Origin of the sequence: Candidatus Trichorickettsia mobilis (assembly GCF_034366785.1) — a bacterium.
GTDB classification, from domain to species: domain Bacteria; phylum Pseudomonadota; class Alphaproteobacteria; order Rickettsiales; family Rickettsiaceae; genus Trichorickettsia; species Trichorickettsia mobilis_A.
In genome coordinates, this window is sequence record NZ_CP112932.1 from 576,713 (window position 1) to 634,383 (window position 57,671).

Genomic DNA, 57,671 nt, shown 5'->3' on the forward strand with positions numbered 1-57,671 from the left:
TAAATCATCAACAAGTAATTAATGAGTTATGGGATAATTTCGGCCGTTTTATTGGTGAATTTCCTTATATACCAGATATTTCCGAGATTGAAATTTCAAAAAGAGTGGAAATAGAGGGGATAGAGCATATAGCAGAACTACAAAGACTATCTAAACCTTTCTTGCTATTTACCGGACATTTTGCAAACTGGGATTTTGCACTTAAGATAATCAATAAACTATATTATAAATTTGCCATAGTTTATCGAAAAGCAAATAATCCATATATTAATAGTGTGATTAATAATTGCCGAGCTAGTAATAATATAGCTTTGATTGCCAAGGGACCGCAAGGAGCAAAAGATCTAATCCGAGCAATGAAATCCGGGCATTCAATTGCCATGCTCGTTGATCAAAAAATGAATGATGGTATTAAGGTACCTTTTTTTGGTAAGCCAGCAATGACCGCTCATGCTATTGCCAAGTTTGCTCTACAGTTTAAATATCCTATTATCCCTTGCCAAATTATCAGGACGACTGGCAGCTATTTTAAAATTATTATCCATTCCCCATTACAATACGAACAAACAAACGATCTCAATATTGATTGTTATAATATTATGTTAAAAATTAATCAAATACTAGAGGAATGGATCAAACAACGTCCTGGTCAATGGTTCTGGTTTCATAATAGATGGTGAGGAAATAAGTAGGTTTAAGGATTGACAAGAGTATCTTTGCTCTTAGCCATATACGAACAACAACGCACCAAGTTCTAATCAATTGTATAGTCCAGAGTAATAAATCTAAGAGTAATACTAAAGAGTAGCTTAAGCCAACCATTTAGAAGAGTTAAATTATTTTGTATCTAATTAAAGTAATTTTAATAGTTGATAAGCAGATCATTCAATCCTAGCTTAGTAGTTATAAGCGTAAGTGCACTATCGTTTTTGCTTCAAACTTGAAAAGGAGCTTTGTTAGTATATAACTTAATTAAACTGGAGGTTGCCATGAAAATAGTAGGTTATGAGGAAATAAAAGATACTGCAAGAAAAGATACAAACAGTGTAATAGATACTAAAGAAGAAGTAATCGGTATACCAAAATCTTTAAAAGACATTTTCTTATATTGTAAGCCTAATTTTATGATAATAGTGATGCTATTAGAATAAAATTTGGAGTAGAAAAAAATAGGCAAATTCAATTAACTTTTTGTTTACATCTACCCTCTCACAAGCGAGAGCAAAGCTAAAAACCGGAAGCTCACTCATCAATTTATAAAACTTCGTCACCACCTAACTGACTCTAGCTATACGTCAGAGCTCGCTATCTGTAATGATTTATCTTTTATGGTTATTACCACATCATGATATGCTGTCAGTGTATTCTTGTGTGCGATAGAAACAATCAATTTATCTGGTAAATTCTTTGTCAATAATTCATAAGCAGCTTTTTCACTTAATAAATCCAAAGCACTTGTTGCCTCGTCTAAAAATATCATATCTGGTTTATTTAATACACATCTAATAAAAGCTAATTTTTGTTGCTCACCTAAACTTAATATTCTACTCCATTCATTGATTTCATCAAGCTTGTCCTGTAGATGTTGTAAACCTAATAGCGCTAATAATTTTTGAATATTATTATCATCATTATATTGTATTAATGGATATGATAAAGCGCTTCTTAAACTACCTAAAGGCATATAAGTTTTTTGTGGTATAAACATTGCTGTGGCATTATCAGGAAAAGATATGTTTCCTTCAGCATATGGCCATAAATTTCGCATAGTTTTCAATAAAGTGCTTTTGCCACTACCTGAAATACCTGCTATCAAATACCTAGCTTTTCTCAATTGTAAATTATCACAACTCAATAGTAATTTATTATCTGGTAAATAGATTTTTAGATTTTCAAATATTACACTACCTTCTCGATTATTAATAAAGTTCAATTTCTTGTCCTGAATTAAGCTATCATTAAAATCTACGCTAGTGCCAAACCCTTCTAATCTACCGATTATCGCACTTAGATTTGCTATGTCAGTATATGAACTAATTATCCATGATAACGCTTCTTCCATTCGTCTGAACGAATCTACGATCTGCATTAATACACCTAAGGTAATTTTACCGATAAAATACCTTGGAGCTAATACAATAAACGGTAAAATTAGTGCAAATTGTTGATAAAATGAAACAAAGCTCGTGATCTTCATTTGTCTAAATATTATATTTTTTGTATTTTTAATAATTAGAGCAAATTTACCTAGCACACCATTTTTCTCAAAATCAATAGCATTATATATCGCTATTGATTCTGCATTTTCTCTGATCCTAATCATCTGATATCTAAAATCCGCTTCTTTTTTTTCCTGTTTGAATAATAACTCAGATAGAGATTTTCCTAACCAATGAATGCAGTAGGTGCCTAATAGTGAATATAATAACGCTACCCACACAAGATATCCACGTAATTTAATTTCTATACCAAGTACATTAAACTCCAATAGCTCAGAAAGTGACCATAATATGGCGATAAAACTGATAATTGTGGTAATAGCATTTAATACCCCTAAAAACAAACTCACCATAATCGTTGCAAATTCTGATATATCCTGAGAAATACGCTGATCAGGATTATCTACTTCTTTACCTAAAATCTTGGTAACACAATAATTATGGTTAACTAGCCATAAATTTAAATATTTACTAGTCATCCAACTACGCCATTCCATACTATACCACATTTTTAGTGCAATTTTTAATAGCGCATTGCTTATATAAATTGCAGCTAAAATAACAAAAAATAATAATTGCTGCTTAAACTTTTCTTTGTTTAAGTCTTGCAAGCTATTATAGAAATCAGCATACCATTGATTAAATCTTACTATTAAGAAAACCGTAAATAATTCAAAGATTATTAATGATATTATTCCTAATATAGCGATTGTTTTTTTCTCTTCTTTAAAAAAACCTATAGTAAGTTTATAGCATCTAGTAAAAAGGCTCATTAGTTTTTGCTTATATATTATGATTTATTAGTATGAATTTATAGCTTGTAAACAAATAATGTTTATGTATAGCTTCCCTAGTTGAATTATGGTACGCTAATTTTACAAGCCTCAGCTGTGCGAAATAAAGTAATCACTGCTTGTGCAGCTTCGCTTTGAAATTAATGTACCATAATTCAACCAAGCGACGCTATATATGAGAAATGCTGGCGGAGAGAAGGGGATTCGAACCCCTGACACGCAAAACGTGAACACGCTTTCCAGGCGAGCGCCTTAAACCACTCGGCCATCTCTCCATAATTATTAATAGACCTCTGTGAGAGTTCATGGTTTTTGTTTTAGAGCTTGTCAGATCAGTAGATATAAGAGAGGAATTTTTAGAAAAAACGAAGTCGAGTGCCGCAAGCAGTCTTTTGTTTGCTGCGGAACTTCGCCTGCGTTTTGAGTGAGCAAAATTACCTCTTAGATGTACTGATCTGACAGGATCTTAGGCTAGTTGAGCTCCAATGTTCCACCTGATGTCATCTCGACTTTCAGTATCATCCTTGCACAAGCCGGAATTCAGGAAATCCACTAGATTTTTACTCAAAAAAAACATAAACCGTGAACAACACTCATCCTTCACCGAGTATACACAATTTATGAATGACTGCAAGTAGCGCTTTAGCTGTATACGGTTTATAAATTACATTGATTTCATCTACGCCAATGATTTGTTTTAAATCTGACTCAGAAATTGTAAGGCCAGTCTGCAATACTATTGGGATATTATGCGATACTGGATTGTTTCGTATAGCACGATATACTTCATATCCATTAATATCACGTAAAGTAACATCCAAAAGAATTAGTCCTAGTCTTTGATAAAATTGTTCTACAAACTCAAGAGCTTCAACTGCACTATAAGCATGAATTACTTTATAGCATGGATCATTTAATATTAAAGATATTACGTCATGACATGCTTGATCATCGTCTACAAAAAGAATGTTATATATTTTTTTTTGATTGGAAGATGCTAACCGTGATGGTTTCGTCATATTTCTAACCATAGTCTAAAGCTGGAATAATAAAACTAAACCTTGCTCCTAATTGCGGTTTAGGATTGTTCTCAGCCCAGATAGCTCCATGATGAGCGCAATTATCTCATTACAAATGGCAAGTCCCAGACCCGTTCCTACTATATTTGATGATGACTGTTCACCACGATTAAATGCATCAAATATAGATTGCAATTGATGTTCAGGAATACCAATTCCTTGATCAATTAAGCTAAACTGCCAGTAATGCGCCTCAGCCTTATCTACAAACTGTAAAATTGCAGTAATTGTACCGGTATCGGTATATTTTATTGCATTACTAAATAAATTCATTAATAATCTTATTATCTGCATGCGGTCACCAAGGATAAAAGCAGCCTTATCATTAGTTTTGAAAGTTATGTTCAGTCTTTTTCCATATAAATACAATATTTTACACTGACGCACAACATCACGAACTAAGGATACTAGATCGGTTTTATTAAAATTATAGGTCATTTTTCCTGATTCAAACTTAGATAAGTCCAATAAGTCTGTGGTCAAATTGGTTAAGAATAAACTACTGTTAGCTATATTTCTAACTTGTTTTTTACATTCAGCATCATTCATTCCTTCCCAATTCTCATATACCAACTGTGATATATTATAAATAGCATGAATCGGCGTACGTATTTCATGACTAATATAATTTAATAAATTCGTTTTTGCTTCTAATAACTGTTTTACCTCTACAACTCTTTTTTGTAATTCTACATTCATTACCATAGTATTTTGTAGTAATGTTTGTCGCTCCATCTCAGTAGCTTTAATATTTTTAGTAAAAAAATAACTAGGTAATAAAATACAAAAACTAGTTAAAGTAGTATGATATAATAAAGAATATTCAAATTGCACTTGGTCATTATTAAATAAATATATAGCCATAGCCAATAAAATGCCTGTTACAGCAATACAAACAAAGTTCCACCAATCCATTATTAATATATATAAAGCTAACCATAGCAGAAAATTTAGCTGCCATTCCAAGCTAGCAGCATTATTTAATAACATAAAGGTGAAGAAAAATGGCCCTAGGTAAACTAAACTTGCATATAAACAAATAAGTCGTACTATATTAAAAGATTTTGCAGAACACTTATTGTATATAATTAACAAGATAGAGAAAAATAATCCACAAACCCTCAGTATGACATTGTCATATTCGACAAAATAAAAATATTTATTTCTAATATAAAAAAATAAGTGCCCTGCAATGTTTACTATACCAAAAATGAATGCGTGCTTTTCTGTTTTAGTAACACCTATTTTTAAAAATTCATAGAATGCTTTAAAATGACAAGCAGTATTCTTTGTCATGTGTAAATCGTTATTAAATGTTAATAATGAAGTATAACATAATATTCACATAATGCAACTGCAAAAGATAAACCTTGGGTTAAATTATCCCCAACATTGTTACCCGAAGCTGCATTAGCTGCTGTACAAAACAACCTATGGTGTATTTTTTGTACATAGGACATAATAATTTAATTAAATAGATATTAGTATATTTAAAAATTAGTTAAAAATCCTCAACTTAATTTGAATAAAATAATTTAACACTATTATGATAATTGTCCAAATATTATTACCTCTTACTCAATTATTTCCTTTAGAATATTTAGCACCAGAAGAATTACAACTTATTATTGGTGATTTGGTTATAGTACCATTTAGAAATAAAATGTGTACTGGCGTTGTTTGGTCAACTTCCAATATACGCAATAATAATACTATTACTCCAAAAATTGTGCAGCAGAAAGTTCCTGGTGATTTTACTTTAAATTCAAGAACCATGAATTTTATTAATAAAGCTAGCAGCTATTATTTAAGCTCACTGGGATCTATGGCCAAACTGATTTTACCAATAGATATCTCAGTATCTCCGATAAAAACTAGACACCAGCATATCCCATCACATTTTAATTTACCAAATTTATCGACAAATCAACATGAGATTCTAACAAAGTTAAGAATGGTCAACAAACCAACACTTATTCATGGAGTTACCGGTTCTGGTAAAACCGAAATATATTTTCATTTAGTAGCAGAATATTTACAAGCAGGTGCACAAGCACTAATTATGCTACCTGAAATTGCACTTAGCAACCATATTATTCAACGTTTTATCAATAGATTCGGCTTTGAACCGGTGATCTGGAATTCTTCTATTACCAAAGCGCAAAAAAAAATGTCATTAAGAGGGATTTTAGATGGCCGAGTAAGAATGGTAATTGGTGCTCGCAGTAGTTTATTTTTACCATATACAAATCTTGGCTTAATTATTGTAGATGAAGAACATGATAGTTCTTATAAGCAAGAGGAGGGAATATTATATAATGCTCGTGATATGGCAGTATTGCGCGGTAGTTTAGAAAACGCTAAAGTAGTGCTAGTATCGGCCACCCCATCAATAGAAACAATTTATAATGTACAAATTGATAAATATCATAATATACCACTAGAAAATCGTTATTCAGGAGCCACAATATCACCGGTAGAAATTATTGACCTGCGTAAAGAACGCTTACCATATAATAATTGGTTATCGCATTCGCTATCTACTGCTATCCAAGAAAATTTATTAAAAAAAGAACAAACCTTATTATTTCTAAACCGCAGAGGCTATGCTCCATTAATGTTGTGCAGCTCATGTGGCTATCGATTTACCTGTGGATCATGCTCAGCTTGGTTAGTCGTACATAAAAATAGCAAACGCTTGGAATGTCATCATTGTGGCTATATATGCAAAATTCATCTCGCCTGCCCAGAATGCTTTACCGAAGACCATTTGATTGCTTGTGGTCCCGGTATTGAAAGAATTGCTGAAGAAGTGCAACGTCTTTTTGCTAATTATAGAATAACAATTGTCAGCAAGGATGAGATCACTAACGCTAATAAGATGCAAGCTCTATTACATAAAATGGAGAATAACGAAATTGATATATTAATTGGAACTCAGATGATTACTAAAGGTTATCATTTTCCTAATCTTACTTTAGTTGGAATAATAGACGCAGATTTAGGGTTGATGGGCGGAGACTTAAGAGCTGCTGAACGTACTTTTCAATTATTGCACCAGGTTGGCGGAAGAGCCGGACGGGAACATAAACCAGGAAAAGTTTTGTTGCAAACTTATTACCCAGATCATATTGTATTCTCAACACTTAAAGACAATGCCGAAGAACAATTTATAGAATACGAACTTAATAATCGTCGAGATGCAAATTTACCGCCATTTACGAGAATGGCATCTATTATTTTGACTGGCAAAAATGAACATAAAATCTTTGATTATGCAAAGCAACTAGTAGCAATTGCTCCTAAAAGTAATGTCAAAATACTAGGACCAGCAAAAGCTATGCTCACAAAATTATCGGGCAAATATAGATATAGAATATTAATAATTACAGCTAAAAAATTTAATTTACAACAATATCTTAAAACCTGGTTGGCTTTAGTAAAATTTCCCTCTAGTTGCCAAATACGAGTGGATATTGATCCACAAAATTTCATGTAGACATATAGCGTCGGTCAGTGAGCTTGGGACGACAAAATTTCGCGTGATTCACCTGTGCTCACGTATTATAAAGCTTGCGCAAGGCCTCACAACACTAAAATTTATCGTCCCTAGCTCACCTGACTCTAGCTATAGCTCGAGTTGTCAATTAAAATCACCACCATCTTCTGTTTCCACGTTATTGCAAACTGACCCATCCCCATAAAATTTTGTACGCAATGCTTAAATACCATCACTACAGCAACCACAACGTTTTTTTGGTTATTTCTGTTCAGATTGCTGCTGCAATAATAATTGCTCAGCCTCATCGTCTTCTAACCACTGATTATTAGCGAGCAGATTATCTTGTTGTAATTTCACTACATCACTATTAGGTATACCTGCGATTTCCTGTTCTGCCAGATATTGTATGGGGTAATATTCGATATCAAATACTCTAAGAGCATATTCTGTTTGTTTAAGATCGTCTATTCTTGGGTCAATGGCTACTATCTTACGAGGCATTATGTTACTAACTTTCATAAACTCAATTAAAGCACCGTTTTTGCTGAGAGCACCGGTAAATAATATACCTTTGTAAAAAAAACTATTATCCTTTTTAGAACCTAGAGTAATTAACTCTTTACCATTAATTTTATCAGTAAAATTTACCCCAAAATACTTAAGTTCTTGATAATGCCATTCTTGTGGATCCTTAATTAACTCATGTTCCACAATCATAGTTTGATATAATCCCAATACTAAAGCTCCCGTACTTTTTAATTTTTCTATAAAACTAGGCCATTCCGGTTCAACCAGTATAATTTTTCTGCGCTGCAGAAACGCTGATAATGCATGATTGAATACAGGCATATTTTTGGCTTGAGCAGTAAGATCCTGAATGAAAGTTCTATAAGGATTATTATAATATCTAAACATTTTTGATTTAGGCGCAACTATAGTCTTATCTATGTTTATCAGTACTATAGTAGTTGGATCAATAATCTTAATTATATTCTGAGATACATCAGAGTTTAAAGAATAGGTAGCGGGTATTGCAGCATAAGCCGATAAGCTAGTTAAATATAGTATAAATATGCATTGTATAAAATATATCATAGTGATTTTGTTATGACTTAACTTCTAACTAATTTTTTATTTGACTTTGATTTTGAGCTAGAGTGAACAGTTGTTGATTTTTTATTTTTGATTTTGATGACCCCTAAATGTTGGTCAAGCAATGATACCATTTGCTTATCTCTGATAGCAGCGCTTTTACCACCAGTAATTACCCCAACAACAGCCTTATTATTTCTTGAAGCTGTAGTAATTAAATTAAATCCTGCTGGTCTAGTGTATCCAGTTTTTAAACCTTCAGACCATTGGTAATTGGCAGTAACATGGTTATGCCCCGAGATAACTTGTCCTCGAAAACTGAAACTTGTTTTTGAGAATAAATGATAAAACTTTGGAAAGTCTCGTTTTATAGCGATTGCTAGTTTAGCCAGGTCTACAGCGGTAGTTTTTTGCGCTGGATCATGCCATCCTGAAGCATTAGTAAAATTGGTATCATGCATACCAAGCTGTTTAGCACGTCTGTTCATCATTCGTGCAAATTTTGCTTCTGAGCCAGCAATATTTTCAGCGGCAACTGCTGCTCCATCATTAGCTGATTTTACTATAAGCGCCAGAATAACATCACGTACTGTAATATATTCTCCTGCTTTTAAGCCAAGTTTAGAAGGCTGCATCTGTTCAGCATGTTTAGATACATATAATTTCTGTGTTAACGATAGCTTACCGGACTCTATAGATTCAAATATTAAATATAAAGTCATAACCTTTGCTAATGAAGCTGGGTTAATTTTAGCTTTTGCATTTTGAGCATGTAATATTTTACCAGTCTTCATATCAACAACTAAACTAGACTTGATAGGATCACTAACAGCTACTGCCTTATGTGCAAATGAATTATCGTGAATGATTAGGCCACAGATCAAGACTAACATAATGCAGATAGTGTACGAGGTATTTCTGGACATATATGACCTTAAAATAAATAAGGAAGCAATTCTAGTAAAACAGAATATGGGATTAAATATAAATATTTAATGAAGAGTGCAAAAATTTATATAATAATTTCGACCATAAAACAACAAATTTAGGTTCTATGAAGATCTCTGATTATTATATTTTTTCTGTAAATACACCAATAGCAAAATAGCTGGTATTGCTAAAATAATAGTAAAAATAAAGTAGTAATCCCATCCCAATTGACGTACCAAAGTTCCGCCATAGATAGTAACGGTATTGTTAAACAGACTAGCTGCGCTACTAAATAACGCATATTGTGTAGCAGAATATTTTTTATTACATAATATGCTCAAATAAGCCACTAAGGCACTTGAGCCCATCCCCCCAGCAAAATTTTCTATTGAAATTGCAATAAATAATGCACTAAAATCAGTTCCTTGGTGATTGAGCCACACAAAAGCCAAATGTGTGATACTTTGTATAATACCAGAAATTATCAGCCCTCTAAAATAGCCAATTTTATATATTACTAATCCACCAGCATAAGTGCCAAGAATAGTCGCGATAAACCCATAGATTTTAACTGCAACAGCAATTTGCTGCTTAGAAAAACCAAGCTCTAAATAGAAAGGCATACTCACCACACCCAACATTGCATCGCCAAGCTTAAAGAAAATCACCACTAACAATATAGCAATAGCACCTTCTCTGCTTAAGAAATCCATAAATGGTTTGGTAATCAGTATTTGTAAATTTCTCCAGGAAATATCAATATCGACTTTGAAATTAGATTGTGCTTCATCAATAAAAAAAATGAATATTGTAGATAGCACAAAAATACCAGCTACTAATAACAGTGTATTCGGCCAACTATCATTAATATGAGCTAAATATAGCGCACCACCACCAGTTATTAGCAATCCTATCCTGTAGCCAAAAACAGCACAAGCAGCGCCAACACCTTGCATTTGTTGTTCCAGTTTTTCAATACGAAAAGCATCAAAACTAATATCAAATGTTGCTGATAAAGTACCAAGGCAGATAGTGAGAATATATAATAATGACAGATCGGCATTAGGCGATAATATACTCATGCTATATAATATACAGGCAATTAATGAACTACAGCAGATCATCCAGCTTGCTCGTCGGCCAAATTTACTTAGAAAAGGAATGCTACAATAATCGATTATCGGTGACCATAGGGGCTTTAAAGAATATGGTAGTCGTGCTATCGCAAAAGTAGTGATAATTTCAAGAGTCACATCTGATTCTGTAAGCCACGTGACTATCATAGTACCGATAATAGCTAATGGCATACCACTAATGATACCTAGAATAAATATTTCAAATAATCGATAATCACCGAATATTTTAAATAAAGTTGAATTTTTCATATTTTTATAAAATAATTTAGGGCCAACGCACTTCTGGTGGCATCGACATCAATATAGCTTCGATATTACCATCAGTCATTAAGCCGAATTTAGTGCCACGATCGTACAACAAGTTGAATTCAACATAACGACCACGGCGAATCAGTTGGTAATCCCTTTGTTCTTTAGTCCAAGGTAACCACATTTTATGACGCACGATTTCTGGATATATTGTTAAAAAAGCTTTACCAACATCAACAGTAAAAGCAAAATCATTGTTAAAATCACCACTATTTAAATAATCATAAAATATACCACCAACACCACGTGCTTCTTGACGGTGTTTTAAATAAAAATATTGATCACATTCCTTTTTAAATCGTGGATAATAAGTAGAATCATGTAGATCGCAGGCAGTTTTAAGAGCATCATGAAATTTTGCGGTTTCAGATTCATCAGGATACATTGGAGTTAAATCGCTACCACCACCAAACCATGTTTTACTAGTTTCAAGATAACGCGTATTGAAATGTACCGCTGGCACTAAAGGAGAGCACATATGTGCTACTATGGAAATACCGGTAGCAAAAAATTGCGGAGCTTCTAAAGCTCCTGGAATATGCTGGCTTAATTCCGGTGATAACACTCCATGTACAGTAGAAATATTAACTCCTACTTTTTCAAAAACGTTACCACGCATAATCGAGATTTCACCACCGCCACCGCCGGGTCTGTCCCACAATTTTCGTTCAAAGGTAGAAGCTACGATATTTCGTTCTTTACTATATTCAAGCTCAATAGCTTCAAACGCTGCAATAATATCATTGCGTAAATTATGAAACCACAAAGATGTAGTTAATTGATTATCATTCATAAGTCTTAGATACTCACATAAAAAGAAGAACTGTATTAACCTGTATAAAACGCAGTCATGCTGAACTTGTTTCAGCATGACTCTTTTTTCCTTATATTAAAGATACAACTGATAACTATACTAAATTAGATTCCATAAATTCATCGAATTCTGTTACTGTACCTATATTAACAGTGCGTAGTTTATGGTTAGTTCTTTTAATCATCCCTGTTAATATTTTGCCACTTCCTATTTCAACAATTTCTTCAATTCCTGCTTGCACTAATTGATCAATTGTTTCACGCCACCTGACTCGTCCACATACCTGAGTAATTAAATTTTGTTTTATTATCATAGGATCGTTAGTTGGAACGGCTGTAACATTAGTAATTACTGGCACTATCGGTTTATCAACAATTACTTCTGATAATGCTTGTGTCATTTCTTGTTCCGCTGGCTGCATCAAATCGCAATGGAATGGTGCACTAACTTTTAATTTTATTGCCTTATATCCAAGATCTTTCAAGATTGCGATTACTCTCTCAACACTAGCATTATGGCCACTTATTACTATTTGACCTGAAATGTTATCATTAGCAATTTGACAAACCTCAGCTCCAGCATAATCATAAATAATTTGCTCAAGAGCGGTAATATCTATACCAATACAAGCTGCCATAGCTCCTACTCCAAAGGCGCAAGCATTCTGCATTGCTTCACCACGTCTGCGCAATAATTTAGCAGTATCAATCAGGCTAATACTTTCAGCAGCACAAAGAGCACTATATTCACCTAGAGAATGGCCAGCAACATATTGACATAAACTAGCAATATTAGTACGATTTTGATCTTTTAATGTATTAATTATCGCCATTGATACCGCCATCAGAGCGGGTTGAGTATTTTGAGTTAAAGTTAATTCTTCGTCTGAACCATTAAAAATAATATTACTTAATTTGTAATTTAAGCTATCATCAATAAACTGAAAGGTAGTTCTTGCTGTTTGAAACTTATTGTAAAAATCTTTACCCATGCCAACCACTTGAGAACCTTGACCAGGAAAAATAAATGCTCTATTCATAAGCCTACAATACATAAATGCAACAGTGATTATGCGATTTAAATTAGGATTGTCAATTATTTTAATAATTCTGCAATTATCAAGAACTCAAGCTTTAGCTGGTGATGATATTGCTATGATTTTTACGTATCTTAATGATGGAAAATGGCTGGATGCTGAGAAACTTGCGCAGCAAGCTGATGATAAAGCATTGTTCAAAGTGATATTGTCACAAAAATTCCTGGATTCAAAATATAAAGCTAACAATTTTGAGGAAGTGATAAAATTCATCAAACAAAATCCACACTGGCCACAAATTGAGAAATTAACAGAAAAAGCAGAGAGTTATTTAAGTGACGATACTGACCAAAAAACTATATTCGATTGGTTTTTACATAATAAACCAAAGACTGGAAACGGTTATAAGTTCTATGCTAAGGCTAGTGTAAAATTACTAAATGATCAGGCTAAATTATTACCTATACTTAGAGATGGATGGGTTTATGGTGACTTTACTCGCAACGAAGAGATAGAGTATCTAACGAATTTTGGCAAATTGTTACGTGAAGAGGATCATGTGCGTCGAATAGACGAACAACTATGGCGATCTGATGTCACTGAGGCGAAAAGAATAATGTCAATGGTCAATGAAGGCTACCGACATTCATTTGCTGCCCAGATAGCTCTAATAAATAATTCTCATAGTGCAGAGCAATTGTTTAAGAAGATTCCAGCCAAATATTATACCTCCGGCTTGTTATACCGTTATCTAGAATCAAAGAAAAAACAGCCAGCTGATAGTTATATTATTTCATTATTCAAACATATCCCCAAGGATTTTCATCACAGCGTACAATGGTCTAAATTACAACGATATTATGCTCGCGAATTTCTTGAACAAAAAGATTTTGCTAACGCCTATAAAATAGTAAAGCAACATTTTGCAATTGTTGATGAAGATATAAGAGAAACAGAATGGTTAGCCGGTTGGATAGCACTCAGGTTTATCCATAAACCAGAACTAGCGTTGATTCATTTTAATAAATTTAATAAGGTAGCAAAAACTCCGATCAGTAGATCAAGGGGCGCTTATTGGTTAGCAAGAACCCATGAAACCAATGGAGATCAGGAAAAAGCAACGCAGTTTTATCGAAACTCTGCCAAATATCCGTACACTTTTTATGGGCAGCTAGCAACAATTGAATTGAAAGAACATAGAATAGTACTTCCCTCTGCTCCAAAAATAGAATCTCATCATCAGCGTAGTATCGAGAATAATGATGTCATACGAGCTGCAAGATTATTAGTTAAGTATGGAAAACCGGAATTGGCGCATATCTATGTCAAGGCCGCAGTTTCACAAGTGTCTCATCCAGCAGAAGCTTTGCTGTTAGCAAATATTATCAAAGTCGATAGTAACCCTTATTATATGGTGCAATTCGCAAAGACTGCTGTGCATAACCATATATTTATCAAAAACTATGCTTTTCCTACTCCTTATAAATTAAATAATACGCCGATAGAAGCAGCACTAAGCTACGCTATTATTCGGCAAGAATCTGTTTTTGACCAGTATGCAGTGAGTACAGCCAAAGCTATGGGACTAATGCAATTGGTAAAAGCTACAGCTTGTCAAACAGCTAAGTCCATTGGTGTTCAATGTAATGTAGCAAAACTTACTCAAGATCCTAATTACAATATCAAGCTCGGTACCAATTATCTCAATGATTTGCTAGTACAACATAAAGGGTCATATATTTTGGCGATTGCTTCCTATAATGCAGGTAGTCATCGTACTAAAAGATGGATTGACTTATTTGGTGACCCAAGAGCAATGAAGAATGTCAAACAGATAGTGGATTGGCTTGAACTAATACCATATAACGAGACCAGAAACTATGTTCAAAGAGTGCTAGAAAATGTTCAAGTTTATCGAACAATATTAAACAAAAACAATAAATTGCACTTAAAGCGAGATTTAGTATTGCTAGCCAAATAGTGAGCGTTCGCGGATTTTAGAAAAAGCCTCTCGTGGCAAAGAAAAGAAAACCACCATAAAAAATTTATAAAGAGTATGCTTTATTATCCTTGTTTTCTTACCATATCTGCAAAAATCGCTTGTTTATCAGGGTATTAATGCTGGTATTAGACATGCTTTGGTAAAAGAAATAGCTAAATAAGAGAAAATTAAAAAATTAGAGTAGCAAAAACAGCGCTAGCTTTTGCGTGTGAAATTTTCAAAATGGCTTTATTCTGTATCTATTCAGATGTACGCTGGATTCCCGCCGTTGCTGGGAATGACACCGTGGAAGCAGTTTGTTGTCAAACTCACCATCTGTATACCTGATACGGTAAATGTTTGCGCCAGGGACGTGAATAGATACTTTATTCTTCTATATTTCCTAAAATATTAACATCATATTTCAGATTAATACCTTCATGACATTGTTCAAAAATATTTGATAGACTGTTAGAATTAATAACCGAGCTATCTCCTATCTTTTGAGCAATACATTTATCTATTCGATGTTTCTGACTGGCTATTACACCAAACTCCCCAGAAAATTCACTTAAATTTTGCTGAAGTTGGAAATGCTTTACCAAAGCCGCAATATTATCATGCGAGTTAACCACTCCCTTGCTTGTTTCTTGCAATTCTTTATCTCGTAATTCTCGTATAATATTATTTAGAACAGGTATATATGAAAATCTTATCGGTTTATCCTGAAACCATAATGAGGAATCATCTTTTGATTTCAATTCATTAGTACTTACCCATGTAAGACGCCCAATTTCTGTGCCATTAGCCTGAAAAGAATTAATTTCTCGTTCAGACTTGAATGATGATTCGTATATAGTTGGCGCTTTTGGTAGTGTACCTAAGTCAATCCAATAATGTGAAACTTTAGTGTGGAGGTTTGCTACATTAGTAGTTCCATAATTATCTATAGTGTAAGCTTCTCTAATCATTTCTGGAGTAATAATACCATTATAACCAGTTTCCTCTCTAAATTCACGTATTGCTGTGTCAATCGCATTATAATCCCTAGTATACTCAAGAGCCTGTGACTTAAGGTAGTCTTTTATATCATTAGGATTAAAGTTCTTGATATAAGGATTTTTTTTAACAATTTTAACATTATATTGTGCAATTGCTTCACCAATTTCTTCTAGATCTTTTTTGGTAGTATATTGTACTGCAGTGTTTAGAGATGTTGAACTGTATGATAAATTTATAACGACTCCAGTTTCCGTATTTGCATCTTCTGCTGCATCCTTTGCTTCTCCTTCGGCAAAAGATAATGTAGTCTTTTTTGTTCCTTCTACCCCAGCACCATGAGTATATCCACCAATTTGGTCATATTGCGGTGCAAAACCTTCTTCAGCTTTGTTACGAACTTTTAACTTTTCCATTAACATTAATTGTCTTTCACCAGTAGTAGAGTCTATATATGATACTGTAACCGATACACCACTACCTTGCTTATCATAAGGGTGAGCAATAATTGATCGCCGACCTTCCGGTGTTATATTGTTATAAAATTCCTTACCAAATTGGGTAGCACTTTTTGTAGCCTCAACAGCAACTGCATCATTTAATACCTGATCTTTACTAATCAAAGACTTAATAAGATTAAATCCAAATTTTTGGTCATCTTTAGCATGTGATACTATAATTCCAGGATTATAGTAGTTATATGTCATGGTAGTTGCTGTACCGAAAACAAAGCCTCCTAAAACTTTTAAAAAATTACCTTTAAACTTCATAAATATTACCCTAGTTCTTGGAATTTTTAACCATATACACTACTTTAACGCAAGTTGCCAATTAAAATACTTTATTAAAAACCATAGAGTCCACTTCCAGCCGTCTGAGCTGAAAACGTTATTTTATGATGACTCTCTCGCAAGCTTGATTAAATATTTACCATAATTATTCTTGTACATACTATGCCCTAATTCTTCAAGTTTGGCTTCATCTATCCAACGCATACGCCATGCAACCTCTTCAGGACATCCTATTTTGAATCCTTGTCTGTGTTCTATAGCAGCAATAAATTGAGATGCTTCAAGTAATGATTCATGAGTTCCTGTATCAAGCCAAGCATAGCCTCGTCCAAGAGTTACTACTGATAACCTATTTTGCTGTAAATAAATACTATTAAGATCTGTTATCTCTAGCTCACCACGAGCTGATGGCTTGAGTTGTTTAGCAAAATATGAAGCATCAGCATCATAAAAATATAACCCGGTAACCGCATAATCAGATTTTGAATTCTGTGGTTTTTCCTCTAAAGACAGTGCGACACCATTGCGATCAAACTCGACAACACCGTATCTCTCAGGATCGCATACTTTATATGCAAAAATCGTTGCTCCCTCAGTTTTCTCACTTGCTTTCAATAGTATTTTCGACAATTCAGCACCATAAAAAATATTATCGCCTAATATCAAAGCGCTCAACGAGTTACCTATAAATTTTTCTCCGATTATTAGTGCTTGAGCTAATCCGTCAGGAGATTCTTGTATTACGTAACTAAGATTGATTCCCCAATCACTGCCGTCACCCAGTAATTCTTGGAATAAAAAAGTGTCTCTAGGAGTAGAAATAATCAATATGTCTTTAATTCCAGCAAGCATAAGAGTTGACAGTGGATAATAAATCATCGGTTTATCAAATACTGGTAACATTTGTTTGGACACTCTTAAAGTAGAAGGGTACAAGCGTGTACCGGCTCCACCAGCTAAAATAATACCTTTTCTCTTCATATTACCTTCGTATCATATAATTTATACTTATTTTATTACTGCAAAGCTCTCAATTTTGAATATTCACCAGTTTTAATCTCTGAAATCCAATCGCGATTATTCATATACCATTCAATTGTCTTAACAATACCAGTTTCAAAAGATTCTGTAGGACGCCAATGCAACTCTTGCTGAATTTTGCTAGAATTTATAGCATATCTCTTATCGTGTCCCAGACGATCAGGCACAAAAGTGATCAATTCACTGTAAGATACTAGGGGTTTATTAGTTTGTGGGTGTATTAAGTTACCCTTATCAGCCGGTAGTTGTTTATCAAACAGTGAACAGATAATTTGTACTACCTCTAGATTAGTTTTTTCATTATTACCGCCAATATTATAAGTTTCGCCAACTTTACCATTTTCTAAGATTAATCTAATAGCCGAACAATGATCGGTCACGAATAGCCAATCTCGTATATTTTCTCCATTTCCATATATTGGCAAAATTTTGCCTTCAAATATACTGACAATAACTAATGGGATTAGTTTTTCAGGAAATTGCAATGGTCCATAATTATTAGAACAATTAGTGATAATTGTTGGAAAACCATAAGTATGGTACCACGCTCTTACAAGGTGATCAGAAGCAGCTTTGCTTGCAGAATAAGGACTATTTGGTTGATAACGTGATTTTTCAGTAGTAGCAGAATCAGTCATCTCCAAAGAACCATACACCTCATCCGTACTTACATGGATAAAACGAAATAATTTTCTATCTTCTTCGGACAAAGAATTCCAATAATGACGAGTAGCTTCTAATAAATTATATGTTCCAAGAATATTAGTATTAATGAATTGGCTGGATTCTTCTATAGAACGATCGACATGACTTTCGGCTGCAAAATTTATAATAGCTTTTGGATTATATTTTTTAAGAAGACTAGAAACTAACAATTCATCAGCAATATCGCCATTTACAAAGACGTGCAACGGATTCCCAGATATGCTTTTAATATTTTGAAGGTTCCCAGCATAAGTTAATAAATCTAAATTTATAATCTTTTCATCGGCATAAGACATAGATTGCAGCACAAAATTGGAGCCAATAAATCCAGCACCACCAGTCACTAGAATTGTATTTTTCAATATAGAATTTTGCATATTACTTTATATTTTATTGAATATATTATACCTACAAATAATACTAAATTATCAAATAAGCAGCCTATGAATACCAGCTTTTTTAAGAGCTACTAAACGAGTAAAAAGACCTTTATTTCTTGCTCCATCAAAAAGATTAAGTTTATTTCTGTTTTCTGCTGTAAATAATGAAATATTTTGCTTTAGCGCTTTAACGTTCTTATCGTTCCACTCTCTAAAAAAGCCATTGAATAGTTTTTTCATTCTGACTAATCTAGCCATGAAGCTACTATTGCCGATTAAATTGATGTGATGAATAGTATCTGATTTCTGATGTGCCTTAATCAAGCTTTCAGTATTATCTGTTGAACCATCGTCATACACAAAAAGAGACCAATCGCTAAAGCTTTGCGCATCAAAAGACATTAATTGTTCTGTTAAAAATTTTGTACTATTATACGTGCATAGTATAATGGCCAAGTTAGAAATGATGTTCATACCAAGAAAAGTTAAACTGTTGATAATATATCTACACTTAAATATATGATTTTATATAACATGTCCACGTAAAATCGGCGCTTCTATATATAAGATTTTTAATGGCTTCTTGATTAGACTTTTCTCACAAACTTATTCTGACTGGTGATTTTGTTGTTGAAATTTGTCTTCGATCCTCACGTACTTTTCTATGTACGCTGCGATCTTTGTCTGCATTTTTCCTAAAAAGTTAAAGTATAAGAGCCTGTCAGATCAGTAGATATAAGAGAGGAAGTTTTAGGAAAAACGAAGTCGAGTACCGCAGCGTACTTTTGGGTACGTGAGGAACGGAGACGAGTTTTGACGACAAAATTACCTCTTATATCTACTGATCTGACAGGCTCTTATAAAAATGAGTTCGATCGACTATATACTTAGGTTATTGTTGAAGAGTTTAATACGTTTTTATATACAAAATGAGTCATATTTATTAGTACCCAAAATATTATTATGCAAGCAATTATCATTTCAGCTATTCCAATATTATGCCAGATTCTGCCGGCTGTAGTGAATTCTCCAATAAAATGTGAATATTTTATAATAGCTGTCGCACCTATTGCCAAAGGAAATGTAAATGAAGCATAAAGTGGAATAAAACCGATACGCAATGGATTTATACGTACCATAGATAAATAAACTAAACCAGTCATCATCAATCCTAGCGGCAACAATATTCCCACAATTAACGGTGATGGTTGTTCAAATACAGTTAAATAGCCTGCTAAACATAAGCTTGCTGGAGCACTCATTACAGCAAATGCAGGTAATTGAGTGTTATTAATTCGCTCTCCAAAAATCAAACGATACATCATTATTGGTAACATAAAACAATAAAAACTGAAACCAATATAAAAAATAATTTGTGCCAGCTGCTGGTTATTCATAGGAATACTGGTAACGCAGGCTACAACTATTCCAACTGGAGGTATATACCAACTAGGTAAAACTTGGTTAAACTCAAAGGTTTTAATCTGGTAATAGAAAAAACTAGTAGCAAATATTATATGTAAGATAATTGCGAAGTACCACAAAACCTGACCAATCAATAAATATTCCTCAGCAATGATACTTGCAACTACCATTAATGCCATATCAAAAGCTGGAACAAAACTACCAGCTACTGGGTTGGCAATCTCATTTTTTAATAGCTGAAAATGAGCTAATTTTTTTATGGAAATCATAATTAGGATTAATATAGCAATACCAACAAAAATATAGCGTAAATTGGGGTGTACTTCTGATGCTAGCAAATTACCTAACCCCGATGCACCTAAAGCTAATCCAGACATCGCCACAGGTAAGTTTTTAAATTTATTTATCAAATTTATCATTAAAATATCTCGCTTTTCGGACACGTTCTTACTTTTACAGCTTAAGGCACCATCACAAAGTCATAAAACTCCGCACGTAAGAGCTTAAATATCCCGACCCCCTCCTTTGCTAACATTACTAGTTTTGCTTTGAGCAGATGGGATAGTACTCTTGTTTTCTGGCAATACGTTCACTCCTTTGCTTATCTCTTTTGCTTGCAATTTAACTTGTTCAAGCAGAGTATCCTTATTTTTTTCTGGGCTTTCTTTTGAGTAGCCGTGCCATAAATCTTTGAGGTAAGACACTATCTTTTGTATAAAATTTTTCTTTGGCACCTCAACTTCATTTGACTCTGCTCGTTGTTTAACTAAATCTTTGGTAAATCTTTCTAAATACCCTTGCGATTTACCGACAAATTTCTGTAAACTATTAGCTGCCTCATTGGCAACCAAATCAATATCTTTTGAAGTTATTTTTGCCTTTAAACCATCTTTTTTAAATTCACCAATTCGTGTATCAATTTGATTCATAACTGTTTCAGCTAACGCTTCTTTAGTAAATTCCAGTTTTTTTAGATTTTCTACCTTTTCATGATCTATTTCCTCTGGTTTAGAAGAGAGTATCTTTTTAACCTCTCCCATCACTTCCTGTTTGTATAATTTATCATGACCATTGTTTTGCAATATGCTATTTGAAAAATTATGATAATTTTCTACAATTGCTTGAGGAGTTTTAGACGGTAACTCAGATTTAATATTTTGCAATTGTTCAACAATTTTTAGACCTACTTCACCAACACCAGCAACATCAATTACAACCTGTGGCTTAAACTCCGCTACACCAATTTTGCCTATTTTTGCAGTAATAGTTGCAGCAAGATAATCCTCAGATCGAAATTCAGTATGTACAGTATTATGAATGATACCATCATAAGTTTGCCTATTACAATCAAATGTCATTTTTTGTCCACCAACATACGACACGTTACTATCTTTATCTATGACAATTTTAGACATATTACCATCTCTGTTCATCCAATTCATAGGGTTAGTAATATTTGATACTATTACCTCACCAAATCCAGCAAGTCCTCCAGCTATTCCACCTTGGTAAGCAGTGGCTAGAATATATTCCGCTTGATTTTGTGATAATTTATACTTATCATTGGTTAACGTGTCATACATATCTTTATAAGTTACCTTATAATCACTTCCCTTTTCTTTTTTATACGTAGCAGCTAAATCTACTATTCCTTCAGTAGTCTCAATACAAAAATTAGGAGTGCGATTTATATCTTTATTAAAATTCTCCTGAACTTTATCGGTGTTCATTTGTATTACCTCATTGGGTAATTTACAGCTTTGGTCATATTCAGGAGCAAAATCAGTAAGCTTCTTTAAAACTTTATCTTCCTGTTTTGCCGCATCTTCTGTAGTAAAACTATGTGATTTCATAAAAACCTCTTGCTTAAAAGTTACTGAACTATACTAGTTTAATTAATTAAAACTATATTAGATTCTTACACTTGGGATTTAAAATATGACAAAATATGGTAGTTTCTCTTACTCTTAAGCGTAGGAACTACTGAATTAGTACATTAAAATCTATCAATGAGAAAGGATTTTATCAAAGATTTACTGTAACATCTTATTTACTTTCAAAAATTTTACTTTTATAACTTAAGAGCGTGCAAAACACGTGCACCCAGGCGCTTAAAAGATTTTATATTATTTGCAGTATTGCTTTACTCGCAATATCTAAATAATAACTACAATACAGCAACAGGAGGAATTATGAAATCGCAAGACAACTCTAAGATTGAAGAGCTAGAAAACCTAAACATAAATACAACTTATCTAAGAAAAAATGCAGAAAATTTCTCGCTTGCTCCAAAAGGACAAGAACAAGACATAGAATTCAACAAATGTAATTATTATACTGATCGGAAAGCCAATATTTCGGCTCAATATATAGTCCACACATATTCCGTTGGTACTTTAGAAAATACATTAGCTAAAATGGTTCTAGCTGAGGATCAAAATATTACTCTAACAAGAGGCTCAGGAGTATCAGTACATTATGTTATTGATATGGATGGTACCATATATCCGCTAGTGCCTGACAATAAAAAACCATGGGCTACTGGGGTCGGTAACTTAACAAGCAAGAGTACACTAAACCACAATATTGAAGCTATAAAAAATGATATGAATAATTTTTGCATAGCTATTATGTCAATTAATGATGGCAAAAGCCCCTTAACCCAAAAACAATATGAGTCTAATCTAAAATTAACTAGTCATTTAGTTGAAACTCATCATATTAATCCTGAGCAAGTGATAGCACTTGCAGATTGGGCTCCAGGTCGTCATATCGCACCTGGTCCATATTTTCCTTGGGGAAACTTTGCTAAAAATGGTATAGGATTATGGGCGGATATTGAACGTAAAAAAGACCCTGAAGTGATAGTATCTTACAAACAAAAACCTATTTCCGAAGAGGTTGAACATATACAGCAAGCTTTGCAAGAATTATCACAAAAATATTCTACTGGTAACAACTTATCAGAAGTAGTAAAACAATACTGTCAAACCTCAAAAAGCTTTAAAGAAGAATTTTCTGCTGCAAGAATTAAAGATATTGATTCCCAATTAACAAATGGCCTAGGAATGGTAGGAATACCGAATGAGAAAGATTATGAAGGACATTTAGGTTCTGCTACTTTATCCGAAATGCTGTGCTTTAACCTGCACCATCTTGGAGAACAAATTATTAACTCACCGCTTCAACAGGTATACGATCAAGGATTATGGAAAGATTCTTCTGATTCTGAAGCTAGAGGACTACTTGGTGAGTGGAATGCTAATAGCCAAAGCATATTAGATGCTATTCTAGATAGTTAATAATATATCTTTATAGCTTTTTCATAAAAGTTATATTTGTGTGATTCGTATACATCGTTACAACTCGGACAATTGAATTGTAATAATGTATACGAATCACACAAATATCTCGCAATGACAGACTCTAAAACTCCAAATTATTATGCTTCGACTGTTTTACCATGCTTATCCTTCTGTCTATCTGACTGCGAGCAAAATAGTGTGTTCAATAAGCTGATTAACAAGCCACTAACAATAATTATTGCAGATAACCAAATTAAGCTAATGAATGGTCGATAATATATTTTGGCATGAACAACATCCTCATCTACCCTACTTAGAACTGCATAAAGGTCATGAGTAATGTAAGAAAATATATCACTTTCTTGAGATAGACTTTGTTCAATAATGTAAAATCTATTCTCAGGTTTAAGGATAGTAATCTTATGAGTACTGTTATCATCAATCCAAAATTCTGCAATTTGACGATAATAATTTACACCCTTAGCAAATCTAATATCTTTTAATTGGATATTAAACTGCATCAAATCAATAGTGTCGTCTACTTTACCGATGAATTCTGTTTCTCTTTGCAGTAACCCATTAAAAGTACAGCTAAGGACCAATAAACCTAAACCAGCGTGACTCAAAATCATAGCCATAGTTTTTTCTGGCGGCATTCTTTTAAAATAATTACTACTTGTCAGTAATAGTATTAACATTTGTAAGATTAGAAAGATTGCGGCCATCACTGCACTAGCTGAAATTATAGTATAAGAGACTTTTATGCTACTAATACAAGTTAATAAAACAGCAAGTACTAGAGTAACAATATATTTACGACAATTCTTTGGTACTGAAAAGATAGCAGCAAGGAAAGTAGTAATAATAGTCACCGGAATAAAACTATGAATAAAATATTGATACTCCACTGATATCAGCTCATTGCGCCATAAATGACGAACTACTGGATAAAGTACTGAGGTCGCTAATATTAACAGTCCTATTAACCAAAAAATATTGCCGATGATTATTCCTCTCTCTTTAAACATAAGTGGTCTGTTAATAATTGTTAATTGACGAAATGCTAACAAGCCAATGCTGCTTAAAGCAATAACCGAAAAAATAATTAACATATATATGCCACGTTCTGGCGATGATGCAAACGAGTGAATTGATACAATTATTCCAGAACGCACCAAAAATGTTCCCAAAATTGATAATAGGTAAGTGATGATAGATAAGTTAAGGCTCCAATAAATAAATTTTCTGGATATTATAGTTATTGATATCGTATGATGTAACGCAATAGCCGATAACCATGGCATCAGCGAAATATTTTCTACTGGATCAAAAAACCAAAATCCTCCCCAACCCAATTCTCGATATGCCCACCAGGATCCAAGACTGATTCCACAAGTCATTGCTAATATTCCACAATGAGCAAATGTCTTAGCTAGCTTTAATAATTTGGATATACGATTTACTTCATCGGTATTAATTAATAATATAATACAACTGACAGTAAATGGTACTACATAACAAATATAGCCTAAATATAATATTGGTGGATGAATAGCCAATGCTATATCTTGTAGCATTGGATTTAATCCTAGTCCTTCAGCTGGAGTAAATGATAATTTATGAAATGGATTTGAAGTAAAATAGATAAAACTACCAAACATTAGTTGTAACAGCGATAATATAATAATTTGGTAACGATTAATGAGATGATCGATATGGTTATTAAACAAAAATGCTACAGGCGATAAGTATAGATATATACAATTTATGATACTAAGCAGACACAGCCATAGTAAAATTGAACCTTCATGGCTAGCCCAACTACCAGCGATTTTATATACTAACGGCTTAATAGTACTTGAGTTAAGAAAAACATTTTGGATTGAGAAATCCGAAATGATAAACCCATAAACTAATAATATGAATGAGAATATTGAACAAAAACAACTTAAGTACAATAATCTTCGACCATAAATAGTATGAGATAATATTATTGCGATTACGCTTGATAATATCGCTAATATTTGTATTAGGTTTCCCAATATACTAATCACCGTTATTATCGTGTGTAGCTAAGATTTTAATTTTAACAGTATGAATTCTGTTTGCTATTTTTTTTACTATAACCATTTTTAAATTAAAAATCTCAATACTCTCTCCTTGGTTTGGTATTCTAGCGATTTTATGAATAATTAGTCCCGCAATAGTATTAGCATCATCGTCTGGTAATTCCCAATTTAACTCTCGATTAAGGTCACGAATAGTGGTGGCACCATCTACTATATATTCAACATCTGATTTCTTGATAATTGCTTCTCCTGATCTGTCATATTCATCATGAATTTGTCCTACTATTTCTTCCAAAATATCTTCAAGAGTAATGATACCTTGCAAATCTCCATATTCATCGACAACACATGCCAAGTGATTCTTGCGCTCTTTAAAGGCATGCAACTGTTGAATTACTAAAGCATTATCCGGAATAAACCATGGTTGGCTTAATAGCTTAGAGATATTGATTTTAGCATGATCATTGCCGTTATCATATAGCGCACGTAATAAATCTCTGATATGCAAAACCCCAATAATATTATCGGTGCTTTCTTTCCAAATTGGAATTCTAGTATTAGGACTAGATAGTGCCATCTGAATTATTTCTGAATTTGGTAAGTCAATATTAAGGGTTATCATTTTACTTCTATGCACCATAATTTCGGATACCGTCATATCACGAATATCTAAAATTCCTTCCAACATATCACGATCAGTTTTATAGACATTTCCTTCCTGATGCTGATGCTCAATAATACCGCGAACTTCATCTGCACCAGAAATTTCCTGTGTCAGATTGATACGGAACACAAAACAGAAAATTTTAAGTGCTAGATCAAGCATTTTATTGACTGGAGCTAGTAACTTTAAAAAAACTACTACTACTCGCGCATTAAACAGTACTATTTCTTCCGCTTTAGTTACCGCAATAGCTTTTGGAATGACTTCAGCAAATACAATGATTAAAAATGCCATCACAGCGGAAGATAAGAGAGTGGCTATACTGTGATCTTCTATTAGATCAATAAACAGGCTAGTAGCAATAGTTGTGCATATTGTGTTAATCAGGCTGTTACCAATTAACATAGTACTGATAACTTTTTCTTTCACTTTCAAAATTTGTAAAGCAATTACCGCTCTTTTATTGCCTCTGGATTTTAATTTATATATTTTCCCTGGAGAAGTAGCAGTAATAGCAGTTTCAGTTGCTGCCAATAATGCAGAAATTATTAGCATTATGGCGATTAGTAGTATTGTGAGTAACACCATTGATTTAATTCTATAGTTAGATTCGGTATATTTTAATTTTGACTGTTGTAAATTGCAACATATTCTCTCAATACTATAGAATTATAGACGTAAAATCTATAATAGACCTTTCTTATAAACTATATTCAAAGAAGTATATACCTCTCATAAATGAAAAGTTGGAAAAATTGCAGTGAGTAGCCTTGAATAGCAGTAGTCATGCTGAACTTGTTTCAGCATGACAAATATTTTTACCAACTTTTCATTTACGAGAAGTATACTGCGAGTAATGAAAAGTTGTCATGACTCGTCACTCGTCTGAGCTGAACGCCGTAAGCGCGTGGCAATTCAGTCCTAAGCACTTTATGTGTGGTAGATCTGGATTGCCACGTCGCCCTTCGGGCTCCTCGCAATGACGTCTTTTGGTTACTGCCAACTTTTTATTTACCCGCAGTATACCTCACCTACTATTGATAAATCCTCCTCATATGTTCTAGACTCAATACCTAATACCTTAACTTCATCATCACCAAAATCTATTCGTTGATTATAAAAACTATCATAATTATTGTCTGCAGCGTGATGATCAATTGTAATAAATTTAGTATTAGCTAAATAATTCTTTAACGCCTTTTGCATCAGCATTATTGATTTTTTATCAAGAGCACTAAATGTTTCATCAAGTAATAAGATATCTGGTTGTTTAATTATCGCTCTAATAACTGCTATTTTTTGTTTTTGTCCTCCGCTCAAACAAAAATTTGTACTATTCAATTTGGATATTAAACCTGTGTCATTATCTTCTTCGTTTATAAATTGATCAATTTCTAGCTCTTTAAATAATTCAATAATTCTAGTCGTTAAAGCTCCTTTTGTACTGATATCAAAGTTAGTTGCATGTTCTAATGTAATCAATTCAAATAAAGTAGCTGTTGGCGGCAAATATAATGCCTGATTAAGCAATAAAATAGTAGCTTCTTTACCATTGATTAAAGGCAAAGAAATTTCTCCTAAAACTTCGAATGGATCAACAACTGGGAATCCAGCAAGAATTTTGAAGAAAGTACTTTTACCCTTTCCGGCTGGACCTGTAATAACTTCATTTTTATTTAATTCTAGTGCTAAATGTCCAATATTTAGTATTTCTTGACCTTGTAGTTTTAGCAAAAAATTATCAAAGATAATTTTATCGTCTTCATTATATCTGCATTCTAAAGCACTAGTATATGGTTTAGCAATGGTTGCTAATAATTCATCTATTCTAGCTTTTCTTAGTTCAAAATCTGGTAGTCGTAGTGTAGCACCACCATTCAAGAATGATGAAACGTCACTCAACCAATTCATAATTAACGGAAGCTGCTCCACAGTAATTTGCCCATCATTAATTCTAAATCCATAATAAAGCACCTTTATTACGTCTAGCAACTTATTTACAATGTCACTACTGGTGCTTTGCAGTGCTTGTAAATATTTCATCCTAAAGCTATTTTCATCAATACGATTAACAATATCTTGATATTTATGTTGAATTAATTTATTAGCTCCATCTAATAACATTAGAGTATAATTTTTAGAAAAACTTGAGACTATACTCTGCTTCTCACTAGCCTGAGCTTCTCCTTGTTTGTACAACTCTACTATTGGGTCTCCTAAAAATTTTTTGTTAATTTTGCTGTCTATACAGTGCATGATAGTATTGATAACCAACAATGTAACGCTTGCTGGATCTGTATCTATAATCTCCTTAAAAGCACCAATATGCTTTATTGTATTTTTACTCAGAGTATCAAGTTGTATTGTTCCAAGCGCTAATAAACTATTTAAATCAGTTGGTAGATTTTCAGTAATTGATCCTGTATCTTTTATGGTCAACACTTTTCGACTATTTTCATCTTTAAGTAAAAACTCGTTTAAACCTTTGGTTTCTATGGCATTCTTAACACTACTACCTACATACTCCTTAGCATAATCGATTATACTATTGATGATCTTGTTAGCTAATAAAACAACTGAAATTTTCACCGCAGTTCCTCCGAGTTTTTTTAAGCTTTGATCAACATTTCCTTTAATTAAAGTTTGCACAAGACCATTTTGAGTTGCACACCATCCAGCAATATTTTTTTGGCAATGTAACTATTGCAGCATGTTTTTGCTAATTCTAAAATAGTTTTGATAATAAAACCTTTAATAACACTATGATTACCTGCTACCCTATCAAGTGTTAATATTGCTGATACAGGCTCTTCTACTCTTTGTTTGTAATTAAAAGCGTCAGCAGTAAAATATGGTATTGCCAAAGCACTTACAACTGCAATGCTATAAATTGGCAATTTATAGCTAGAATTATCTGCTATTTTTCGTACCCAAGGATAAAACATTGCTCCATACAAAGCAGTGGAGGTAAAATAATGCTGTCCAGTAACTAATTTATTTTTTATTAATAGTTCATCAGATGCTGCCAAAGCTGAGCCAAGTGCAGCATATTCACCTATCCTCATTGGCCCTCCACATTGATTTGCTCCAATCATACCACCTAGTGTAGCACTTACTCCTAGTGTTGTAAGATATGAAACCCATTCTGCTATTTCTTGATCTCTATTACCTTTTATATTATCTTGAGTTCTTTTTGACATTATTGGTTTCTCTCATTTAATTTTTGGCAGTTATACAATATTGATATTAAAATATCAATCATGATTATTAAAATATCTTAATTTAATTTATTTATTATATAATTATCATCAATGTTTTATTCATTAACTATGTTATCTAACCGATATGCCACTTTAATAAGCGGCATGCTTAGTGGATTTATTTTCGCACCATATTTTTTGCTGCCAGCTATATTTCCACTTAGCTTATTATGCTTTCAGATATATCAAGCTCTAAGCTGGCGTCATGCAGCAATTTACGGATTTATTTTTGGCTTTGGGCATTTTTTAACGGGGTTATATTGGATTAGTATAGGAGTTAGTGTATATATAGAAGAGTTCTGGTGGGCTATGCCCTTTGCTTTATTTGGATTGCCATTAGTATTGAGCTGTTTTATTGCAGCTGGCTGTTATATTTGCTGGTTTATGCGTAATAGTAAATATTACCATTTTGTATTTTGTGTATGTTGGATATTTTTTGAATGGTTACGTTCATGGATTTTCACTGGCTTACCATGGAATTTATTGGGGTATGCATTATCATTTTCTGAAATTTTAATTCAGATAACTAGTATAGTGAGCATATATGGACTTAGTTTTATAATAATATATAGCGCTACCAGCTTGCATCATTTATTAGTTAAACAAAGACCTGACTTTGTAATAGCGCTAACAACCGCAGGACTAATTTGGAGTATAATCATAGCTTATGGAGTTTTTAGGTTACACAGTAATCCAACTAAATTTTCAAATATACAAGTAAGATTAGTGCAACCCTCTATCCCCCAATTAGCAAAATGGGATCTAGAACAATTCTGGCAGCATCTTGATCTACATCTTTCTCTATCGCAAGCACCAGGAAATCCTGATTTAATTATTTGGTCGGAAGCATCCTTAGTAGTACCTTATACCTACCCTGCCATAAAATATAAATTATTGGAAATGCTAAATAATACCGGCGCAATCCTATTAGCTGGTGGGATTACGGATAACGGTAAACAGAACGATGCTACTCAGATTTATACAGCTTTATATGCACTAACAGCTGATGGAGAGCAATTATTTGAGTACCACAAATCACATTTAGTGCCATTTGGTGAATATATGCCGTTAAAACATATTATCCCACTAAAAAAACTTACTCCCGGTTTTATTGATTATACAGAAGGTACGGCTAATATTGTAAATCTCGATAAATTTAATTTAGTAATTAGACCGTTAATTTGTTATGAATCAATTTTTCCTAATGAAGTACGTGTATCTAACAACATAGCAGATGTTATTATCAACGTAACAAATGATGCTTGGTATGGAAAGTCTTCAGGTCCGCATCAACATTTTTATATTAGTCGCATGCGCGCCATAGAAAATGGCTTACCAATGATTAGAGTAGCTAATAATGGGATATCAGCTATTATTGATCCAATTGGCAGAATTACCAAAAAACTTGATTTGAACCAAATTGACTTTGTTGATGGCTTTATTCCAGAAAAATTAGCAACTCCAACCTTATACTCGTTAGTTGGAGATAGCACAACCCTAGTAATTGTGTTTTTAGTGTTACTAATACAATTTATGATTAAATCATTGCTTAGTTATCGTACCGTTAGATACTGTAAAGCTTGATTACTTCTGATCTGATCTTTATAATTGCAACCTACTTAAAATACAACATTGTGGGAAGAACAGGAGCCTGTAAATGTCTGAGAACGCTGAAATTACTAAAGGAAGAGCCGATTCCATAGATCATCTGGTTAGTCGACGTTTAAAAATTCGTAGAATGATGCTAGGTTATAGCCAACAGGAATTAAGTGAAGCAGCCGCTGACGTCAGTATTCAGCAAGTACAAAAATATGAAAAGGCAACCAATCGTATTTCCAGTGGTAAGTTATATAGTTTTTCAAAATTTCTTAAAGTTCCAGTTAATTATTTTTTTGACCAAGAAGACACTACTTTAGAAAGTATATTTGCTGAGGATCATGAAGAATATGGAGAGAGTCAACCTAATAATAGCAGTGTTACCGAAAAAGAAGTTATAGCACTAGTAAAAGCATTTGGTGAAATTAAAGACGTCAGAGTAAGAAAGAAAATAATAGAGTTAATAAAATCTATGTCTTAGGCTCTATCTATACGCATCAAGTTAAGGAAAAGAGACGGTATAAATAGTTTTGCTTGCGTTCTTCGTCAGCTAATATACTCCCAGGAAAAATGTTGCTCAGTGTGGATATATCAGGTTCCGAGCACCTAGTTTAGTGTCATCTCGAACACAGCAAGTCATCCTGAACAGACGATGTCATCCCGAACTTGTTTCGGGATCTTATGAAATCCTGATGAGATCCCGAAACAAGTTCGGGATGACATCGTCTATTCGGGATGACAGCGTCTGTTCAGGATCATCCACACTTAGAAACATTTTTCGTGTAGATATATCAGCTCCACCGTCTGAACTAAGACTACAACAATAGTCAAAGCAAAACGATGCGTGTCATCTCTTTTTCCTAATTTGATAGATAGTTTCTACAAACTCTCTATAAAACACTCTATGATTTAACTATAAAAACTTATTGACATTAATAGCTAATTTTGGTAATCTTAATAAAAATTAATCAATAAATTAACGTGTCATTTTTTATAGCGAGTATTTTTTGTATATATTTTTCTAGCGAAAGCTGCCGTGCTAGGTTGCTTAACCTAGGAGCTATATATTGCATTAATAAACCTGCTAACAATAAGCAATATATTTCCACTATCCTTTTTTCTATCATTCCACTCGCAGCCAAGCGCTGCTATATATCTCATTAATTTCTATTTTTCTGCGTTTTAAATTTATAGGCTTCTTGCTAAACCTAAACTTTACCTTGATAAGCAATCATCAGAAAGAAGGTTTTAAGAAAAGTCTGATTAATTGTCTTATTAAAAAGGTATCGTTATGACATTACATCGCAACTATTTCATTATTGGCATAACATGGTTATGCTTAACAGCATTTTATTGTTACCAATACATATTACGAGTAATTCCAAACTTAATTATGTCGGAGTTATTTACTCAATTTAATGTAGGAGCAACAGAGTTTGGAGCATTCGCTGGTATCTACTATATTGGATATATAACTCTTCATATTCCTATTGGTTTATTACTAAGTAGACTAGAAGCTAAAATCATATTACCACTTTGTATAATTTTAGCTTCTAGCGGTTTAATCCCTATTGCGTATGCTAATAGCTGGGAATATGTATTAATCGGTAGGTTGCTTACTGGTATTGGTAGTTCGGCAGCAATTATCGGGGTTTTACAAATTTTTCGTATTATTTTCCCACAACATTTTACACGCATGCTAGGTATAACGGTGTGTTTTGCCTTAATCACCGCTGTTTACTCCAGCAAACCATTAACACAAATTTTGCAAACATTTGGGATCAATGAAGTAATTAATATTTTGCTAATAATTAGCGTTGTACTTGCGGTATTAACTTATTTTGTACTACCAAAATCTAAGGTAACAACATCTCAAGAAGGAGTGCTAACAGAAATAAAATCAGTGATAGTTAATTATAAATTATTGTTAGCTAGTATTCTTGCTGGCCTAATGATAGGGCCTTTAGAAGGCTTTGCGGATGCTTGGTGTACTGCTTTTATTTATACAGTGTATGGTATCAGCAAAGAGATTGCCAGTGGAATTGGCGCCTCAATACTAACTGGTATGTGCGTAGGATGTATAGTGTTACCATATTTTGCAGATAAATATAATCTGCACTACGGTGTTACCATAATATCCGGTGTTGGTATGATTTTTGGCTTTATCTATTTATTATCAGGTATTGGCAATGCTTTTACCTTAAATATGACCTGCTTGATTATAGGATTATTTTGTGCTTATCAAGTAATTACAGTCTCAAAGATAGCTACCTATGTACCACCCAATTTAAGCGGGATGGCTGCTGCAGTTGCAAATATGATAGCTATGGGGTTTGGTGCTATATTTCACGCTATAATTGGGAGTAATATGGATAGATTATGGGATGGCGCTATGGCTGATGGCATAAAAGTATATCATCGCAGCGCTTATATCGAATCTATTACCATAATACCTGTGGCTATCGTTATTGCGGTTATAGGTTTTACTTTAATTGTATTTAAGGAATCGATCAGTATTAGAAAACAAAAGGCTGCTTGACCTGAAGCAAAGTAATGATAATCTCTGGTGATACTTAGGTTCTGTGATTTTAAGGTCACCAGCTTAATAATAATGTACATAAAGAATTAAGCAGCAGATGTTTTTAATCACATCATTGAAGTTAAGGCATATTATACATTATGTAATTATAGTTCGATCAAGAACGAAGAATTAAGGACTGATTTTCACCTATTGTAAAATAATTTAGAATACTTAAAGAGATATATGCTTAATCTTTGTGCTGTTATAATTTTTTTATGTCTTAGCTCTTGCTCTGATAAACCAGAATATTCTACTCCAGCACAATCACAAATTAATGACTACACTGCTAAATTAAAAAAATGCAAAGAGGAAAAATCACAAGCTGTACCGTTGATAGCGTCAACGGTAGAAGCAGATAAAGCTACTACTAATACCAATGTTCAAGCTAGCGTTCAAACCAACGTTCAGGAAAATGACAATAATCCTAAATTAGATGATCAGCAAGTACCAGAAACAACGTCATTAGCGCCTACAGCTCAAGAAGAATCATCAAAAGAGTCAGTTATCGTCACCAGAAACAAGTTTGAACCAACAGCTGATGATATGATCATAGGTGATAATACCGAAGCGCCAGTTGTGTTTGTTGAATATTTTTCTCCTACTTGTCCACATTGTGCTTATTATAAGAAAGAGGTTTTACCTAAAATTAAAGAAAAATATATTGATACTAATAAAATTATTTATGTTGTTCGCGAATTTATCGGTAATAAACAGGATTTCGATGCAGCAATACTTGCTAGATGCGCTAACAATAAAGAAAGTTTCTTCAAATTTGTAAATGTCTTATTGGAACAACAAGATAGTTGGTCGGTAAATAGAAATTATCGTGAAATTCTGACTAGTATAGGTCAATTAGGAGGTGTTTCTCCAGAACGTTATAAAGAATGCTTAAATGATGAAAAACTTGCAGATATTCTCATTGCCAATACCAAGCTTGCGGCCACTTCACCTAAATTTATAGGAACACCGGCATTCTTTATTAATGGAGTACAATTTACAGAACCCTACACGGCTGATGCCATTTCCAGAGCTATTGAACACGCTCTCAAAACCAGCAATACTCGTTAAACTTACTGAATTGACGTTGTCGTGTTATGAAGATCTTTTCTCACGTACTATTATAAAGTATACTAATTAAAATGCCTAGGATAATTGTACTTAATTCGACATTTATTCCAGTCACAAAATATTGCAATAACTCCTACGCTTTTTAATAACTCATAACTAATATTTAGTTTGCCGTTAATACATTGGTTATGATCACGCATATTAAGCTGTACATCTTTATTATTTTTCAAATCACATTCACTATCTTGGTAATTTATGCCAATTTTCTTACCAGTAGCTGTAGTGAAATTATGAAAGTTTAGTGGTAATAACAGAGCATATTGCTGTCCAAACCAGTTTGCCCAATATTGTCGTTGAAATTTTGATATTTTATTATTGCTATAAATTTCTAATTGATTATTAATATTTTTAACGGCTATCGCATTTGATTTCAGATCAACTAATAAATCAGGCTTAGGCGAACACAGCATCAATCCAAAAGATATAAGTATTATTATAATGCCAGCAAGTCGCCACCTGGTTTGCCATAAACAAACCCAAGCAAAACCAAATAAAAATGTAATAAAACTAAACGGCGTAATATAACCAAAATACCAGACTGAACCTGGCGCATCATGCGCTATTTGCGCGGAATTAATAATAATATTAATAAAAAAACCCAGAGATTTCATTACCATCCAATCCATATTAAATGGTATCAGCACTACTAATAGAATTGCTAATGGCATTAAGAAGAACGACATAATCGGCACTGCGATTAAATTCATGAGAATAGAATAGTTGGAGAAAATATAAAACTGATTGATTACTACTGGTCCGGTGATAACACTTGCTAAAAAACTGGAATAAATATTAGAGGCCAAATAAAATCTGATCTTGGAGATGACGCCAATGCGTTCTCCCAGAATCCATTGGTGTCTCATGTAAAATTCATAGCCTGAGATTAATGATAATACCGCAATAAAAGATAGTTGAAAACTAGGGTGAAAAATATATTCCGGGTTAACGGATAGGATAAAAGCAGCAGCAAGTGCAATGGAGCGCAAAGGATATGGAGTTCTACCAGCTATAATCGCTATAATAAAAATTGCGGTCATAATAAATGCCCTGGTAGCAGCAATTTGCATACCGCTTAAATGCAAGTAACCATAACTACCGATTAAAGAACAAATAGCCGCAATTAGTTTAATGTTGCAATTATAGGCAATGAGGTCAAATAAATTCAATAAGAAGCGGATTGATACGAATAAAATCATTGCGACTAAAGAGAGGTGCAGGCCGGATACACATAATATATGTGAAATCCCGGACATTCGCATATTTTGCATAATTTTATTATCAAGCCCTTTGGTTTCACCAAGCAGAATTGCGGCAGCAAAATTCCCCTCATTACTACCGAGTGCAGTAATTAATTTATTATAAATACTGACACGAAGCTTATAGATGAGAGTATCAATCTTAGTACCATGCTGCCTATTGGATAATATTTCAACCGTTGATAGAGCATTACCGGTCGCTTCGATCCCGGCAAAATATGCGTAAAACCCAAAATCATAACCGCCAGGAACCATACTAGTTGGTAGAGCATCTAGTTCTGCAATCATTTTTATTCGGTTATTAATAAAAATTTCTTTGGTATGTTTCATATATCTTTTATTAATATTAACTCTGACTCCTGATAATTGTATATCCAGTTTATCCACTGTAACATCATCAAGAACTACCTGCCAACCACTAGTTATAGGCTTGATTGCTTTAACATTACCTGTCAGCTCTGAGGTTATTGACGATTTTATATTAATCGTATTTATGGTTGTCACACGATACTTACTAACCAAAATGCCGCATACAAAGGCAATGATCAACCAACTTAAGAACTGGCCAACTATTCCGTATTTTCTTAAATATAAGGAAGCTAAGCTACTAATAGCAATGATAATGATTTGGAGAATCGAAGGCTCAAAAGCTAAAGAAAAATATACGGCAATACCGCTGATAAAAGCAACAACATACCATAGGCTTAAATGATGGTACTCTTCGTGTAGTTTGTTAACCAGATAGTGCCAAACTATACTCATTTAAAATTGACTATTTATATTTTTTTGTTATCTTATTCCTAAGGTTCTACAAACCTGGGTGCCTCAAAAGCATTACTACAACTGTCGGTTTATTCCGAACCGTTATCAACGGACTCCAAGCGTCAAGCCGGGAGTCCCGCTACTATACAATAGTGCCTTATGGCATAAAGGTAGAGGGGCATGAGCAGTTGCATGTTTTTGAGCTCCCGGTACCAGCTTTGCTGGTGATTTTCAAAAGGAGTTCACATATATGGAATATAATTTAATTGCCGATATTCTTGCCAAATTTGCTGCCTGCTCTGACTTAATTAAAAGTTTAATTATCGTTGGCATAGTTATAGTATTTGTCAGCGCCTCATATTTTATTAAACAGACGATCACTGAATCGGTTAAATCAATCAAGGCCAATAACAACGAAAACGTTTAGTAAACCATATGTGCAACCAACACAGCAGTTATCCTGGAACCACAGCGTCATCCTGAATTTATTTCAGGATCTTATGAAGTTCTGATGAGATCCCGAAACAAGTTCAGGATGACATTTAGGTGTTCGGGATAACTGCTGTGTTCTAGATCTCGAGCGTTAAGTCTATAAATTTTATGTTCATCTCTACTTGCTTTGTTCAAACAAAACCTGTTTCTCCGTATTGATTACCTGGCTAATATGTTCAGTCAGTTCCCTAACATCACATTCTTCCATTTGATCTTTAGTGATAACATCAATAATTTTTACTTGAATAGTACCAGGTTTGTTAATCCAGAAGCCTTTAGGCCAATATACGCCGGCATTATGCGCCATCAACACTATCGGTACCTTCTCTGTTACCGCAAGCCTGATTGCACTAGGCTTGAATTTTGTGCTTTGCTCAGGCCTTAGCCTAGTTGATTCAGGAAAAACTATAAGCCATAAGCTATCTTGTAGCTTTTTTTTTCCTTCTCGTAAAATTTGTTTTACCGATATATTATCCCCACGATCAACGGCAATAGGATCAACCATTTTTAGCCCCCAACCAAAAAAAGGAATATTAAATAATTCTCTTTTCACGATCCATGAATGTTTGGGAATAATAAGTTGCATAAACACGTTATCCCAGAATGACTGATGATTAGCCAAGACTACGCATGGTTCCTGTGGTAATTTTTCTAGCCCGGAAACATGGTATTTTAATCCGCATATTATTTTTGCACACCAGATAAATGAGTGAGAATAAATAGTCGCTACCTTATACTTAATATGATAAGTAACATCAAAAATCTTGCTAAGTACAAAAAATAGCATAAAAAATATTATGGTGAGAATGCTGACGGTAGCGTAAAAAAATAGTACTCGAAAACGCCAAAACATAAATTATCGATTTAGTTATTTTAAGTTAGCTTATGTGCATAAATTTATTCCATGCATAAAGCTTTGGTCATATATACCATAAACTTGACGATTATCAAAAATTATATTGGAATTTTTTACATTCAATTACATAATACACACGGCTAATCTGATATTTTGAGGAAAATAATGAAAAAAACAGTAGTTTCCGGTGCACAAAGCTCCGGCAACTTACATCTGGGAAATTATCTTGGTGCAATTATCCATTGGGTTAGAATGCAACATGATCCTAGTTATGAGTGTTTTTTCTTTTTGGCTGATTTACATGCAATTACTATAGACCGTCCTCCCTTGGAATTACGATCTTCCGTGCTATCTAGTGCTGCATTATATTTAGCTTCCGGTCTTGGGTCTTCCAACATTTTCATGCAGAGCTCAGTCAGAGAACATACAGAACTAGCATGGATTCTTAACTGCATCACACCGATTGGTTGGTTAAAAAGAATGACGCAATTTAAGGATAAAGCTGGAAAAGACCAGGATGGAGCAAATTTGGGGCTATTCTCTTATCCGGTATTAATGGCTGCCGATATTTTACTTTATAATGCTGATTTTGTTCCAGTTGGTGATGATCAAAAACAACATTTGGAATTAACTCGTGATATTGCTGGCATAGTCAACAGAAAATTTGGCCAATCAGTTTTTAAATTGCCAGAGCCGCTAATTCAAGGAACAAGCACCAGAGTAATGAGCTTAAGGGATGGCCGAGCTAAAATGAGTAAATCAGACCCTTCAGATTTTTCCAGAATTAATTTATCTGATACTACCGATCAAATTTACCAAAAAATAAAAAAAGCAAAAACCGATAGTATCAGCGAGATTAGCTATGATAGTGATACTAGGCCAGAGATTGCTAATTTGATCAATATTTATTCCAGCCTATCTGGTAACAAAATAGAACAGATTCTAGCACAATATCAAGGCACTGGTTGTGCCAAGTTTAAGAATGATCTAGCAGAACTGATTATTACTAGTCTAGGTCCTATTAACAAGAGCTATAATGATCTAATGAATAATCAAGATTACTTATTAAAAATGCTGCAAGATGGAGCAGCTACTGCAAGTAATGTTGCAGCAGCTACGATGAGTAAGGTTAAAGAATTATTTGGCTTTGTATAGCTTCTCTCAACATTGGTTTAGAGCCTGTCTTGAAAGTAGATATAAGAGAGGAAGTTTTAGGAAAAACGAAGTCGAGTACCGCAGCGTACTTTTGGGTACGTGAGGAACGGAGACGAGTTTTGACGACAAAATTACCTCTTATATCTACTTTCAAGACAGGCTCTTAGACATCAAATTTTGCGGAGCTCACTTGTGGTAAGCGTTCGTAGTTCTTTGAGTACCTTCAGTGCGTCATTCTCAGCAGCGACAGGAATCTAGTTTTTTCTTAATCTTAGTGAGTTTCTGGATTCCTGCTTCCGCAGGAATGACATCTGGCAGTCATCCCGAACTTGTTCCGGGATCTTATCAATATCTTCCGAGATGCTAAAAACTTGTTCAGCATGACAAATTATCTTTAGCATAGGTTCTGATTCAACCTAAAAACTATATATAGCCTGAATTAGGCAGTTATACTACGACGACTGCTTAGTGCCAGGTCCATTCCTTTAGCAAAGGCCCCATTACCTAAAACATTTGCACAAGTAATTACGGGATCAAATAAAATATATAATGCGGTAATTAGTGACATCATGTCGGTATTAAATCCTAAATAACTTTCAAGAATTGGTAACATTACAATAATTCCTCCTCCAGGAATTGCTGCTACCGAAAATTTAGCCAGCACAAAATAACAACTGAAAGTTAAATAAGCAATTAAATCCGGTTCAGCAAAACCATAATTTTTTAGCACTGCATAAGCAAAGATAGGGATCGCAAAACAATCTCCAACTAAATGGATATTGACTGTTGCCGGAATTACCGAACGAGCTAGATCCTTATCAATAGCATTATTTTCGGCACCAATAATGGTTAACGGCATGCTAGCAGCGCTAGACATAGTACTAAACCCGGTAATAGCAGCTGGTAAAATATTCTTGATACTACGAATAAGTTCATTAAACTTTAAACTGCTAAATATATAATAAGTAATAGTAATATAGCTAAATTGTGCTAAAGCAACAATAATGAAAATTAAGGTATAATCTTTAATTATAGTATTAATTACTCCGTCATATTGCAATTTTACAATAAACCCAGCAACAAAAATCGGAATAAGATAGATAAACAATTTTAATATAATGGCAACTATATATTCCAGTTTGGTAGCAATTACTAAAGCTGCTGCTGGTTTATATCGCGCAGTTAGGATTCCTAGAATAACGCCTGCAAACATTGCTGTAGAGTTGGTCATTATCTGTGGTAATGACAGAAAAGAGTTGGCAGTAAGTCCTGCTATATTATTCGGAGTAATGATTGATAGATTAAAATCGTATATCCAAGAACCAATATAATGACTAATAAAAGTTGAAAAAAAATTAGAACAGCATACGGTAATTAGAATTATCGTAATAATACGAGTAGCGTTATTGGATAAATTTACTGCAGCTTTAAATAACAAACCAAAAATTATGAATGGCAATAAAAATATTATCAGTGACTTTATCGACAAGCTAATTGCATATAATAGTTGTTGATAGTTAAATGGTATAAACTGGTTTAAAAATATGACGGATAAGATTATTAATACCAAAATAAATGGCATTTTACGCAACATGACTTTACTCTCTTTAAAGATTACAACGGAAAATAATATGAAATAGTTGAAAAGTGATATGGTTTACCGGTTCGCACCGGTCGTTGCGGTAGCAGTTTGAGTAAAAATAATAGATAAGTGATGAAATTTAAACATGGAAGTAATTATACATTACTTCTTACCTAAAGTCCAATAAAATATAAAGGTTATTTCTGTGCATAATTTAGAAGTCCAAGAGTTAATTAGATCGTGGTATGAGTATCTTAAATTACAGAAGAATTATTCCCATCATACTTTGGACTCATATCTCCATGATTTGGAAAATTATCTGAATTTTATCACTAATTACCACGCTACAACTGCGAGCATAAATATCATTGCTGGTGTTGATATAAGATTTGTACGTAGCTGGCTCTCAGAGCGCTTACGTAATGGTTATAATTCTTCATCAAGTGCTAGAGCAATGTCAGCCATCAAGAATTTTTATAAATTCTTGGAAAAAAATCACGATATTAATTGTCATGCCATTTTTTCGATTAAGAATCCACGCAAACAAAAAAGATTACCTAAAGCATTATTGCTTGAAGAAGTAACTGAGTCGATAAAAAATTTAGAAGAAGAAGAAGATAGTGATAAGTGGATAACGCTTCGTAACAAAGCCTTATTAATATTAATTTATGCTGCAGGTTTACGTATATCTGAAAGTCTGTCTATTACTAAACAGCATCTTAAAAATCAGGAATTTATCCGAATCACTGGTAAGGGTGGCAAAGAGCGCATAATCCCATGGATTCAAATTGCAAGAGAGTATATAGAGTTATATTTAACAATATTACCATATCATATAGCAGAAGATGAGCCGATTTTTAGAGGAAAAGCTGGCAAAAAATTACAGCCAGCGGTATTTAATCGCGAATTAATTACCTTACGACGGCATTATGGCCTACCGGAACACCTAAGTGCGCATGCTTTTCGCCATAGTTTCGCTACACATTTATTAGAAAATGGAGCAGATTTGCGCTCAATACAACAAATGTTAGGGCATCAAAGCTTATCTACTACTCAAATCTACACTAAAGTTAATCCTAAATTATTGGAGAGCGCTTATGATAAGGCTCATCCAGCAGCCACTAAATCCAAGTGAGCATTCATAAATTTTAAGAAAGACTAGAGTGCTTCGATTTTTAATAAAATCTCAAGCAAGACTTTTTCTAAAAACCGTAAACCATAAAAAACTCAAGACTAGAAGCTTACTATTTTGTTAATTCTATGAGCCATTTCTCCTTTATGCAAATCGTTAATGGAAGATTGTTCCAACGCATGAACTAACAGCATCCCGTCGGTGGTATCAACCGTTACCGTACCCGGTGTTAAAGTAATAGAATTACCATATACAACTAACCCCATATCATTAAAGGCACTATCCTTAAACTCAACCCACTCAAATGATGGAGTTATGTTTAATTGTCGACTCCAAATAATTTTGATCACAGTAAAGCTGGATTTTAATATCTCTTGCACTAACCAAAAACAATAAAATATAAAGCCATAATTAAATTTACAATTTCTAGGTAATAGCCTAAGATAACTAGCAAAATAATAAGTTATAACAGGACAAATAACTGCCATACAGCTCCACAGTAGGCTACTGGGGAAACCACATAACCCATACCAAATCAGTAAAAAACTAACAAAGCTCCAGCATTTAGTGGCCACTTATTTCCATATCCTTATTTTGAATATTAGCGGTAAATGGCAGCAAGATTGCACTTACAAAAAATAACAAGCCAATGATTGCAAACATATCATTTATTGCAATCACAAAAGCATTAATGGTAATTGTTTTTTTTAGTACAAAATAGGCTGCTAGCTCTGGATCTCTAACTTTGCCAGCAAAAAAATTTTGAAAAATATTTAGTTTAGCAATAACATTACTGGAATTGGCACTAAGATGCTCTCCCAGGTACTGTTCATAAACTTTGCGCTTAGTAGTCAGCAAACTATTTACCACTGCTAAACCAATCGCTCCTCCTAAATTACGAGTTAAATTATACAAGCCACTAGCATTCTGGATCTGATCTCTGGCCATAGTTCCAAGAGCTATATCATTTACCGGTATAAAGCAGAACATTAGCGCCATTCCTCTAAATAATTGTGGAACTATAAACTCCTCAAATCTTGAATCTGCTGTTAAAAAGGAATCAAGGTAACAACCGGAACCAAACATACATAAACCAATTGCCAATACTAATCTATGATCTACTCCCATTGCTACCATTCGTCCGGCTATAGGAGCTGAAACAAATTGTGCCATACCAGTAATCATCATCGTCTGGCCAATCTGAATAGTATTATACTCGGCAATAGAAAATAAAAATAATGGCAATAAATATATAGCATTATACAATCCCATACCCAACATAAAGGAATATACACAACCAAGAGTAAAATTCCGGTTGTGAAACGCAGTTAAATCAAGAATAGGATTAACAAATGTCAACTCTCTAATAATTAAACTTATAAACCCCAAAAACACCATTATACTTAAAAGTAATATTTTATAATCATCAAACCATCCACATTTATTACCTTCTTCAAGAACATACTGCAACGCTCCCAAGCTAACTGCCATCAAGATAATACCAAGATAATCAAAGTTTTTTAATAAATTATAATTTGGTTGATCAAAATCAGCATAGAGGAAAACCATGGTACACACAAAGATTCCTGGTAATAAGTTAAGCAGGAACATAAAATGCCAGGAGAATATTTCGGTGATATATCCACCAAGTGTAGGGCCCAGTGTCGGAGCCATTGTTACTACTAACCCGATGATTATGGTGACAGTTGATCTCTGTTTTTGCGGAAATATAATAAATACTGTGCTAAATACAGTTGGGATCATAGCTCCGCCAAAGAATCCCTGTAAACTACGAAAAATAATCATTGATTCAATATTCCAGGCTAATGAGCATAAAACACTCATGATGGTAAAACCTACAGCGGCGATAAAATAAGAAATTCTTGTTGATAATAATCTGGCGATAAATCCAGTGATTGGAATAATAATAACTTCTGCAATAAGATATGAGGTTTGTACCCAAGATAATTCGTCTGGTGAAGCTGAAAGTCCTGCTGCAATCACCGACAGTGAACTAGCTACAATTTGTATATCTAGCACCGCCATAAACATACCCACTATCATCGCAAAAAATGCTAATAATTGTTTTTTGGATAATGGTGCTGGAGTGGTAGCGGCTACAGTCATTTAATTTAATATTATATTGCTTTTTATATTTATGTTCTAAGAGCCTGTCAGATCAGTAGATATAAGAGGTAATTTTGCTCACTAAAAACGCAGGCGAAGTTCCGAAACAAACCAAAAGACTACTTGCGGTACTCGACTTCGTTTCTCCTAAAACTTCCTCTCTTATATCTACTGATCTGACAGGCTCTAAATATTAATACAAGCAGTTGAATTAGTATAAATACACTAAGTCTCAAACTAATAAATCATTCCGATTACAACTAGTCATCCCAGACACACGATTGTCTTTAGAACGTATAGGTATCCCGAAACACATATGTCATCCCGAAACACATACGTATTCGGGATGACATTGGACTTCTTTGTGTACCTGATGACCAAGCTATAATAAGCGTAATCTAAATAAAGTAATAGGTGTTATTGGTCTGTGCGTATGGTAACTATCGCAGACATTCCTGGAACTAAATTAAACTGTTTAACCTCAGATTCTGTAAAATCTATTAGCACTGGAACTCGTTGCACTATTTTAGTAAAGTTACCGGTTGCATTATCAGGTGGGAATAAACTAAATTTAGCACCAGTAGCAGGTGAAATACTACGTATTTTGCCAACAAATCTTTTATTTGGCAATGCATCAAAAATAATCATCGCCTGCATTCCAACTTTCAATTTAGCTAGTTGTGTTTCCTTAAAATTAACCCTGATATATAATTTATTATTCGGTACAACAGAAAACAAAGGTACGCCGGGTTGAACAAAACTACCTACTCGTAATCCGCTATTTGAAACTATGCCATCAATGGGAGTTATAATTTTGGTATTATTTAAATGGAGCTCCGCTATATTACGTTCTTGTATTAACGATTCAAGTTTAGCTTCTGCAACTGCTTGCTGAGTATTTAATAATATAAGATTTTGTTCACTGGTTTGTAAGTTGAACGCTGTTTGTATATACTCGGATTTTGCTTTCTCAAACGCAATTCTGGCAATATCAAGTAATTTTTTACTGGTAAAATTATCTTTATTCAGTCCTATAGTTCTTCGATAATCAACTTCTATAATATCCAGGTTAGTTTTAGTATATTTTGCTATTTCTTTATTTTTTTCTAAATTAATTTGTTCTATAATAATTTTTTGTTTTATGATACTAACATCTTTAGTGCTAGCCTCAACATCAGCAACAGCTTTAGCCAAGTTAGCTTTATATTCTCCATCATCGATGGTAGCAATTAGATCGCCACAAGCAACTTGCGAATTTTCTAAAATCAGTATTTTATTAATCTTGCCACTGATCTCAGCGCTAACGTTAGATATATCTGCATCAATATAAGCATTATCAGAAGCTTGAGTATTACACCAAGCATAAAATTGGTATGATAAATATAATAATATTATTGCCCCAAGACATGCCAAATATTTCCAATATTTAAGATTTTGGTATTTTGCTATAGCTTTATGAATAATTAACATCTTATTATCTACATTCTCCTAGCAATAATTGCAGCAATGGGAATCGACAACAGATAGCTCACAGCTACTATTGGCAATGTATACCAAGGATATATAATAATATTAATAATAATAATCGCAGATAGAATCATTGATAATGACAAATATTCCGGTTTAATATGTACATTTTTTAGTAAAAATGTTGGTATTCTACTCGCTAGTAGCACTGCTACTATTGCAATATAAATATCTATCAGTATCGTATGAGAACGGATATTAATCTGTAACACTGTACTAATTTCAAAATCCAGTATCATTGGTATTAATGCAAGCAATGCTCCAGATGGAGCTGGGACACCTACAGAAAAATATTTTGATTTTTTATCTTGTTTATCATGAGCAAGAAATATCATAGTGTTAAATCGTGCTAGTCTTATTGCCATACATACTACAAATAATAGCATGGCAAACCAGGATAATAGCTTAAATTCATATTGCTGGAAAGACCACAGATAGATCATAATAGCAGGTGCTACACCAAAATTAGCAAAATCGCATAAAGAATCCAACTCTGCACCAAAAGGACTGGTTGCGTTTAGTAATCTGGCAACTCGACCATCAATACCATCTAAAACTCCAGCAATTAAAATACAATATACCGCTATTTCCCATCTACTATCCAAGGCAAATCTGATGGAGCTAACTCCAACAATAAGCCCTAACAAGGTAATAACATTAGGAATTAGCTTAGTGAATAATATTGGTTTGCTTATTCTAACTCTTTTCATTAAACTTCTTTCAATATTGTTCATTACATCGAGTAATAATGCTGTAATTATTTAAACTGCATTAGAATTAAGGTTTTGCATAACAACACAGTCATCCGAACTTAAAAAATAGTCATCCTAAACTTGTGTCAGGATGACTGCTTCTTTGCTTGAGATGGCTGTGTTGTTAATTTAACACCAGTAATTCTCATTACCGATTGTTATGATTGATGCTTTTAGAAGACGCCTATCTAGCTCTTTCAAACCGCCAGCACTAATTCAATACAAACAACTAACCTTATCTTTTTTCAAATTTTGGCTCGGAAGTTTTTTTAAGATTGAAATCTGCGATTACAGTTTCTCCCCCTATGCAAGTTTGCCCTCTACTGACAAGAACAGCCGTTTTTAATGGTAAATATAAATCTACTCTACTGCCAAAACGAATAATTCCATATCGCTCTCCAGCTTGAACCCGACTATCTTCTTCTAACTCACAAACAATTCTACGAGCAATCAAACCAGCAATTTGTACAAAAGCTATTTTATGTCCATCATTAGTTTCCATTAATACCGACTGGCGCTCATTATAGATACTAGCTTTATCTAATGAAGCATTAAAAAATTTACCAGGGTTATAATGTAGAGCCAAAATTTTGCCGCTTGCAGGTATACGGTTAACATGTACATTAAATATGTTTAAGAAAATACTAACTCTAATCATTTCTTCATCACTGAGCCCTAACTCAATTGGTGGCACTGCTTCAGTAATATTTTGGACAATCCCATCTGCTGGACTAATGACCAATTCATCAGCAACTGGTGTCATTCGATCAGGGTTACGAAAAAAATATATACACCATACAGTAGCAACAAAACTCAGCCATCCCAGTATAGCACTAAACGAAGCTAACAAAAATGTTATTGCTGCAAAACTAATTATAAAAATATAGCCTTCCTTATGAATAATTTTTGAAAAATCGCTATATTGTTTCATTATTTCTCTCTAATAAGTTATTTGCAGCATGATGATAATTTTCAAACTCCTGATGGTCAAGAGATATCTATAATTTATGGACAATGAACAGTTTAATAAGGTATGTATAGCAACGACCACTCAAGAAAAGATAATAAATTTAAGAGCCTGTCTTGAGAGTGTTCGCAGTTTTTAGAACAAGTCGTCTTGCTTGAGATTTTGTTAGAGCCTGTCTTGAAAGTAGATATAAGAGAGGAAGTTTTAGGAAAAACGAAGTCGAGTACCGCAGCGTACTTTTGGGTACGTGAGGAACGGAGACGAGTTTTGACGACAAAATTACCTCTTATATCTACTTTCAAGACAGGCTCTTAAAAATCAAAGCAATCCAGTCTTTAAGGTACGCTCCTCTTACTCGAGCTGATTTTTGGATCACGCAAGCCCCCTAATGGCTCTTCGTGATGTGATACCTTGTATGTGCTTGTATGCGGTATAGCTTCGACCATAAATGGTCTCAAAGCTTGATGATTTGACACAGCCCATTGAACACTATCTAAAACCCAGATAATTGCTATTATAACATTGATAATGTTCTAATCTTAGCTTTATGATGTATTTCATTCTGCGACATCACCACAATTGATGGCCTAAACCTTTCAATAATAGAGCGTACATACGGCCGAATAGTACTACTAGTTAGTAAAACCGGTATATATCCCTTAATCGCTTGCTCATCATATATCTTTTTAACCGCCGCAACAAATTCCTGCAATTTAGACGGTGGCATGGCCAACTGTTTATCATCCCCATCATTAACCAGGTTCTGAGTAAACAACCTTTCCCACTCAGAAGATACAGTAACTATTGGTATGAACCCTTCATTATTAGTGTTGATATGGCATATTTGTCTTGACAAACGTCCTCGTACAAACTCTGTAATTCCAGTCATATTTTTATTAGCACGCACAGCTTCAGCTATCGCTTCTAAAATACTGGGCAAATCTCTGATCGAAATCATTTCAGCTAATAAATTTTGTAATATTTTTTGTAAAGTGGCAATTGAAACTAAATCTGGAACCGTATCTTTTACCAATTTTTTATGCTCTTCACCTATTTCATCTAAAAGCTTCTGAGTTTCACTATAAGATAATAACTCTGTAATATTTTCTTTTACTAATTCAGTAAGATGCGTAGTAATAACTGTAGAAGCATCAACCACAGTATAATTATTAAACAATGCTTCTTCTTTATAACTTTCATCAATCCATTTGGCCGCTAATCCAAAAGCCGGCTCTTTGGTATGTTCACCAGGCATTTCTATGGATTGTGCTTTTGGATCCATAACTAACAATTTACCAACTCTTACTACCCCACGTCCTGCCTCCAATTCTTTAATTTTAATTACATAAGTTTCACTATCTAACTGAATATTATCTTGGATACGAACTGATTGCATAACAAAGCCATAATCTTTTGCTATTTGCTTACGCAAAGCTTTTATCTGTTCTGTTAAACGTTGTCCTTTACCATTGTTAACCATTGACAATAATCCATAGCCAATCTCAAGCCTTATTGCATCAAGCTGCAAGGTATCACTGATCGTTTCTTGGCTATTATCACTCACTCCCCCACTAGCAGTAGTGCCATCCTTTTTTTGTCCGGCTAATGCTCCTGAAGTAGCATTAGTCTTAGATGCTTGCTTCGTTTTATAAATTAAATATCCGGCTGCTACTGCTGTTAGCGTTAAAAGAAAAAAAGGAAAAAATGGTAATCCAGGAGCAAACGCCATCATCGTAGTAACGCCCGCTGTCATTAGCAACGGTTGTGGATATTGACCTAGCTGGCCAAATATGGCTTTGTCCGCTGAACCTGTAACTCCAGATTTAGTAACTAATAAACCCGAAGCCAATGAAATGATCAAAGAAGGAATTTGAGTAACCAAACCATCACCAATAGTTAATATAGTGTATGTTTGTATAGCTGTATCAAAGCTTAAATCGCGCTGCAAAATACCAATTATCATTCCACCAACTAAATTAATAAAAGTAATTACTAATCCAGCAATTGCATCTCCTCTAACAAATTTATTAGCTCCATCCATTGCTCCATAAAAAGTACTCTCATCTTCTAAGCTCTGCCTTCTAGCTTTAGCTCCTGCTTCATCAATGATTCCCGCCGCTAAATCGGCATCAACAGCCATTTGTTTACCAGGCATAGCATCTAAACTAAACCTTGCTGCAACTTCAGCTATCCTTCCAGAACCCTTGGTAATGACTATGAAGTTGATTATTGTTAGAATTAAGAACACTATTAACCCGATAACAACATTACCTTGCATCACCAGATGACCAAATGCTTCTATAACATGCCCCGCCGCATCAGCTCCAAGATGACCATTAGCGAGTATCAACCTGGTTGAAGCGATATTTAACGATAACCTAAGTAAAGTAGTTACTAGAAGAATCGTCGGAAAAACACTTAATTCCAAAGGCTTAGATATAAAAAGAGTGGTCATTAAAATGATTATTGATGAAGCAATAGAAAATGCTAATAGAAAATCAAGAAAACCAGTTGGTATAGGAAATAACAGCACCATTAAGATGCCCACTATACAACAAGCTAAAGCAACATCACTATATTGACTAATTCGTTTTAAAATTTGTAGTATCTGTGGCATATATCTATATTCCAAAGTATATATCTCTCTAGCATTTCTGTGGACTCGGACTTCATTAGACCTCTTCTCACAAACTCTACTTCTGTGAATGATTTAAGCACAGGTTCAGCACTCGAATCCGAAACAAACCAAAAGTACGCTGCGGATCAGTGTTTCGTGTCTCCTGACATCATTTCTCTAACACTTGAGTTTGTAAGAGAGGTCTATTTAATCTTAGGTTCTATACTTAATTTGCTACAAATCCTATTTCTATGATTTGCGCACCTTTATCTTAATTGCCATCTCGTAGTGCCAACAACACTGCGTCAGTCAGTTGTCTAACTTCAAGTGCCGCTTGAGAATTGGGTTCAGCTTCAACAACAGTGATGCCATGCATAAAACACGAACTAAACGCAACTCTATTACCGAGATAAGACGGTAATAAATTAGAAACATCAGAAATAACTTCCTTTGCCGTTTTTGAAGATGGATTATAACGATTCAAGATAATTTTGGCTAATTTTTTTTCGCCAGCAATAAAATCTAACGTTGTAGAAGTAGCCCATACATCAGTGGGGCTAGCCTGCATCGGCACTAACACTAAATCAGCTACTCTAATAGCTGCTTTGGAATCGATCTCTGTATGCGGAGGAGAATCTATCACTAGATAATCATACTTATTCTTAGATTGATCAATTGTTATATTTAACTTCCAGCCAACGCTATTATTAAATGTTATTCCCGTATATCCGACTCCAAAGCGTTTTTCTCTCAAACTATGCCAATGTGTTAAACTACCCTGCGGATCAATGTCCAGCAATAATACACGTCCACCTCTCTGTTTTAAAGCTACAGCTAAATGCGCTGCAATGGTAGTCTTACCAACTCCCCCTTTCTGTTGCGCAATCGTAATAATTTTCATCATAGTTAATTCTATGGGAATTTGCTGATTTGTAAAATAAATATCAGCTTATATCTAAATGATAGTACAAAAAAATATTATTTTGCTGTCGTACGTTGTTTTTCATACTAAATTTAATTATTAGTAGATATTATGCTTCTAGGTAGAACATCCTTGTTTAAAATAGTAAAGAAATTACCAAAATAACATAAATAATAATCTCATGTTATTAGATTGTAAATTAAGACTAGAAATTATTACATTTCAGTGCTATACATAGCAAAATTATAGCACTAACTTAGGTATATTTAGTTTTACGCTGTGTATATATAAATTACTTTTAAAGATTAATAAGCTAACTACGTGATAATTTTAAGTGCAGCCTAGTGAAACTAGATTAAGTTATGTACAATTTATGTACAATTGTCACACAGACAACCAAATTGGAGAGATGGCCGAGAGGCTTAAGGCGGCGGTTTGCTAAACCGTTATACGAGGAAACTCGTATCGGGGGTTCGAATCCCCCTCTCTCCGCCATTTTATAAGCGTCTAACTTTTTTGGCATAAATTTTCAAATATCAAAACCACCCTCAGAACCCCAGCATTCATAAGCTTTAGCGGCTTTTAGATGCATAGCACATGCGTACTTAGAGAATCGCAGAATCACTGATTTTACCCCAAAATCTCCCTTTTGCATCGAAGTTTCTCCGTTACATGCGAACGTCCGACACGAAGGTGCGCATGTCCATAACCCTTGATTTTACTGGGTTTTTGCAAAACCGGTCTTGAGGTTCGTTATTGGAGCTTTGATGCGCGCATGTACCCGCAGAGCGAGAATTTTCTGGTGAAATGCACCTAATGTGGTAAAATTATACTAGGGATTTACTAAGTAAATCAGTGTGTTATTTGAATAAATTACATGCAAGCTGCTGGCTTTTTGTCAGCATACCAGGAGAGCCTTGATGCTAGAAACACCTATTCTTCCTTTGATTCATTCAAATGAAGAATATGAAAAATTTAAACAGCAAATTGAAGTTCTGGAAGATTCTGCTAGAAGAATAATACATCGACATCAATTACCCGATTTACCGCTAGTGCTATTCTCTGAAGGCACAAACATTGTATTTGCCCATGGCAATAATCAAGTCATTAAAATCTTTCCACCTTTTCATCAAAATCAATACCAAAGTGAGCGACTGGTTCTGCAACACGTGCACAATAAGCTTCTCGTGAAAACACCAGCCTTGCAATATCATGGAGAATTTTCAGGCTGGCCCTATATTGTGATGAGCCAACTAGAAGGCACACTTTTGGAAACCAAATGGGAAGAAATGGATCACGCTAATAAAACAATCATTTTGAGTGAATTAGGGGCTTTAATAAAAGAAGAGCATGCTTTGCCAACTGAAGGGCTAAAAGCCATAGATAGCCATTGGGAACAGTTTATTAAGAAACAAATCGCTCATTGCGTAAAACAACATCAATCGAAGCAGCTTTCAGAAGAATTGTTGCAACAAATCCCAAATTTTCTTGACTCAGTTAAACCCATTCTTCCAAAAATAAACCAACCGGTTATTTTAACGGGGGAATACACCCCCATGAATTTTTTGGTTAAACAAATGGATGGCATTTGGCATATTGATGGGCTAATCGATTTTGGGGATGCTATGTTTGGATTACCGGAAAGATTGTGAGAGTGTTCGAATATGCTCATAAAACCTGATCTCAAAGACGAAGAAATCATTGCTTGTTTACAGGATACTTATAAACTGAACGTTGCAACGATCTCATTCCTTCCAATTGGGGCAGACTTCAACACAGCTGTTTATCGTGTGACAGCTACTGACGAAGCAGACTACTTCCTTAAATTAAGAAGCGGTAAATTTTTAGAAGCCTCGGTATCCGTTCCAAAATACTTGGCTGATCTCGGCGTTAAACAAGTGATACCACCTATACCAACCAAGACAGGGAAATTATGCTCTGGCCTGAGGTCATTCAAAACAATTCTCTATCCTTATGTCGAAGGGCGTAATGGTGTAGACGCTAAACCATCAGACGATCACTGGGTTCAATTTGGAGCAACCGTTAAAAAGCTTCATAGCCTTGGTATTCCCTCATCCATAACACAAGATGTATCAAGGGAGATGTTCTCTTCTAAATGGCGAGAAACCGTCAAAGCATTTCTGATACGCATTGAAAATGAAGTGTTTGAAGAGCCTGTTGCTGTAAAAATGGCACTGTTCCTGAAATCAAAAAGTAGCGAAATTCTTAAACTAGTCGAGCACGCTGAAACGCTTGCGATCACGACCCAGAAACAACCCCTCGACTATGTTTTATGCCACGCTGATATGCATGGCTGGAACTTGATTATTGACAAAGAAGGCTCTCTTTATATTGTTGACTTCGATACCCTCATTTTTGCACCTAAAGAACGAGACCTGATGTTTATCGGCGCTGGCATTTGGGACAGTGGTCGCACAGCTTCTGCCGAAGAACCACTATTTTATCAAGGTTACGGCAAAGCAGAAATCAATCATGATCTACTCGCCTATTACCGCTTCGAACGTATCATCCAAGATATCGGCGACTATTGTGAGTACATCTTTTTGTCTGATGAAGGTAGTCTTGATCGAATGCAATGCTTTGAACACTTACAGCCGGTTTTTCTGCCGAATGGCGCAATAGAGAGAGCTTGTCAGTTCGACAAGACGAGGGAGATTTTATGAGATTATATTTTATAGGTGGCGCCAGTGGCAGTGGTAAAACGGCAGTTATGCCTTATTTGAAAGAGCTGTTGGGAGATGGTATCGCTGTCTATGATTTTGATGATATAGGTGTACCCGAAGGCGCTGATAAAAAATGGCGTCAAGAATCCACAGAGAAGTGGTTGCAAAAATTATTGAGTAATGGAAAAGATGCTTGTTTGCTTGGTCAAATTGTTTTAGGAGAAATTCTTAGCTGCTCTTCAGCTAAACAAATAGATAAAATCAACTTCTGTCTTTTAGATGTGAATGATTTTGAAAGAATCGGGCGGCTCAAAAAACGTAACACCTATGGTGCTGATCAAAACATACTGAACTGATCCGCTTGGCTTCGCATGCACACCCGCGATCCGCAATGAACCCCCATGTTATCCAAGAAGATGCTGCAAGTATCATGGGGTTTAGCCGATTATCTGTTCTCAAAAGCTATGAAGTAGATGCTATAGAAAATAAAATAACAGCATACAATAACAGCCAAGCACCATTCATCCAAGAACAACCTTTTGTAAATTTAAATTTTTGTATAAAAGATGATAATGGAGTAATTATCGCGGGCATTACTTCTGTGATGTATTGTACATTGCTTAAAAAGATCCATTGATTTGATTGGCTTAATTTCGAGGGTGGGATCTGGCGATATAATTTTACTTGGCTTTTGCAAGGAAAGTTTGGTACGCAAATGAAAATTCCAGCCGCGCTATAAAAAGAGTGGATGATATTTGGCCTGACAGTACAACATTGGGAACTTGAGTCCTTCAACAATAGAGATTACCTCTGTCATATCTTCATCTGTTAGAGCCTGTCAGATCAGTAGATATAAGAGAGGAAGTTTTAGGAAAAACGAAGTCGAGTACCGCAGCGTACTTTTGGGTACGTGAGGAACGGAGACGAGTTTTGACGACAAAATTACCTCTTATATCTACTGATCTGACAGGCTCTTAACTCGCCTGCTATAAATACAAATAGATCGGGGCAATTCTCCATAACTAAAATCGCTTTAGATGGTAGCTCAAATATTTTGTCGGTTTTTTGTTGCTCAATAATTTCTCAAAGAATTCCTTGATTAGGGAAGGTTTTGAATTCTTCAATAATCTTTTTATCTAAAATTTTATCCAAGTGTTTTAACATATGGCTTTTTCCAAAATAAATTCACATCTCTGTGTAACCGTTAGCCCTTTGGGTACCATAATGATGTCAAAGCCAAACTCTTTATAAACATCCAGGTGAATCTCCTCAAAGACCAGCGCCTTTTCATAGCTAATTTTTCTGGCGTCCGTATGCTCGATAAAACCCATATTTTCGAAAAAGAAGACTTGGTTTTGGTAAACGTTGTTTTTGAGGCAGCGATCAATTTCATCAAGCAATACAAGCGAAGGCATAAATTCTGTATTTTTCCAATGAGCCAAATATTTACTAAGGGCGTAGGTGCAAAAAGGTGAGCGGTCGTAAAACTGCATATTTCCGGTAGAATTCATCTGCCGCTCTTTCTGCATAAATGTAATTTGATCCACAAACTCAGGCTCTTCCCATGGACGCATCTCACCCTTGGCTTGCTCTATGCTAATGACATCCGTTGCGGATTCGGGAATCATCACATACCCTAATTTTTCTAGCTCTATGATAACAGAGGTTTTTCCACTACCTGAAGTACCGGTGAAAATGAAGCGCTTTATCTGTACTGGATTATTCATATGTCCCACCTCTTTCAATCAATCCAACCAGCCTTATAGGCGCTTCTGTACCATCTTTGATTTTTTGATGGGAAGGACTAAACAGAAGCTTCCAGTCGGGGGCATACTATCTAAATTTGCTACATTTTCTATGATTATTTTTCCGGCACCCAAAAATGTTTTATGAACTTTAAAGCCATCTTCAGGTCGATCAGGAGAAAGCGTATCAATACCAAGAGCGCTCACCCCGCGTTCAAGCAAAAGTTCTGCAGCTTCAGCTGATACTGATGGGAACACATGATTGTTGTGGTATTTTGAAGGTGCGTGCCAAAATTTGCTCCAGCCGGTTTTAATCATCACACATGAGCCTTTACTAATCAGACCAAATTTACTTTCGAAGTCAGCAATATCTTGTACACTGAGGTTATAGCGTTCATGGCATTTATCTGATACATCAATGACCGCACAAGGCATGATCAAATCATTTACATCGAAATCATGAATGAATCTCCCACCAGGAATACAGTGACTTGGCGCATCCATATGCGTACCGATTCCCGCATGCATTCCGACTTTCATGACACGGAATTTATCTTGCGCCTCGCAATCAGCGTAATCTATATGCACATCATGATTAAACCCGCATCCGCCGCTCCAAGTAGGGATCGTGCTATCGAGTTCATGAGTTAAGTCGATAAGTTTATAGATGAAAGTCATTTCTGTATTACCTTAGATGTTATAGTTTTGTATTTATTTGTCATTTTATTTAAGAAATATATGAGAATTATTGCTGTAAAAGCAGATGCGGCGTAGCCAGCATTACTATCCCCTGGAAGCAAAATTTTTCGCACAAAAACTCCAACCCCAGCTATCAAAATGGCAATATATGCCGCACCTATTGATGAAGCATGAATATGCAACCAATTTTCAGGCTTAAGTCGAATTGCATAAATTGCCCTTGAAAGCCACATTATCACTAATAAAGATAGCATGTGAATTAGAGAAAATTTATTATTATATATTCCAAAGGACGAGATGGCGGAAATAAACATGCAAACAATAAACATCCAACCTAACACTTTATGAATTTTTGTTCCTTTAATTTGCAAAAGATTGGCAGATCCCAATACTAAGGCAACAATCGAGGAAATAGAGTGTATTAATATGAATATGGTCATGATTTTATTTTTACCTAAATTTCTTCGTAAACCACAGCACCAGGTCATCATCAAGCGGATAGCAATTACCCGGTACTGTTGGTTCGTAATTATAAGTAACGCCTTTGCCATCAGGGATATAGCCGCGCTTCACGTAAAGTTTTTGAGCTGCTCCATAGCCACCATCTGCGCCTGCATATAGGCCAACACCGATGCCAATGATTTGGCTTTTCGTTGCAGCTTGTTTTTCCGCTGTATCAAGCAGTAAGGAGCCAACACTCATTTTTCGAAAGTCAGGTAATACGTTTAAATCCATAATCTCTGGGATATTTTGCGCTTTAAATGACGGATATTGTGATTGCCATTTTAAGGTTACATAACCGGCAAACTCATCTTTGACGTGAGCCACCCAAACAAGCCGTTCGCCTGCTTCTTGTTCCTTTAAATATCCTGCAAAAAGTGATGCCGGTTTATTCCAACCGATTTGGTTAAAGGCGTCAGAAATAACCGCAATGTCTTCTTCTATAAAGTGGCGAATTTGAATCAGATTCTTCATAATACTTTACCCACAGGAACATCTGGAGGACCGCATTCATCACCCACCCGGATCATCAAATGGCATTTCTGTATAGCCGTTTTTGAGATAGAACCTTAAACTGCTTTGTCTGGATTCAGCATGAATGCTTTTAATGCCTAAGCTGTGCAGCCTATTTCTCTATGAGTTCCAAAAACTTGCTTCCAAAACTTTGGTTACGTTTATTCTCATCAGTGGCAATAATACGAATTGCTGCTCTTTTATCAGGCCAAAATTGAATGTGAGCATAAGCCACAATCTCTACGCCTTGATATAAGACAAGATGAGCATGCTCTTCGTGTTTAAAAGTCCACGTATAGGGATCATCGATACCGTGGGAGCCAAAGAAATAGGTGTCCCGGAAATGCTTAGCCGCTTGCCACTCTTTTGTAGTTAGGTCATTATAAACAAAACGTAAAACACACTGCCCAGCTTTTTGATCAATACTTGCTATAAAAAATTCTTTTCTGAAACAATAAGAAGAAATATCGTTTGGAAATTGTTCTGCTAGATCCAATTTTAGATTAGCATAAGCTTCCATGTCTTGAGGATGTGCTCGCATCCAAT

The 57,671-nt window shown here is 34.4% G+C and carries 49 protein-coding genes and 2 tRNA genes (2 of these 51 running past the window's edge); 17 read left to right on the plus strand and 34 right to left on the minus strand.

Features of this window, described 5'->3' with window-relative positions; genetic code table 11:
* Positions 1 to 680, plus strand: the 3' portion of a protein-coding gene (locus Trichorick_RS02640) for an LpxL/LpxP family acyltransferase (RefSeq protein ID WP_323738707.1). 193 nt of this gene lie to the left of the window's left edge; the window shows 680 of its 873 coding nt (coding positions 194-873); its start codon lies beyond the left edge, outside the window; it ends in the stop codon at positions 678 to 680.
* 309 nt (positions 681 to 989) lie between these two features.
* A complete protein-coding gene (locus tag Trichorick_RS02645) occupies positions 990 to 1,151 on the plus strand; it encodes a hypothetical protein (protein WP_323738708.1) in 162 nt (53 codons plus the stop codon).
* A 137-nt stretch (positions 1,152 to 1,288) separates the two neighbouring features.
* Here the strand turns inward: Trichorick_RS02645 and Trichorick_RS02650 are convergent, their stop codons facing one another.
* The 4 genes from Trichorick_RS02650 to Trichorick_RS02665 form a co-directional block, all read right to left on the minus strand.
* On the minus strand, positions 1,289 to 2,992 hold the full coding sequence (locus Trichorick_RS02650) for an ABC transporter ATP-binding protein/permease (RefSeq protein WP_323738709.1): 1,704 nt from the start codon (positions 2,990 to 2,992) through the stop codon (positions 1,289 to 1,291).
* 207 nt (positions 2,993 to 3,199) lie between these two features.
* Positions 3,200 to 3,288: transfer RNA gene (locus Trichorick_RS02655), tRNA-Ser, on the minus strand.
* 318 nt (positions 3,289 to 3,606) lie between these two features.
* The gene (locus Trichorick_RS02660; RefSeq protein WP_323738710.1) at positions 3,607 to 4,032 is read right to left on the minus strand and encodes a response regulator; all 426 of its coding nucleotides are present in this window, start codon (positions 4,030 to 4,032) and stop codon (positions 3,607 to 3,609) included.
* Positions 4,033 to 4,080: 48 nt separating this feature from the next.
* Positions 4,081 to 5,388: a sensor histidine kinase gene (locus Trichorick_RS02665; RefSeq protein ID WP_323738711.1), complete on the minus strand. Its 1,308-nt coding sequence runs from the start codon at positions 5,386 to 5,388 to the stop codon at positions 4,081 to 4,083.
* 250 nt (positions 5,389 to 5,638) lie between these two features.
* Between Trichorick_RS02665 and priA the strand changes: the two genes are divergently transcribed.
* Positions 5,639 to 7,591, plus strand: a complete 1,953-nt coding sequence (priA, locus tag Trichorick_RS02670) for a replication restart helicase PriA (RefSeq protein ID WP_323738712.1) — start codon at positions 5,639 to 5,641, stop codon at positions 7,589 to 7,591.
* Positions 7,592 to 7,852: 261 nt separating this feature from the next.
* Here priA and Trichorick_RS02675 read toward each other — a convergent pair whose 3' ends face one another.
* From Trichorick_RS02675 to fabD, 5 genes are all read right to left on the minus strand, one after another.
* Positions 7,853 to 8,689, minus strand: coding sequence for a DUF2608 domain-containing protein (locus Trichorick_RS02675; protein ID WP_323738713.1), 837 nt, complete (start codon positions 8,687 to 8,689; stop codon positions 7,853 to 7,855).
* A gap of 17 nt (positions 8,690 to 8,706) precedes the next feature.
* The gene (locus tag Trichorick_RS02680) at positions 8,707 to 9,579 is read right to left on the minus strand and encodes a D-alanyl-D-alanine carboxypeptidase family protein (protein ID WP_410250261.1); all 873 of its coding nucleotides are present in this window, start codon (positions 9,577 to 9,579) and stop codon (positions 8,707 to 8,709) included.
* 159 nt (positions 9,580 to 9,738) lie between these two features.
* A complete protein-coding gene (locus Trichorick_RS02685) occupies positions 9,739 to 11,001 on the minus strand; it encodes an AmpG family muropeptide MFS transporter (protein WP_323738715.1) in 1,263 nt (420 codons plus the stop codon).
* Positions 11,002 to 11,017: 16 nt separating this feature from the next.
* A complete protein-coding gene (gene hemF, locus Trichorick_RS02690; RefSeq protein WP_323738716.1) occupies positions 11,018 to 11,854 on the minus strand; it encodes an oxygen-dependent coproporphyrinogen oxidase in 837 nt (278 codons plus the stop codon).
* Between the two features lie 115 nt (positions 11,855 to 11,969).
* Positions 11,970 to 12,914 carry an ACP S-malonyltransferase gene (gene fabD, locus Trichorick_RS02695; protein WP_323738717.1) on the minus strand — a complete coding sequence of 315 codons (945 nt, stop codon included), beginning with the start codon at positions 12,912 to 12,914 and terminating at the stop codon, positions 11,970 to 11,972.
* Between the two features lie 25 nt (positions 12,915 to 12,939).
* On the opposite strand from fabD, the gene Trichorick_RS02700 reads away from it, so the two are divergent.
* Entirely contained in the window at positions 12,940 to 14,892 is a 1,953-nt protein-coding gene (locus Trichorick_RS02700) for a lytic transglycosylase domain-containing protein (RefSeq protein ID WP_458693522.1), read from the plus strand.
* Positions 14,893 to 15,278: 386 nt separating this feature from the next.
* Here Trichorick_RS02700 and Trichorick_RS02705 read toward each other — a convergent pair whose 3' ends face one another.
* From Trichorick_RS02705 to Trichorick_RS02730, 6 genes are all read right to left on the minus strand, one after another.
* A complete protein-coding gene (locus Trichorick_RS02705) occupies positions 15,279 to 16,661 on the minus strand; it encodes an NUDIX hydrolase (protein WP_323738719.1) in 1,383 nt (460 codons plus the stop codon).
* Between the two features lie 123 nt (positions 16,662 to 16,784).
* A complete protein-coding gene (gene rfbA, locus Trichorick_RS02710) occupies positions 16,785 to 17,663 on the minus strand; it encodes a glucose-1-phosphate thymidylyltransferase RfbA (protein ID WP_323738720.1) in 879 nt (292 codons plus the stop codon).
* Positions 17,664 to 17,698: 35 nt separating this feature from the next.
* Positions 17,699 to 18,805, minus strand: coding sequence for a dTDP-glucose 4,6-dehydratase (rfbB, locus tag Trichorick_RS02715; RefSeq protein WP_323738721.1), 1,107 nt, complete (start codon positions 18,803 to 18,805; stop codon positions 17,699 to 17,701).
* 51 nt (positions 18,806 to 18,856) lie between these two features.
* Complete coding sequence (locus tag Trichorick_RS02720; RefSeq protein WP_323738722.1) at positions 18,857 to 19,282, minus strand: glycosyltransferase; 426 nt, start codon at positions 19,280 to 19,282, stop codon at positions 18,857 to 18,859.
* A gap of 413 nt (positions 19,283 to 19,695) precedes the next feature.
* Complete coding sequence (locus Trichorick_RS02725) at positions 19,696 to 20,652, minus strand: TDT family transporter (RefSeq protein WP_323738723.1); 957 nt, start codon at positions 20,650 to 20,652, stop codon at positions 19,696 to 19,698.
* Between the two features lie 84 nt (positions 20,653 to 20,736).
* A complete protein-coding gene (locus Trichorick_RS02730; RefSeq protein ID WP_323738724.1) occupies positions 20,737 to 22,086 on the minus strand; it encodes a hypothetical protein in 1,350 nt (449 codons plus the stop codon).
* A gap of 339 nt (positions 22,087 to 22,425) precedes the next feature.
* Here Trichorick_RS02730 and Trichorick_RS02735 point away from each other — a divergent pair, with 339 nt between their 5' ends.
* Positions 22,426 to 23,535 (plus strand): N-acetylmuramoyl-L-alanine amidase, encoded by a 1,110-nt coding sequence (locus tag Trichorick_RS02735; protein WP_323738725.1) that lies wholly within the window; start codon positions 22,426 to 22,428, stop codon positions 23,533 to 23,535.
* Between the two features lie 140 nt (positions 23,536 to 23,675).
* Here Trichorick_RS02735 and Trichorick_RS02740 read toward each other — a convergent pair whose 3' ends face one another.
* From Trichorick_RS02740 to Trichorick_RS02755, 4 genes are all read right to left on the minus strand, one after another.
* Positions 23,676 to 25,514 carry a heme lyase CcmF/NrfE family subunit gene (locus Trichorick_RS02740; protein WP_458693523.1) on the minus strand — a complete coding sequence of 613 codons (1,839 nt, stop codon included), beginning with the start codon at positions 25,512 to 25,514 and terminating at the stop codon, positions 23,676 to 23,678.
* A gap of 70 nt (positions 25,515 to 25,584) precedes the next feature.
* Positions 25,585 to 26,859 (minus strand): HlyC/CorC family transporter, encoded by a 1,275-nt coding sequence (locus Trichorick_RS02745; RefSeq protein ID WP_323738726.1) that lies wholly within the window; start codon positions 26,857 to 26,859, stop codon positions 25,585 to 25,587.
* 423 nt (positions 26,860 to 27,282) lie between these two features.
* Positions 27,283 to 28,920 carry an ATP-binding cassette domain-containing protein gene (locus tag Trichorick_RS02750; RefSeq protein WP_323738727.1) on the minus strand — a complete coding sequence of 546 codons (1,638 nt, stop codon included), beginning with the start codon at positions 28,918 to 28,920 and terminating at the stop codon, positions 27,283 to 27,285.
* Positions 28,908 to 29,471 (minus strand): hypothetical protein, encoded by a 564-nt coding sequence (locus Trichorick_RS02755; RefSeq protein WP_323738728.1) that lies wholly within the window; start codon positions 29,469 to 29,471, stop codon positions 28,908 to 28,910. Before Trichorick_RS02755 ends, Trichorick_RS02750 begins: the two co-directional genes overlap by 13 nt.
* Before the next feature lie 129 nt (positions 29,472 to 29,600).
* Between Trichorick_RS02755 and lnt the strand changes: the two genes are divergently transcribed.
* From lnt to Trichorick_RS02775, 4 genes are all read left to right on the plus strand, one after another.
* Positions 29,601 to 31,115, plus strand: a complete 1,515-nt coding sequence (gene lnt / locus Trichorick_RS02760; protein WP_323738854.1) for an apolipoprotein N-acyltransferase — start codon at positions 29,601 to 29,603, stop codon at positions 31,113 to 31,115.
* A 73-nt stretch (positions 31,116 to 31,188) separates the two neighbouring features.
* Complete coding sequence (locus Trichorick_RS02765) at positions 31,189 to 31,608, plus strand: helix-turn-helix domain-containing protein (RefSeq protein ID WP_323738729.1); 420 nt, start codon at positions 31,189 to 31,191, stop codon at positions 31,606 to 31,608.
* An 810-nt stretch (positions 31,609 to 32,418) separates the two neighbouring features.
* A complete protein-coding gene (locus tag Trichorick_RS02770) occupies positions 32,419 to 33,666 on the plus strand; it encodes an MFS transporter (protein ID WP_323738730.1) in 1,248 nt (415 codons plus the stop codon).
* Positions 33,667 to 33,891: 225 nt separating this feature from the next.
* Positions 33,892 to 34,776 (plus strand): DsbA family protein, encoded by an 885-nt coding sequence (locus tag Trichorick_RS02775; protein ID WP_323738731.1) that lies wholly within the window; start codon positions 33,892 to 33,894, stop codon positions 34,774 to 34,776.
* Positions 34,777 to 34,838: 62 nt separating this feature from the next.
* Here the strand turns inward: Trichorick_RS02775 and Trichorick_RS02780 are convergent, their stop codons facing one another.
* Entirely contained in the window at positions 34,839 to 36,854 is a 2,016-nt protein-coding gene (locus tag Trichorick_RS02780; RefSeq protein WP_323738732.1) for a ComEC/Rec2 family competence protein, read from the minus strand.
* Positions 36,855 to 37,104: 250 nt separating this feature from the next.
* Between Trichorick_RS02780 and Trichorick_RS02785 the strand changes: the two genes are divergently transcribed.
* Entirely contained in the window at positions 37,105 to 37,281 is a 177-nt protein-coding gene (locus tag Trichorick_RS02785) for a hypothetical protein (RefSeq protein WP_323738733.1), read from the plus strand.
* A gap of 183 nt (positions 37,282 to 37,464) precedes the next feature.
* Here the strand turns inward: Trichorick_RS02785 and Trichorick_RS02790 are convergent, their stop codons facing one another.
* A complete protein-coding gene (locus Trichorick_RS02790) occupies positions 37,465 to 38,199 on the minus strand; it encodes a lysophospholipid acyltransferase family protein (RefSeq protein WP_323738734.1) in 735 nt (244 codons plus the stop codon).
* A 168-nt stretch (positions 38,200 to 38,367) separates the two neighbouring features.
* Between Trichorick_RS02790 and trpS the strand changes: the two genes are divergently transcribed.
* On the plus strand, positions 38,368 to 39,357 hold the full coding sequence (gene trpS / locus Trichorick_RS02795; RefSeq protein ID WP_323738735.1) for a tryptophan--tRNA ligase: 990 nt from the start codon (positions 38,368 to 38,370) through the stop codon (positions 39,355 to 39,357).
* 439 nt (positions 39,358 to 39,796) lie between these two features.
* Here the strand turns inward: trpS and Trichorick_RS02800 are convergent, their stop codons facing one another.
* Positions 39,797 to 40,951, minus strand: a complete 1,155-nt coding sequence (locus Trichorick_RS02800) for a cation:dicarboxylate symporter family transporter (protein ID WP_323738736.1) — start codon at positions 40,949 to 40,951, stop codon at positions 39,797 to 39,799.
* Positions 40,952 to 41,144: 193 nt separating this feature from the next.
* On the opposite strand from Trichorick_RS02800, the gene Trichorick_RS02805 reads away from it, so the two are divergent.
* Positions 41,145 to 42,074 (plus strand): tyrosine recombinase XerC, encoded by a 930-nt coding sequence (locus Trichorick_RS02805; protein WP_323738737.1) that lies wholly within the window; start codon positions 41,145 to 41,147, stop codon positions 42,072 to 42,074.
* A gap of 98 nt (positions 42,075 to 42,172) precedes the next feature.
* Here Trichorick_RS02805 and Trichorick_RS02810 read toward each other — a convergent pair whose 3' ends face one another.
* The 7 genes from Trichorick_RS02810 to parA form a co-directional block, all read right to left on the minus strand.
* A complete protein-coding gene (locus Trichorick_RS02810; protein ID WP_323738738.1) occupies positions 42,173 to 42,646 on the minus strand; it encodes a Na+/H+ antiporter subunit E in 474 nt (157 codons plus the stop codon).
* A complete protein-coding gene (locus Trichorick_RS02815; protein ID WP_323738739.1) occupies positions 42,636 to 44,198 on the minus strand; it encodes a DHA2 family efflux MFS transporter permease subunit in 1,563 nt (520 codons plus the stop codon). The genes Trichorick_RS02810 and Trichorick_RS02815 overlap by 11 nt, the downstream gene beginning before the upstream one ends.
* A gap of 417 nt (positions 44,199 to 44,615) precedes the next feature.
* Positions 44,616 to 45,668, minus strand: coding sequence for an HlyD family secretion protein (locus tag Trichorick_RS02820; RefSeq protein ID WP_323738740.1), 1,053 nt, complete (start codon positions 45,666 to 45,668; stop codon positions 44,616 to 44,618).
* A gap of 8 nt (positions 45,669 to 45,676) precedes the next feature.
* Complete coding sequence (locus Trichorick_RS02825) at positions 45,677 to 46,435, minus strand: CDP-alcohol phosphatidyltransferase family protein (protein WP_323738741.1); 759 nt, start codon at positions 46,433 to 46,435, stop codon at positions 45,677 to 45,679.
* Between the two features lie 277 nt (positions 46,436 to 46,712).
* Positions 46,713 to 47,408 carry a phosphatidylserine decarboxylase gene (locus tag Trichorick_RS02830; RefSeq protein ID WP_323738742.1) on the minus strand — a complete coding sequence of 232 codons (696 nt, stop codon included), beginning with the start codon at positions 47,406 to 47,408 and terminating at the stop codon, positions 46,713 to 46,715.
* 550 nt (positions 47,409 to 47,958) lie between these two features.
* Complete coding sequence (gene flhA, locus Trichorick_RS02835; protein WP_323738743.1) at positions 47,959 to 50,061, minus strand: flagellar biosynthesis protein FlhA; 2,103 nt, start codon at positions 50,059 to 50,061, stop codon at positions 47,959 to 47,961.
* A 271-nt stretch (positions 50,062 to 50,332) separates the two neighbouring features.
* Positions 50,333 to 50,965, minus strand: coding sequence for a ParA family partition ATPase (gene parA, locus Trichorick_RS02840; protein WP_323738744.1), 633 nt, complete (start codon positions 50,963 to 50,965; stop codon positions 50,333 to 50,335).
* A gap of 421 nt (positions 50,966 to 51,386) precedes the next feature.
* Between parA and Trichorick_RS02845 the strand changes: the two genes are divergently transcribed.
* From Trichorick_RS02845 to Trichorick_RS02865, 5 genes are all read left to right on the plus strand, one after another.
* Positions 51,387 to 51,478: transfer RNA gene (locus Trichorick_RS02845), tRNA-Ser, on the plus strand.
* Positions 51,479 to 51,903: 425 nt separating this feature from the next.
* Positions 51,904 to 52,635: a phosphotransferase gene (locus Trichorick_RS02850; protein WP_323738745.1), complete on the plus strand. Its 732-nt coding sequence runs from the start codon at positions 51,904 to 51,906 to the stop codon at positions 52,633 to 52,635.
* 12 nt (positions 52,636 to 52,647) lie between these two features.
* Positions 52,648 to 53,667, plus strand: coding sequence for a phosphotransferase enzyme family protein (locus Trichorick_RS02855; RefSeq protein WP_323738746.1), 1,020 nt, complete (start codon positions 52,648 to 52,650; stop codon positions 53,665 to 53,667).
* Complete coding sequence (locus Trichorick_RS02860; protein ID WP_323738747.1) at positions 53,664 to 54,023, plus strand: AAA family ATPase; 360 nt, start codon at positions 53,664 to 53,666, stop codon at positions 54,021 to 54,023. The genes Trichorick_RS02855 and Trichorick_RS02860 overlap by 4 nt, the downstream gene beginning before the upstream one ends.
* Positions 54,024 to 54,058: 35 nt before the next feature.
* A complete protein-coding gene (locus tag Trichorick_RS02865; protein ID WP_323738748.1) occupies positions 54,059 to 54,304 on the plus strand; it encodes a hypothetical protein in 246 nt (81 codons plus the stop codon).
* A gap of 520 nt (positions 54,305 to 54,824) precedes the next feature.
* Here Trichorick_RS02865 and Trichorick_RS02870 read toward each other — a convergent pair.
* The 5 genes from Trichorick_RS02870 to Trichorick_RS02890 form a co-directional block, all read right to left on the minus strand.
* Positions 54,825 to 55,394, minus strand: coding sequence for an AAA family ATPase (locus Trichorick_RS02870; RefSeq protein ID WP_323738749.1), 570 nt, complete (start codon positions 55,392 to 55,394; stop codon positions 54,825 to 54,827).
* A gap of 33 nt (positions 55,395 to 55,427) precedes the next feature.
* Complete coding sequence (locus Trichorick_RS02875) at positions 55,428 to 56,090, minus strand: cyclase family protein (protein WP_323738750.1); 663 nt, start codon at positions 56,088 to 56,090, stop codon at positions 55,428 to 55,430.
* The gene (locus tag Trichorick_RS02880; protein ID WP_323738751.1) at positions 56,087 to 56,551 is read right to left on the minus strand and encodes a DUF2306 domain-containing protein; all 465 of its coding nucleotides are present in this window, start codon (positions 56,549 to 56,551) and stop codon (positions 56,087 to 56,089) included. Before Trichorick_RS02880 ends, Trichorick_RS02875 begins: the two co-directional genes overlap by 4 nt.
* A gap of 10 nt (positions 56,552 to 56,561) precedes the next feature.
* Positions 56,562 to 57,086, minus strand: coding sequence for a GNAT family N-acetyltransferase (locus Trichorick_RS02885; RefSeq protein WP_323738752.1), 525 nt, complete (start codon positions 57,084 to 57,086; stop codon positions 56,562 to 56,564).
* 151 nt (positions 57,087 to 57,237) lie between these two features.
* Positions 57,238 to 57,671, minus strand: partial view of a GrpB family protein gene (locus Trichorick_RS02890; protein WP_323738753.1) — the 3' portion only. The gene runs 358 nt beyond the window's last position; the window shows 434 of its 792 coding nt (coding positions 359-792); its start codon lies off the right edge, out of view; the stop codon is at positions 57,238 to 57,240.

Excerpts from the sequence above, each read along its gene's own strand:
- Trichorick_RS02645 (WP_323738708.1), top strand. The coding sequence starts at position 990 with ATGAAAATAGTAGGTTATGAGGAAATAAAAGATACTGCAAGAAAAGAT.
- Trichorick_RS02650 (WP_323738709.1), bottom strand. The coding sequence starts at position 2,992 with ATGAGCCTTTTTACTAGATGCTATAAACTTACTATAGGTTTTTTTAAA.
- Trichorick_RS02660 (WP_323738710.1), bottom strand. The coding sequence starts at position 4,032 with ATGACGAAACCATCACGGTTAGCATCTTCCAATCAAAAAAAAATATAT.
- Trichorick_RS02665 (WP_323738711.1), bottom strand. The coding sequence starts at position 5,388 with ATGACAAAGAATACTGCTTGTCATTTTAAAGCATTCTATGAATTTTTA.
- priA (WP_323738712.1), top strand. The coding sequence starts at position 5,639 with ATGATAATTGTCCAAATATTATTACCTCTTACTCAATTATTTCCTTTA.
- Trichorick_RS02675 (WP_323738713.1), bottom strand. The coding sequence starts at position 8,689 with ATGATATATTTTATACAATGCATATTTATACTATATTTAACTAGCTTA.
- Trichorick_RS02680 (WP_410250261.1), bottom strand. The coding sequence starts at position 9,579 with ATGTTAGTCTTGATCTGTGGCCTAATCATTCACGATAATTCATTTGCA.
- Trichorick_RS02685 (WP_323738715.1), bottom strand. The coding sequence starts at position 11,001 with ATGAAAAATTCAACTTTATTTAAAATATTCGGTGATTATCGATTATTT.
- hemF (WP_323738716.1), bottom strand. The coding sequence starts at position 11,854 with ATGAATGATAATCAATTAACTACATCTTTGTGGTTTCATAATTTACGC.
- fabD (WP_323738717.1), bottom strand. The coding sequence starts at position 12,914 with ATGAATAGAGCATTTATTTTTCCTGGTCAAGGTTCTCAAGTGGTTGGC.
- Trichorick_RS02705 (WP_323738719.1), bottom strand. The coding sequence starts at position 16,661 with ATGAAGTTTAAAGGTAATTTTTTAAAAGTTTTAGGAGGCTTTGTTTTC.
- rfbA (WP_323738720.1), bottom strand. The coding sequence starts at position 17,663 with ATGAAGAGAAAAGGTATTATTTTAGCTGGTGGAGCCGGTACACGCTTG.
- rfbB (WP_323738721.1), bottom strand. The coding sequence starts at position 18,805 with ATGCAAAATTCTATATTGAAAAATACAATTCTAGTGACTGGTGGTGCT.
- Trichorick_RS02720 (WP_323738722.1), bottom strand. The coding sequence starts at position 19,282 with ATGAACATCATTTCTAACTTGGCCATTATACTATGCACGTATAATAGT.
- Trichorick_RS02725 (WP_323738723.1), bottom strand. The coding sequence starts at position 20,652 with ATGATAAATTTGATAAATAAATTTAAAAACTTACCTGTGGCGATGTCT.
- Trichorick_RS02730 (WP_323738724.1), bottom strand. The coding sequence starts at position 22,086 with ATGAAATCACATAGTTTTACTACAGAAGATGCGGCAAAACAGGAAGAT.
- Trichorick_RS02735 (WP_323738725.1), top strand. The coding sequence starts at position 22,426 with ATGAAATCGCAAGACAACTCTAAGATTGAAGAGCTAGAAAACCTAAAC.
- Trichorick_RS02745 (WP_323738726.1), bottom strand. The coding sequence starts at position 26,859 with ATGGTGTTACTCACAATACTACTAATCGCCATAATGCTAATAATTTCT.
- Trichorick_RS02755 (WP_323738728.1), bottom strand. The coding sequence starts at position 29,471 with ATGTCAAAAAGAACTCAAGATAATATAAAAGGTAATAGAGATCAAGAA.
- lnt (WP_323738854.1), top strand. The coding sequence starts at position 29,601 with ATGTTATCTAACCGATATGCCACTTTAATAAGCGGCATGCTTAGTGGA.
- Trichorick_RS02765 (WP_323738729.1), top strand. The coding sequence starts at position 31,189 with ATGTCTGAGAACGCTGAAATTACTAAAGGAAGAGCCGATTCCATAGAT.
- Trichorick_RS02770 (WP_323738730.1), top strand. The coding sequence starts at position 32,419 with ATGACATTACATCGCAACTATTTCATTATTGGCATAACATGGTTATGC.
- Trichorick_RS02775 (WP_323738731.1), top strand. The coding sequence starts at position 33,892 with ATGCTTAATCTTTGTGCTGTTATAATTTTTTTATGTCTTAGCTCTTGC.
- Trichorick_RS02780 (WP_323738732.1), bottom strand. The coding sequence starts at position 36,854 with ATGAGTATAGTTTGGCACTATCTGGTTAACAAACTACACGAAGAGTAC.
- Trichorick_RS02785 (WP_323738733.1), top strand. The coding sequence starts at position 37,105 with ATGGAATATAATTTAATTGCCGATATTCTTGCCAAATTTGCTGCCTGC.
- Trichorick_RS02790 (WP_323738734.1), bottom strand. The coding sequence starts at position 38,199 with ATGTTTTGGCGTTTTCGAGTACTATTTTTTTACGCTACCGTCAGCATT.
- trpS (WP_323738735.1), top strand. The coding sequence starts at position 38,368 with ATGAAAAAAACAGTAGTTTCCGGTGCACAAAGCTCCGGCAACTTACAT.
- Trichorick_RS02800 (WP_323738736.1), bottom strand. The coding sequence starts at position 40,951 with ATGTTGCGTAAAATGCCATTTATTTTGGTATTAATAATCTTATCCGTC.
- Trichorick_RS02815 (WP_323738739.1), bottom strand. The coding sequence starts at position 44,198 with ATGACTGTAGCCGCTACCACTCCAGCACCATTATCCAAAAAACAATTA.
- Trichorick_RS02820 (WP_323738740.1), bottom strand. The coding sequence starts at position 45,668 with ATGTTAATTATTCATAAAGCTATAGCAAAATACCAAAATCTTAAATAT.
- Trichorick_RS02825 (WP_323738741.1), bottom strand. The coding sequence starts at position 46,435 with ATGAAAAGAGTTAGAATAAGCAAACCAATATTATTCACTAAGCTAATT.
- Trichorick_RS02830 (WP_323738742.1), bottom strand. The coding sequence starts at position 47,408 with ATGAAACAATATAGCGATTTTTCAAAAATTATTCATAAGGAAGGCTAT.
- flhA (WP_323738743.1), bottom strand. The coding sequence starts at position 50,061 with ATGCCACAGATACTACAAATTTTAAAACGAATTAGTCAATATAGTGAT.
- parA (WP_323738744.1), bottom strand. The coding sequence starts at position 50,965 with ATGATGAAAATTATTACGATTGCGCAACAGAAAGGGGGAGTTGGTAAG.
- Trichorick_RS02850 (WP_323738745.1), top strand. The coding sequence starts at position 51,904 with ATGCTAGAAACACCTATTCTTCCTTTGATTCATTCAAATGAAGAATAT.
- Trichorick_RS02855 (WP_323738746.1), top strand. The coding sequence starts at position 52,648 with ATGCTCATAAAACCTGATCTCAAAGACGAAGAAATCATTGCTTGTTTA.
- Trichorick_RS02860 (WP_323738747.1), top strand. The coding sequence starts at position 53,664 with ATGAGATTATATTTTATAGGTGGCGCCAGTGGCAGTGGTAAAACGGCA.
- Trichorick_RS02865 (WP_323738748.1), top strand. The coding sequence starts at position 54,059 with ATGAACCCCCATGTTATCCAAGAAGATGCTGCAAGTATCATGGGGTTT.
- Trichorick_RS02870 (WP_323738749.1), bottom strand. The coding sequence starts at position 55,394 with ATGAATAATCCAGTACAGATAAAGCGCTTCATTTTCACCGGTACTTCA.
- Trichorick_RS02875 (WP_323738750.1), bottom strand. The coding sequence starts at position 56,090 with ATGACTTTCATCTATAAACTTATCGACTTAACTCATGAACTCGATAGC.
- Trichorick_RS02880 (WP_323738751.1), bottom strand. The coding sequence starts at position 56,551 with ATGACCATATTCATATTAATACACTCTATTTCCTCGATTGTTGCCTTA.
- Trichorick_RS02885 (WP_323738752.1), bottom strand. The coding sequence starts at position 57,086 with ATGAAGAATCTGATTCAAATTCGCCACTTTATAGAAGAAGACATTGCG.